Origin of the sequence: Mycolicibacterium canariasense (assembly GCF_002101555.1) — a bacterium.
In the GTDB taxonomy this organism is placed as follows: Bacteria; Actinomycetota; Actinomycetes; order Mycobacteriales; family Mycobacteriaceae; genus Mycobacterium; species Mycobacterium canariasense.
Map to the genome: position 1 here is coordinate 168,520 of NZ_LQOL01000038.1, position 56,388 is coordinate 224,907.

54 protein-coding genes, 2 pseudogenes and 1 riboswitch (1 of these 57 only partly in view) are annotated in these 56,388 nt (G+C 68.2%); of the genes and pseudogenes, 23 read left to right on the top strand and 33 right to left on the bottom strand.

What is annotated here, in order from left to right; translation table 11 throughout:
* Positions 1-71 precede the first annotated feature (71 nt).
* The 3 genes from AWB94_RS08280 to AWB94_RS08290 all read left to right on the top strand — a co-directional run bounded on the left by AWB94_RS08280 (position 72) and on the right by AWB94_RS08290 (position 3,865).
* Positions 72-1,430: an alpha/beta hydrolase family protein gene (locus tag AWB94_RS08280; RefSeq protein ID WP_064961419.1), complete on the top strand. Its 1,359-nt coding sequence runs from the start codon at positions 72-74 to the stop codon at positions 1,428-1,430.
* Positions 1,431-1,523: 93 nt separating this feature from the next.
* Positions 1,524-2,552, top strand: coding sequence for an SMP-30/gluconolactonase/LRE family protein (locus tag AWB94_RS08285; protein WP_062659817.1), 1,029 nt, complete (start codon positions 1,524-1,526; stop codon positions 2,550-2,552).
* 80 nt (positions 2,553-2,632) lie between these two features.
* On the top strand, positions 2,633-3,865 hold the full coding sequence (locus tag AWB94_RS08290) for a D-alanyl-D-alanine carboxypeptidase (RefSeq protein WP_062659818.1): 1,233 nt from the start codon (positions 2,633-2,635) through the stop codon (positions 3,863-3,865).
* A gap of 55 nt (positions 3,866-3,920) precedes the next feature.
* Here AWB94_RS08290 and yhjD read toward each other — a convergent pair whose 3' ends face one another.
* The 3 genes from yhjD to AWB94_RS08305 are packed head-to-tail and all read right to left on the bottom strand — an operon-like array spanning position 3,921 to position 6,425.
* On the bottom strand, positions 3,921-4,940 hold the full coding sequence (gene yhjD / locus AWB94_RS08295; RefSeq protein ID WP_062659819.1) for an inner membrane protein YhjD: 1,020 nt from the start codon (positions 4,938-4,940) through the stop codon (positions 3,921-3,923).
* Positions 4,941-4,958: 18 nt separating this feature from the next.
* On the bottom strand, positions 4,959-5,975 hold the full coding sequence (gene trpS, locus AWB94_RS08300; protein WP_062659820.1) for a tryptophan--tRNA ligase: 1,017 nt from the start codon (positions 5,973-5,975) through the stop codon (positions 4,959-4,961).
* Positions 5,976-5,999: 24 nt separating this feature from the next.
* Positions 6,000-6,425, bottom strand: coding sequence for a MarR family winged helix-turn-helix transcriptional regulator (locus AWB94_RS08305; protein WP_062659821.1), 426 nt, complete (start codon positions 6,423-6,425; stop codon positions 6,000-6,002).
* A 51-nt stretch (positions 6,426-6,476) separates the two neighbouring features.
* Here AWB94_RS08305 and AWB94_RS08310 point away from each other — a divergent pair, with 51 nt between their 5' ends.
* A complete protein-coding gene (locus tag AWB94_RS08310; RefSeq protein ID WP_201029630.1) occupies positions 6,477-7,112 on the top strand; it encodes a TIGR03086 family metal-binding protein in 636 nt (211 codons plus the stop codon).
* Here AWB94_RS08310 and AWB94_RS08315 read toward each other — a convergent pair.
* Complete coding sequence (locus tag AWB94_RS08315; RefSeq protein ID WP_062659823.1) at positions 7,082-7,879, bottom strand: exodeoxyribonuclease III; 798 nt, start codon at positions 7,877-7,879, stop codon at positions 7,082-7,084. The genes AWB94_RS08310 and AWB94_RS08315 overlap by 31 nt on opposite strands.
* Positions 7,880-7,960: 81 nt before the next feature.
* Between AWB94_RS08315 and AWB94_RS08320 the strand changes: the two genes are divergently transcribed.
* Positions 7,961-8,800: an epoxide hydrolase EphH gene (locus tag AWB94_RS08320; protein ID WP_062659824.1), complete on the top strand. Its 840-nt coding sequence runs from the start codon at positions 7,961-7,963 to the stop codon at positions 8,798-8,800.
* A 150-nt stretch (positions 8,801-8,950) separates the two neighbouring features.
* Here AWB94_RS08320 and AWB94_RS08325 read toward each other — a convergent pair whose 3' ends face one another.
* Entirely contained in the window at positions 8,951-11,191 is a 2,241-nt protein-coding gene (locus AWB94_RS08325) for an NADP-dependent isocitrate dehydrogenase (protein ID WP_062659825.1), read from the bottom strand.
* A gap of 279 nt (positions 11,192-11,470) precedes the next feature.
* Positions 11,471-11,589: riboswitch (SAM riboswitch) on the top strand.
* A gap of 46 nt (positions 11,590-11,635) precedes the next feature.
* Between AWB94_RS08325 and AWB94_RS08330 the strand changes: the two genes are divergently transcribed.
* The 3 genes from AWB94_RS08330 to AWB94_RS08340 are packed head-to-tail and all read left to right on the top strand — an operon-like array spanning position 11,636 to position 14,801.
* Complete coding sequence (locus tag AWB94_RS08330) at positions 11,636-12,964, top strand: bifunctional o-acetylhomoserine/o-acetylserine sulfhydrylase (protein WP_062659826.1); 1,329 nt, start codon at positions 11,636-11,638, stop codon at positions 12,962-12,964.
* On the top strand, positions 12,961-14,073 hold the full coding sequence (gene metX, locus AWB94_RS08335) for a homoserine O-acetyltransferase MetX (RefSeq protein WP_062659827.1): 1,113 nt from the start codon (positions 12,961-12,963) through the stop codon (positions 14,071-14,073). The genes AWB94_RS08330 and metX overlap by 4 nt, the downstream gene beginning before the upstream one ends.
* Positions 14,070-14,801, top strand: a complete 732-nt coding sequence (locus tag AWB94_RS08340) for a class I SAM-dependent methyltransferase (RefSeq protein WP_062659828.1) — start codon at positions 14,070-14,072, stop codon at positions 14,799-14,801. Before metX ends, AWB94_RS08340 begins: the two co-directional genes overlap by 4 nt.
* Here the strand turns inward: AWB94_RS08340 and AWB94_RS08345 are convergent.
* The 12 genes from AWB94_RS08345 to AWB94_RS08400 form a co-directional block, all read right to left on the bottom strand.
* Positions 14,765-16,297 carry an FAD-dependent monooxygenase gene (locus tag AWB94_RS08345; protein WP_062659829.1) on the bottom strand — a complete coding sequence of 511 codons (1,533 nt, stop codon included), beginning with the start codon at positions 16,295-16,297 and terminating at the stop codon, positions 14,765-14,767. The two genes, AWB94_RS08340 and AWB94_RS08345, sit on opposite strands and share 37 nt — an antisense overlap.
* Positions 16,290-16,913 (bottom strand): TetR/AcrR family transcriptional regulator, encoded by a 624-nt coding sequence (locus tag AWB94_RS08350; RefSeq protein WP_062659966.1) that lies wholly within the window; start codon positions 16,911-16,913, stop codon positions 16,290-16,292. Before AWB94_RS08350 ends, AWB94_RS08345 begins: the two co-directional genes overlap by 8 nt.
* Before the next feature lie 49 nt (positions 16,914-16,962).
* On the bottom strand, positions 16,963-18,051 hold the full coding sequence (locus tag AWB94_RS08355; protein ID WP_062659830.1) for an ABC transporter ATP-binding protein: 1,089 nt from the start codon (positions 18,049-18,051) through the stop codon (positions 16,963-16,965).
* Positions 18,052-18,054: 3 nt separating this feature from the next.
* The gene (locus tag AWB94_RS08360) at positions 18,055-18,963 is read right to left on the bottom strand and encodes a carbohydrate ABC transporter permease (RefSeq protein ID WP_062659831.1); all 909 of its coding nucleotides are present in this window, start codon (positions 18,961-18,963) and stop codon (positions 18,055-18,057) included.
* On the bottom strand, positions 18,960-19,847 hold the full coding sequence (locus AWB94_RS08365; protein ID WP_062659832.1) for a carbohydrate ABC transporter permease: 888 nt from the start codon (positions 19,845-19,847) through the stop codon (positions 18,960-18,962). Before AWB94_RS08365 ends, AWB94_RS08360 begins: the two co-directional genes overlap by 4 nt.
* An 11-nt stretch (positions 19,848-19,858) precedes the next feature.
* Positions 19,859-21,139 carry an ABC transporter substrate-binding protein gene (locus AWB94_RS08370; RefSeq protein WP_062659967.1) on the bottom strand — a complete coding sequence of 427 codons (1,281 nt, stop codon included), beginning with the start codon at positions 21,137-21,139 and terminating at the stop codon, positions 19,859-19,861.
* A 65-nt stretch (positions 21,140-21,204) separates the two neighbouring features.
* Positions 21,205-22,515 (bottom strand): alpha-galactosidase, encoded by a 1,311-nt coding sequence (gene melA / locus AWB94_RS08375; protein ID WP_062659833.1) that lies wholly within the window; start codon positions 22,513-22,515, stop codon positions 21,205-21,207.
* Positions 22,512-23,450 carry a DMT family transporter gene (locus AWB94_RS08380; RefSeq protein ID WP_062659834.1) on the bottom strand — a complete coding sequence of 313 codons (939 nt, stop codon included), beginning with the start codon at positions 23,448-23,450 and terminating at the stop codon, positions 22,512-22,514. Before AWB94_RS08380 ends, melA begins: the two co-directional genes overlap by 4 nt.
* 17 nt (positions 23,451-23,467) lie before the next feature.
* Complete coding sequence (locus AWB94_RS08385) at positions 23,468-24,454, bottom strand: N-acetylglucosamine kinase (protein WP_062659835.1); 987 nt, start codon at positions 24,452-24,454, stop codon at positions 23,468-23,470.
* A 6-nt stretch (positions 24,455-24,460) separates the two neighbouring features.
* The gene (locus AWB94_RS08390; RefSeq protein WP_062659836.1) at positions 24,461-25,603 is read right to left on the bottom strand and encodes an SIS domain-containing protein; all 1,143 of its coding nucleotides are present in this window, start codon (positions 25,601-25,603) and stop codon (positions 24,461-24,463) included.
* Positions 25,596-26,963, bottom strand: a complete 1,368-nt coding sequence (locus AWB94_RS08395; protein WP_062659837.1) for a D-tagatose-bisphosphate aldolase, class II, non-catalytic subunit — start codon at positions 26,961-26,963, stop codon at positions 25,596-25,598. The genes AWB94_RS08390 and AWB94_RS08395 overlap by 8 nt, the downstream gene beginning before the upstream one ends.
* Positions 26,960-27,865, bottom strand: coding sequence for a class II fructose-bisphosphate aldolase (locus AWB94_RS08400; RefSeq protein WP_062659838.1), 906 nt, complete (start codon positions 27,863-27,865; stop codon positions 26,960-26,962). Before AWB94_RS08400 ends, AWB94_RS08395 begins: the two co-directional genes overlap by 4 nt.
* A gap of 136 nt (positions 27,866-28,001) precedes the next feature.
* Between AWB94_RS08400 and AWB94_RS08405 the strand changes: the two genes are divergently transcribed.
* On the top strand, positions 28,002-28,787 hold the full coding sequence (locus AWB94_RS08405; protein WP_062659839.1) for a DeoR/GlpR family DNA-binding transcription regulator: 786 nt from the start codon (positions 28,002-28,004) through the stop codon (positions 28,785-28,787).
* A gap of 5 nt (positions 28,788-28,792) precedes the next feature.
* Here the strand turns inward: AWB94_RS08405 and AWB94_RS08410 are convergent, their stop codons facing one another.
* On the bottom strand, positions 28,793-29,086 hold the full coding sequence (locus AWB94_RS08410) for a DUF3017 domain-containing protein (protein WP_062659840.1): 294 nt from the start codon (positions 29,084-29,086) through the stop codon (positions 28,793-28,795).
* Between the two features lie 57 nt (positions 29,087-29,143).
* Complete coding sequence (locus AWB94_RS08415; protein ID WP_062659968.1) at positions 29,144-29,992, bottom strand: bifunctional methylenetetrahydrofolate dehydrogenase/methenyltetrahydrofolate cyclohydrolase; 849 nt, start codon at positions 29,990-29,992, stop codon at positions 29,144-29,146.
* 38 nt (positions 29,993-30,030) lie between these two features.
* Between AWB94_RS08415 and AWB94_RS08420 the strand changes: the two genes are divergently transcribed.
* The 3 genes from AWB94_RS08420 (at position 30,031) to AWB94_RS08430 (ending at position 34,853) form a co-directional block, all read left to right on the top strand.
* Positions 30,031-31,257 (top strand): NADH:flavin oxidoreductase, encoded by a 1,227-nt coding sequence (locus AWB94_RS08420; protein ID WP_062659841.1) that lies wholly within the window; start codon positions 30,031-30,033, stop codon positions 31,255-31,257.
* Between the two features lie 25 nt (positions 31,258-31,282).
* Complete coding sequence (locus AWB94_RS08425; protein ID WP_234811663.1) at positions 31,283-32,155, top strand: diphosphate--fructose-6-phosphate 1-phosphotransferase; 873 nt, start codon at positions 31,283-31,285, stop codon at positions 32,153-32,155.
* Positions 32,156-32,216: 61 nt separating this feature from the next.
* Complete coding sequence (locus AWB94_RS08430) at positions 32,217-34,853, top strand: FHA domain-containing protein (protein WP_062659843.1); 2,637 nt, start codon at positions 32,217-32,219, stop codon at positions 34,851-34,853.
* A 59-nt stretch (positions 34,854-34,912) separates the two neighbouring features.
* On the opposite strand, the gene AWB94_RS08435 is transcribed toward AWB94_RS08430, so the two are convergent.
* From AWB94_RS08435 to AWB94_RS08455, 5 genes are read right to left on the bottom strand one after another with little or no spacing between them, the layout of a single operon-like run.
* Entirely contained in the window at positions 34,913-35,470 is a 558-nt protein-coding gene (locus AWB94_RS08435; protein WP_062659844.1) for a pentapeptide repeat-containing protein, read from the bottom strand.
* Positions 35,467-36,036 carry a GTP-binding protein gene (locus tag AWB94_RS08440; protein WP_062659845.1) on the bottom strand — a complete coding sequence of 190 codons (570 nt, stop codon included), beginning with the start codon at positions 36,034-36,036 and terminating at the stop codon, positions 35,467-35,469. Before AWB94_RS08440 ends, AWB94_RS08435 begins: the two co-directional genes overlap by 4 nt.
* Complete coding sequence (locus tag AWB94_RS08445) at positions 36,017-36,397, bottom strand: DUF742 domain-containing protein (RefSeq protein ID WP_062659846.1); 381 nt, start codon at positions 36,395-36,397, stop codon at positions 36,017-36,019. The genes AWB94_RS08440 and AWB94_RS08445 overlap by 20 nt, the downstream gene beginning before the upstream one ends.
* A gap of 7 nt (positions 36,398-36,404) precedes the next feature.
* Entirely contained in the window at positions 36,405-36,806 is a 402-nt protein-coding gene (locus AWB94_RS08450; RefSeq protein ID WP_062659847.1) for a roadblock/LC7 domain-containing protein, read from the bottom strand.
* Positions 36,803-39,355 carry an ATP-binding protein gene (locus AWB94_RS08455; RefSeq protein ID WP_062659848.1) on the bottom strand — a complete coding sequence of 851 codons (2,553 nt, stop codon included), beginning with the start codon at positions 39,353-39,355 and terminating at the stop codon, positions 36,803-36,805. The genes AWB94_RS08450 and AWB94_RS08455 overlap by 4 nt, the downstream gene beginning before the upstream one ends.
* 168 nt (positions 39,356-39,523) lie before the next feature.
* Here AWB94_RS08455 and AWB94_RS08460 point away from each other — a divergent pair, with 168 nt between their 5' ends.
* The gene (locus AWB94_RS08460; protein WP_062659849.1) at positions 39,524-39,988 is read left to right on the top strand and encodes a tRNA (cytidine(34)-2'-O)-methyltransferase; all 465 of its coding nucleotides are present in this window, start codon (positions 39,524-39,526) and stop codon (positions 39,986-39,988) included.
* Positions 39,989-40,119: 131 nt separating this feature from the next.
* On the opposite strand, the gene AWB94_RS08465 is transcribed toward AWB94_RS08460, so the two are convergent.
* Entirely contained in the window at positions 40,120-40,761 is a 642-nt protein-coding gene (locus AWB94_RS08465) for a nitroreductase family protein (protein WP_024452775.1), read from the bottom strand.
* A gap of 22 nt (positions 40,762-40,783) precedes the next feature.
* Between AWB94_RS08465 and AWB94_RS08470 the strand changes: the two genes are divergently transcribed.
* Positions 40,784-41,197, top strand: a complete 414-nt coding sequence (locus AWB94_RS08470) for a TIGR03667 family PPOX class F420-dependent oxidoreductase (RefSeq protein ID WP_062659850.1) — start codon at positions 40,784-40,786, stop codon at positions 41,195-41,197.
* Between the two features lie 51 nt (positions 41,198-41,248).
* Here the strand turns inward: AWB94_RS08470 and AWB94_RS08475 are convergent, their stop codons facing one another.
* The 4 genes from AWB94_RS08475 to AWB94_RS08490 form a co-directional block, all read right to left on the bottom strand.
* Positions 41,249-41,479, bottom strand: coding sequence for a hypothetical protein (locus AWB94_RS08475; protein ID WP_062659851.1), 231 nt, complete (start codon positions 41,477-41,479; stop codon positions 41,249-41,251).
* Positions 41,480-41,633: 154 nt separating this feature from the next.
* Positions 41,634-44,909, bottom strand: coding sequence for an error-prone DNA polymerase (locus tag AWB94_RS08480; RefSeq protein WP_062659852.1), 3,276 nt, complete (start codon positions 44,907-44,909; stop codon positions 41,634-41,636).
* Positions 44,910-44,942: 33 nt separating this feature from the next.
* Positions 44,943-46,013 (bottom strand): NAD(P)-dependent alcohol dehydrogenase, encoded by a 1,071-nt coding sequence (locus AWB94_RS08485; protein ID WP_084395515.1) that lies wholly within the window; start codon positions 46,011-46,013, stop codon positions 44,943-44,945.
* 148 nt (positions 46,014-46,161) lie between these two features.
* A complete protein-coding gene (locus tag AWB94_RS08490; RefSeq protein WP_062659970.1) occupies positions 46,162-46,575 on the bottom strand; it encodes a helix-turn-helix domain-containing protein in 414 nt (137 codons plus the stop codon).
* A gap of 331 nt (positions 46,576-46,906) precedes the next feature.
* On the opposite strand from AWB94_RS08490, the gene AWB94_RS08495 reads away from it, so the two are divergent.
* From AWB94_RS08495 to AWB94_RS08505, 3 genes are all read left to right on the top strand, one after another.
* Positions 46,907-47,449 carry a hypothetical protein gene (locus AWB94_RS08495; protein WP_062659853.1) on the top strand — a complete coding sequence of 181 codons (543 nt, stop codon included), beginning with the start codon at positions 46,907-46,909 and terminating at the stop codon, positions 47,447-47,449.
* Between the two features lie 75 nt (positions 47,450-47,524).
* Positions 47,525-48,094 carry an RNA polymerase sigma factor gene (locus tag AWB94_RS08500; RefSeq protein ID WP_062659854.1) on the top strand — a complete coding sequence of 190 codons (570 nt, stop codon included), beginning with the start codon at positions 47,525-47,527 and terminating at the stop codon, positions 48,092-48,094.
* Complete coding sequence (locus AWB94_RS08505) at positions 48,094-48,549, top strand: hypothetical protein (RefSeq protein ID WP_062659855.1); 456 nt, start codon at positions 48,094-48,096, stop codon at positions 48,547-48,549. Before AWB94_RS08500 ends, AWB94_RS08505 begins: the two co-directional genes overlap by 1 nt.
* A gap of 56 nt (positions 48,550-48,605) precedes the next feature.
* Here the strand turns inward: AWB94_RS08505 and AWB94_RS08510 are convergent, their stop codons facing one another.
* Positions 48,606-49,493, bottom strand: a complete 888-nt coding sequence (locus AWB94_RS08510; RefSeq protein ID WP_062659856.1) for a universal stress protein — start codon at positions 49,491-49,493, stop codon at positions 48,606-48,608.
* 56 nt (positions 49,494-49,549) lie between these two features.
* Complete coding sequence (locus AWB94_RS08515) at positions 49,550-50,419, bottom strand: MaoC/PaaZ C-terminal domain-containing protein (RefSeq protein ID WP_062659857.1); 870 nt, start codon at positions 50,417-50,419, stop codon at positions 49,550-49,552.
* A gap of 493 nt (positions 50,420-50,912) precedes the next feature.
* Here AWB94_RS08515 and AWB94_RS08520 point away from each other — a divergent pair, with 493 nt between their 5' ends.
* From AWB94_RS08520 to AWB94_RS36260, 4 genes and pseudogenes are all read left to right on the top strand, one after another.
* The gene (locus AWB94_RS08520) at positions 50,913-51,449 is read left to right on the top strand and encodes a (2Fe-2S)-binding protein (RefSeq protein WP_409365996.1); all 537 of its coding nucleotides are present in this window, start codon (positions 50,913-50,915) and stop codon (positions 51,447-51,449) included.
* Position 51,450: 1 nt separating this feature from the next.
* A complete protein-coding gene (locus AWB94_RS08525; RefSeq protein WP_062659858.1) occupies positions 51,451-52,428 on the top strand; it encodes an FAD binding domain-containing protein in 978 nt (325 codons plus the stop codon).
* A pseudogene (locus tag AWB94_RS36255) lies at positions 52,425-53,555 on the top strand (xanthine dehydrogenase family protein molybdopterin-binding subunit); the annotation flags it as partial. The gene AWB94_RS08525 and the pseudogene AWB94_RS36255, both read left to right, overlap by 4 nt.
* Positions 53,556-53,648: 93 nt before the next feature.
* A pseudogene (locus AWB94_RS36260) lies at positions 53,649-54,623 on the top strand (xanthine dehydrogenase family protein molybdopterin-binding subunit); the annotation flags it as partial.
* 19 nt (positions 54,624-54,642) lie between these two features.
* Here AWB94_RS36260 and AWB94_RS08535 read toward each other — a convergent pair.
* Positions 54,643-55,284 carry a TetR/AcrR family transcriptional regulator gene (locus AWB94_RS08535; protein WP_165605424.1) on the bottom strand — a complete coding sequence of 214 codons (642 nt, stop codon included), beginning with the start codon at positions 55,282-55,284 and terminating at the stop codon, positions 54,643-54,645.
* Between the two features lie 86 nt (positions 55,285-55,370).
* On the opposite strand from AWB94_RS08535, the gene AWB94_RS08540 reads away from it, so the two are divergent.
* Positions 55,371-55,736, top strand: a complete 366-nt coding sequence (locus AWB94_RS08540; RefSeq protein ID WP_062659861.1) for a hypothetical protein — start codon at positions 55,371-55,373, stop codon at positions 55,734-55,736.
* A 9-nt stretch (positions 55,737-55,745) separates the two neighbouring features.
* Here AWB94_RS08540 and AWB94_RS08545 read toward each other — a convergent pair whose 3' ends face one another.
* The gene (locus AWB94_RS08545) at positions 55,746-56,177 is read right to left on the bottom strand and encodes a MarR family winged helix-turn-helix transcriptional regulator (protein WP_165605425.1); all 432 of its coding nucleotides are present in this window, start codon (positions 56,175-56,177) and stop codon (positions 55,746-55,748) included.
* Positions 56,178-56,246: 69 nt separating this feature from the next.
* On the opposite strand from AWB94_RS08545, the gene AWB94_RS08550 reads away from it, so the two are divergent.
* A protein-coding gene (locus tag AWB94_RS08550; RefSeq protein WP_062659863.1) for an amidohydrolase family protein crosses the window boundary here: on the top strand, positions 56,247-56,388 show its 5' end (the start). It continues 857 nt past the right edge of the window; 142 of the gene's 999 nt are visible here — the first part of the coding sequence; it begins with the start codon at positions 56,247-56,249; the stop codon falls past the right edge of the window.

Consider the following 56,388-nt stretch of genomic DNA (forward strand, 5'->3'; position numbering starts at 1 on the left):
CAGACGTTCCACTGTAGCGCAGAGCGATGGTACTTTCGGAACACTCGTTCCGCCCAAGTGAGGAGATCCGCGTGGCAGAGGCCCCCCTGCTGCAGAAGCTCGCCGTCACGATGTGCGCGGTCACCCGCACCACGGATCTGGCGGCACGGTGGACCGGGGCGGCCCCGTTTCTGCCCGCACTGTTCGTCCTGCGCTACGCCAACATGGGCGGGCTCGACCACGCCCTGTTCGCCGAGCAGGTCCGCGGGGCCCGGTCCTTCCGCGGCGACCGCTGGTGCGGTTACTGGAACCGCATCGCCGACGCCCACGCCCGGCGAGCCACCGACGTGCTGCGCCGCCTGGCCGGACCCGACGTCGCCGCCGTGCCCGACCTCAGCGACCCGGGCCCCACGACCGCCGCCGAGAACGTCGACGGACTGACCGCGTGGATAGCCTCCGCGGCAACGCTGTTCGCCGATCACGGGCCGCAACCGGACACCCGCGCGCTCACCGCGGTGGTCGACGAGTACGCACCTACCGGCGATCGTGAACGAATCACATTGGCGTTCAGCGCGATTGACGCGTGGGTGAAAGCGATCACGTACTACCAGGTCAGCGCCTTCCCCGGGCACGATCCGCATCGGACGCGGGCGTACTGGCGATCACGGCATCTGTTCGACGCGTTGATCGCGGCGTTCGCGCCGGCGCTGGGCCTCACCGTCGAACCGATCGACGTCCCGCTCGCCGACGGCGACACCGTCCACGGCTATCTTGTCCTGCCGCCCGGCTCGGGCCCTCATCCGGTGGTGCTGACGACCAACGGGCTGGAGGGCACCGTCCAGGAACTGGCGGTCCCACAGCTGCGCTACCGCGATTCGGGCATGGCGATGTTCCTGATGGAAATGCCGGGCAGCTACGCCTACACCGATCCGATGCGCCCGGAATCCGAGGCGGTGTACCACCGGGTGATCGATCACCTCGCCGCGGACCCGCGCCTCGACGCCGACCGGATCGCGATGGTGGGCGTCAGCTTCGGCGGGTACTGGACCGCCCGCCTGGCCGCCACCGACGACCGGCTGGCCTGCGCCATCGCCTGCGGGGCGCCCACCCACCGGTCCTTTCACGGCGGTGCACTGGGCACGCCGCAGATCATCCTGCACGCCCTGGCCAAGACCGTCGGTGCGGCCCACCCGATCGAGCTGATGCACAAGCTCGCAGCGCTGTCGATCCGAGATCTCTACCGCAGCATCACCATTCCGCTACTGGTGATCAACGGCGACCACGACACCCTGATGAGCACCCAGGACAGCCGCGACCTCGCCCGGGCCGCCGCGGACGCCACCCTGCTGCTGTATCCCGACGACGATCACTGCGCGATGGGCCACTACCGCCAGTGGCTGGACTACTCCCAGCACTGGCTCCTGGACCGCTTCGCGGCCACGACGAACTAGAACTACGACCGGCAACGCAGCCACCCACGAATCGGGCACATCCGGGCGGGAAACCCGCCCGGCCGAAGCCGAGACCGGACTACCGTCGAAAGCGTGTCGGCCGCGCCTGAGAAACCCGCCATCAACCCCGTCCGCTGGCAGCCGCCGCCGGTGGACCCGCTGCCCGACTATCCGCTCCCCGAGCTCACCCTCGTGCCGGTACCCGGACACGGACCCGAAGATGTGGTGACCGACGCTCAGGGCGGGCTGTGGACCGGACTCACCGACGGTCGTATCGTGCGCCTCGGCGCCGACGGTGCGGTATCGGTGGTCGCCGACACCGGCGGGCGTCCACTGGGCATGCACGTCGCCCGCGACGGCCGGATCCTGGTCTGCGACAGCCACCGCGGACTGCTGGCCCTGGAACCCAGCACCGGCGAGCTGACTACCCTGACCTCCACCGTGCCAGTCGACGGCGTCGGTTCCGCGTCGCGGGGCCGACCCCTGCGGTTCTGTTCCAACGTGACCGAAACGCAGGACGGCACAATCTATTTCACCGAGTCCACCAGCGACTACCACTACGAGTGGTTCAGGGCCGCGATCATGGACGCCCGCGGCACCGGCGGCCTGTACCGGCTGAACAGCGACGGCACCGTCGACACCCTGGCCGGCGGACTGTATTTCGCCAACGGGCTCACCGTGACCGCCGACGGGTCGGCGCTGGTATTCGCCGAGACGCAGGCCCGCAGGCTGTCGAAGTACTGGCTGACCGGTCCGCAGGCCGGCACCGTGACACCGCTGGCACAGCACCTGCCGGGTATGCCGGACAACATCTGCACCGGCGCCGACGGCCGGATCTGGGTGGCGCTGGTCTGCCCGGTCAACAAGCCTGCCGATTGGCTGGCCGCCCGGCCGCCGGTGCTGCGCAGGGTGATGTGGAAACTGCCCGCGGCCCTTCAACCCCAGATGCCCTCGGAAGTGTGGGCGGTGGCCTTCGACCCGGACTCCGGCGGCCCGGTGGCCGGCATCCACGGTCGGCACCCGCGCTTCGGTCAGGTCACCGGGCTGATCGAGCGGGACGGCCGGCTGTGGCTGAGCACCATCGGCTCGGATGCGCTCGCGCATTGCGCCCTGCCGAAGTAGTCACCTTCGTAACACAAACCCCACCCGTCACAGCGCGGCTCCTCGAGATCGGCGCCGTCGTCACCTAATCTGCAGACACGATGGCGACCACGAAAACCCCGCTCCACCGCGCTGCAGCCCTGGCTGCAGCGCTTTTCCTGGCCGTCGGACCGGCCGTGGCACACGCCGAGCCCGGCCCACCCGATCCCTGCCCGTTCCGGGTGACGACTCCACCCGCCGTGGACTCGTCCGAGGTGCCCAAGGCCGGTGACCCGCCGGCCCCGCTACCGGTGCCGGCCACCCCGCTGGGCGGGGACGCGATGGGCAACTGCGGAGTCGTGGTGGCACCCGACACCCCGCCCCTGCCCAACGACATCTCGGCCGAGGCGTGGGTGGTCGCCGATCTCGACACCGGTGACGTCATCGCCGCCAAGGACCCGCACGGCAGGCACCGCCCGGCCAGCGTCATCAAGGTGTTGATCGCCATGCAGGCGATCAACGAGCTGCCGCTGAACCGGCAGGTGATCGGCACCTCCGACGATGCGGCCGCGGAGGGCACCCGGGTCGGCGTGGACCAGGGTGGCCGCTACACCGTCAACGATCTGCTGCACGGCCTGCTGATGCACTCCGGCAACGATGCCGCACACGCCCTGGCCGTCCAGGTCGGCGGTATGGATACCGCACTACAGAAGATCAACTCGCTGGCCAACAAGCTCGGCGGCCGCGACACCCGCGCCGCGACACCGTCCGGTCTCGACGGCCCCGGTATGAGCACCTCGGCCTACGACATCGCGCTGTTCTACCGCTACGCCTGGGAAAACGACACCTTCGCCCGCATCGTCTCCACCCAGAAGTATCCGTTCCCCGGCTATCCGGCCCGGCCCGGCGAGGACAACGACCACCCCGGCTACGACCTGGAGAACGACGTCAAGCTGCTCTACAACTACCCCGGTGCGCTGGGCGGCAAGACCGGATACACCGACGACGCCGGCCAGACCTTCGTCGGCGCCGCCGAGCGTGACGGTCGGCGCCTGGTGGCGGTGCTGCTGCGCGGCACCCGCGAGCCCATCGCGCCGTGGGAGCAGGCCGCACATCTGCTCGACTACGGCTTTGCCACCGCGCCCGGGACCAAGGTGGGCAAGCTGATCGAGCCCGACCCGTCACTGCTGCCCAAGCAGAAGGCCGACGCGCCGGATCCCACCGCGGTCGCGGCCACCGCGCTGCCGCCCGCCGACGCGGTGCCGGTACGGGTGGGCGTGGGCGTGGTCGGCGCGATCATCGTCTTCGCGCTGATCATGGCCGCCCGGTCGATGAACCGCCGGCCTCAGGCCTGAAGCAACCGGGCCGGCGTGGTCGGCTGCATCGGCGCGCGCTGGAAGCGGTGACCCGCTAGCGTCGGCGTAGTCGCGAGATCCCCAGCGCGCCAAGCGCTCCGGCCGCGAACGCGGCCACCGCGCCGGGGACGCCGATGCCCTCGTGCACCTGGACTCGCGGCGTGATCGGCACCGGCCCCGGCGGTTCCACGGGCACCAGCAGCATGCTCTCCTTCGAGGTGGCCGCCCACGCGGTCGCGAACAACACCAGCCGCGCGGTGACATAGGCGAACACCATCAAGCCCAGCACCGGGCCGAAGGTGGCACCGGCCGGCCCGTGCATCACCGAGGACAGGTACAGCGAGGCAACCTGTTTGAAGATCTCGAAGCCGACCGCGGCCAGCAGGCCGCCCTGCACCGAACTGCCGAACGCCACCGGCTCCCGGGGCAGCCGGGCGATCATCCAGGTGAACAGCAGCCACGACACCAGCGCCGACATCAGCCACGACACGACGCCCAGCAGCCCGCCGAACGTCGCGATGTCGTGCAGGCCCAGCCAATCCAGCACCCGGGTCATCACCGATTTGTTGGCCAGCGCGGTCAGGCCGATGGTGAGCACCATGGCCACGAACACCGACAGCAGAGCAATCAGGTCGGACAGCTTGGTTCGCAGGAAGCCGTCTTTCTCGCCGCGCTGTTCCCACATCTGGCTGAGCGCCTCGCGCAGATTGGACATCCAGCCCAGGCCCGCCCACGCAGCGGTGGCCAGGCCGATGACGCCGACGGTGCCGCGCGAGTCGATGGCCGAATCCATCAATTGCACCAGCTGACTGCCGAAGTCCCCCGACACCGTGTCCCGGATCCGCTGCTCGATCTGATCCATCAGCTCCGGGCGGCTGGCCAGGATGAAGCCGCCGGCGGCGAAACCGACCATCAGCAACGGGAACAGCGCGAACACCGTGAAATAGGTGATGCCCGCGGCGTAGAAGTCGCCCTTGCAGTCGTTGTAGCGTTCCTGAGCCCGCATCACCCGGTCGAACCAGGTGTAGCGGCTACGCAGTCGATCCAGCAAACCCGGCTTGTCCGGCTCGGCCATGGCGGTCTCTCCCGGGTGTCAGCGCGTCGGCGGCAGGAATCCCACCTTGTCATATACCCGTTGCAGCGTCTTTGTAGCCACGCCCCCGGCCCGCTCGGCCCCCTTGGCCAACACCGCCGTGAGCTCGGCCGGATCGGCCAACAGCTCGTCGACGCGGTTCTTGATCGGGGTGACGAATTCGACCACGGCTTCCGCGGTTTCGGTCTTCAGGTCACCGTAGCCACGGCCGGCGTACCCCTCGACCAGCTTGTCGATATCGGTCCCGGTGACCGCCGACTGGATGGTCAGCAGGTTGGACACCCCGGGCTTGTTCTCCGGATCGAAACGGACCTCGCCGTCATTGTCCGTGACCGCCGCGCGGATCTTCTTCGCCGTCTTCTTCGGATCGTCGAGCAGGCTGATCAGGCCCTTGTCGGTGGACGCCGACTTGCTCATCTTGGCCGTCGGGTCCTGCAGGTCGTAGATCTTGGCGGTGGCCTTGGGAATCATCGCCTCGGGCACGACGAACGTGCCGGGGAACCGCGCGTTGATGCGCTCGGCCAGGTCACGGGCGAGTTCGAGATGCTGGCGCTGATCCTCACCGACGGGCACCAGGCCGGTGTCGTACAGCAGGATGTCGGCGGCCATCAGCACCGGGTAGGTGAACAACCCCACGGTGGTCGAGTCGGTGCCCTGTTTCTGCGACTTGTCCTTGAACTGCGTCATCCGCGAGGCCTGACCGAATCCGGTGAAGCAGCCCAGCACCCAGGCCAGCTCGGCGTGCGCGGGCACCTGGCTCTGCACGAACACCGTGGCCTTCGCGGGATCCACCCCGAGCGCCAGGTACTGGGCCGCGGTGACCAGCGTGCGCTGGCGCAGCACCTCGGGTTCCTGCGCGACGGTGATGGCATGCAGGTCGACGACGCAGAAGTAGGCGTCGTAGTCGTGCTGCAGGCTGACCCACTGGTTGACCGCCCCGAGCGCGTTACCGAGGTGCAGGGAGTCAGAGGTGGGCTGCGCGCCGGAGAACACGACGGGCTTGGCTGGAGTGCTCATGATCCCTCGATTTTCGCACTGCTGTCATCCGAATTCCCCGCGGGTCAGCTGACGCAGCACCCGCAGGAAGGTGCGCCGGTCGGCCGGGTCCAGTTCGCCGAGCCACCGCTCCTCCCCCCGCTGGATCTCGGTCTGGACGGCGTCCTTGACCCGCCTGCCGTCGGCGGTGATGTCCAGCAGCCGCACCCGGCGGTCGTCGGGGTCCGGGTGGCGCTCGATGTAGCCCGCCTGCTGGAGCGCGTCGAGGGTGGGGATGATCCGTGACTTGTCGGCGCCGATCGCCTCGGCGAGCGCGGCCTGGGTGCGCATCGGTGAGCCGTCCAGCGCGGTCAGCACGATGTAGCCCCACATGGTCAGGCCGTGCTTGCGCAGCACGGGTTCCTCGGCGGCGAGGGTGTCGCGCAGCAGCGGGGCCAGCATCGCCGCGAGGTCAGGGCGCCGGGCAGCCATCGGAACATGGTAGGCATTGCCATATAGTATGCATGCACATATGATGTGCACATGCATACGATTGATGACCTCCGACCCGCCCATCGCGCCGCCGTTCTGGCCACCATCCCCATCGTCGCGGCGGTCGGTGCCGAGGACTTGCACCGCCCCACCCCGTGCGCCGGCTGGGATCTGACCGACCTGCTCGCCCACATGACCGCGCAGCATCGCGGTTTCGCCGCGGCGGCCCGTGGCAATGGCGCCGACCCGGCAATCTGGGACACCACCACGGTTCGCGACGCGGTGACCCGCGCACCCGGCGACACCTACGCCTCGGCAGCCCATGACGTGCTGGAGGCGTTCACCAACCCCGACGCGGCGCACATTCCGTTCGCGCTTCCGGAATTCGGGCCCGGGGCAGAGTTTCCCGGGGCCGTTGCGATCGGCTTTCATCTCATCGACTACGTCGTGCACGGGTGGGATGTGGCGGCCACCCTCGGCCGGGATTACCGACTACCCGCCGACGTGGTCGGCGCGGCGCTGCCGCTGGCGCTGATGGTGCCCGACGGCGACTACCGCAGCACCCCCGCGGCGCCGTTCGGCCCAGCGATAGCCGGACCGGCGACCGGCGATCTCGCTCAGTTGTTACGCCACCTGGGACGTAATCCCGCTATTGCTCAGGAGAATTCGACGGTCACCGGGGCATGATCGGACCAGCGCAACGCGTACAGCTCGGCCCGCTCCACTCGGGCCGACACGGCGCGCTCGGCCAGCCCCGCATTGGCCAGGTGATAGTCGATGCGCCAGCCGGCGTCGTTGTCGAAGGCCTTGCCGCGCCAGGACCACCAGCTGTACGGGCCGGCGACGTCGGGGTGCAGCCGGCGCACCACGTCCACCCAGCCGGTGGCCATCAGGTCGGTCAGCCACTGCCGTTCACTGGGCAGGAACCCGGACTTCTTGACGTTGTTCTTCCATGCCTTGATGTCGTTCTCGGTGTGCGCGATGTTCCAGTCACCGCACAACACGGTGTCCCCGTTGCCGGCCAGTAGTTGGGCCATCCTGGCCTCGATGGTGGCCATGAAGCGTTCCTTCTCCAGCTGCCGTTCCGTCTCGGCCTCGCCGGTGGGCAGGTAGACGCTGGCGATGGTGGCGCCTCCGGTGTCGACCTCGATATAGCGGCCGTGGGTGGCGAACTCCTCAGACTCCAGGATCCGCACCGCGCTGAACGGGGTGCGCGAGAGTACGGCAACCCCGTTGCGGCCCTTGACATGTGGCTCCGCGGACGCCAGGTGCCAATCGTCGGCGAGAGCGGGAGCCAGGGCGTCGCGCAGCTGCTCGTCGTCGGCCCGGGTCTCCTGCAGGCAGACGACGTCGGCGCGCGATTCCTTCAGCCAGGGCAGCAACCCCAGATTCTCGTTGGAGCGCTGCTTGACGGCTGCGCGGATGCCGTTGACGTTGACGGTGGTGACGATCACGCCAGCACCCTAGTGCAGCCCACCGACAAGCGGCCCGCCGGATCTTGCGGTACCGGCGGTACCGTCTTAGTCTCGGGCCGTATGACCGAACGTGCGCCGATTCACCTCGGGTCGGGTCAACCGATCCTGATGTTGCACCCGTTCCTGTGCTCGCAGAACGTTTGGCGGACGGTGGCACCGCAGCTCGCCGAAACCGGCCGCTTCGAGGTGCTGGCACCCACCATGGTCGGTCACCACGGCGGACCGCGCGCCCCCGGCCGGCTGCTCGACACCGCCGCCCTGGTCGACGAAGTCGAGCGCCGGATGGACGAAACCGGGTGGGACACAGCCCATGTCGTCGGAAACTCGCTGGGCGGCTGGGTGGCCTTCGAACTGGAACGGCGGGGCCGGGCCCGCACCCTGACCGCCATCGCCCCCGCGGGCGGCTGGGGTCAGCACTCGCTCACCAAGTACGAGACCGTGCTGAAGTTCGTGCTCGGTGCGCCGGCGTTGCTAGCCGCGCGGCTGGTCGGTCCACGGATCCTGGACCTGCCGTTCTGCACCCGGATCGCCACACTCGCCGTCAGCGGGCCCGCCGGCGGACCCAGCCGCACCGATCTGGAGCTGCTGGTGCGGGATGCCACCCACTGCACCGCCTACCTGCAGCTGTTGGTCAAGACGCTGCGGCTTCCGGGCCTGCTGGAACTGGCCGACGTCGGCGTGCCCACCCACCTGGTGCTGTGCGAGAAGGACCGGGTGTTCCCCACGCCGCGCGGCACCCGCTACTTCGTCGACCACCTGCCACCGGACACCCGGGTCACCCGGCTGCCCGGGCTGGGGCACGTCCCCATGCTTGAGGCGCCCGGCCGGATCACCGAACTGATCACCGAATTCGTCGACGCCCACACCGAACCCAAGCGCGCCGCACCGCCGGCCGGGTGACCCTGCCGCACATCGGCCTTCACATCGGCCTGCACGCCGGCCTTCTGCGCGGAAGCGCGTACACGTCCCCGAAGAGCGATATCGCCGGTGATATCGCTCTTCGGAAACAGCCCTACCCACCCTCGGCGCGGCGGCGGCCGGCGCAGGAAACTACGCCTGCGCTGCGCCCTCCAGCGCGGCATTGAACGTCTTGCTCGGCCGCATCACCGCCGCCGTCTTGTCCGGATCCGGGTAGTAGTAGCCGCCGATGTCGGCGTGCCCACCCTGCACCTCGTTGAGCTCGGCGACGATCGCGGCCTCACTGTCGGCCAGCGTCTTGGCCAGCGGCGCGAAATGCTCGGCGAGTTCGCTGTCCTCGGTCTGCTCGGCCAGCGCCTGCGCCCAGTACAGCGACAGGTAGAACTGGCTGCCCCGGTTGTCCAGCTCACCGGCCTTACGCGACGGAGACTTGTTCTCGTCCAACAGCTTTCCGACGGCGGTGTCCAGCGTGTCCGCCAGCACCTTGGCCTTGGCGTTGTCCGTCTTGTTACCCAGATCCTCAAGGCTGGCACCGATGGCCAGGAACTCGCCGAGGGAGTCCCAACGCAGGTGGTTCTCCTCGATCAGCTGGCTGACGTGCTTGGGCGCCGAACCACCGGCACCGGTCTCGTAGAGCCCGCCACCGGCCATCAGGGGCACGATGGACAGCATCTTGGCGCTGGTGCCCAGCTCCAGGATCGGGAACAGGTCGGTCAGGTAGTCGCGCAGGATGTTGCCGGTGGCCGCGATGGTGTCCTTGCCGCGGATGACCCGCTCCAGGGTGTATCGCATGGCCCAGACCTGCGGCAGGATCGTGATGTCCAGCCCCTCGGTGTCCTCGTCCTTGAGGTAGGTCTTCACCTTCTTGCGCAGTTCGTTCTCGTGCGGGCGCTCGTCGTCGAGCCAGAACACCGTTGTCATCCCGGACAGCCGGGCCCGGTTGACGGCCAGCTTCACCCAGTCCCGGATGGCGGCGTCCTTGACGATCGGCATCCGCCAGATATCGCCCTCTTCGACGTTCTGGCTCAGCAGAACCTCACCGGTGTCCACGTCGACGATGTCGGCGACGCCGTCCTCGGCGATCTCGAAGGTCTTGTCGTGGCTGCCGTACTCCTCGGCCTTCTGCGCCATCAGGCCGACGTTGGGCACCGTGCCCATGGTGGTCGGATCGAACTGGCCGTGGGTCTTACAGAAGTTGATCATCTCCTGGTACATCCGGGAGAACGTCGACTCCGGGTTGACCGCCTTGGTGTCCTTGGTGCGGCCGTCGGCGCCGTACATCTTGCCGCCGAGGCGGATCATCGCCGGCATCGAGGCGTCCACGATCACGTCGGACGGCGAGTGGAAGTTCGAGATGCCCTTGGCCGAGTCGACCATCGCGAGCTCCGGCCGGTGCTCATGGCAGCGGTGCAGATCCTCGATGATCTCCTCGCGCTGCGAGGCGGGCAGCGACTCGATCTTGCTGTAGAGGTCGGACAGCCCGTTGTTGACGTTGACGCCCAGCTCGTCGAACAGCGCCTGATGCTTGGCGAAGGCGTCCTTGTAGAAGATCTTCACCGCATACCCGAACACGATGGGGTGGCTGACCTTCATCATGGTGGCCTTGACGTGCAGCGAGAACATCACGCCGGTCTTGTAGGCGTCCTCGATCTGCTCTTCGTAGAAGTCGCACAGCGCCTTCTTGCTCATGAACATGCTGTCGATGATGTCGCCGGCGTCGAGCTTGACCTCGGGCTTGAGGACGGTGGTCTGACCGGCCTTGTTGGTCAGCACCATCTTCACGGTGCGGGCCTTGTCCAGCGTCAGGGACTTCTCGCCGTGGTAGAAGTCGCCGCCCTTCATGGTCGCCACGTGCGTCCGCGAGGCCTGCGACCACTCGCCCATGCTGTGCGGATGCTTGCGGGCGTATTCCTTGACCGCCTTGGGTGCGCGGCGATCGGAGTTTCCTTCGCGCAGCACCGGGTTGACCGCGCTGCCCAGGATCTTGGAGTAGCGCTCCTTGAGCGCCTTTTCTTCGTCGGTCTTCGGGTCGCCGGGGTAGTCCGGTAGCGCGTAGCCCTTGCCCTGCAATTCCTTGATGGCGGCCAGCAGCTGGGGCACCGAGGCGCTGATATTGGGCAGCTTGATGATGTTGGCGCTGGGGTCCTGGGTCAGCGCGCCGAGCGCGGCCAGGTTGTCGGGCACCTTCTGCTCATCGGTCAGGTAGTCGTCGAACTCGGCCAGGATGCGCGCGGCCACGGAGATGTCGCTGGTCTGCACGTCGATACCGGCGGCGCCGGCGAAAGTTCGGATCACCGGGAGGAAGGCGTAGGTGGCAAGCAGCGGGGCTTCGTCGGTCAGCGTGTAGATGATGGTCGGCTGCTGGGCGCTCATGGTTGTTCTTACGGCCTCACTGTCGGTGTCAGATATGCGGCGTGCGACACGGGCCCAAAAGCGACGTTCCCATCGGTGGTGGGTGCCTTTTCCCTTGGCGTGTCACTGTCTGCTGAGGCTGTCCGGGTTCCGGCAGCTCTCGACGGCAACACTACAAGGGCCCCGTACCGCGTGAGGGGCCAACCTTGACTACTGACCAGTAGCTTTTGTCCCGCCGGGGCCGATGCCCCCGGTCAACCCAGTGGCCGTCGGCCGACGTGGTGAGCTAGGCTTTGCATCGGTCATGAGTGCCAGCACCAAGCCCCGGCTTGCTGGCCGGCAACCCTCCAACCGCGGTGGGGTGCTCCGGGTGAAGACCAGGTTGTGTAGTCGAGAGCGGCTACCGGCAAGCGCGGGTCCGTGCTGACGGACGGACCCCCAGACACAGATGGAGGTTCGTTTCACATGAGCACGCTAGAAGACAAGCTCGCGAGCTGGTCCTTCGAGACCAAGCAGGTACACGCCGGTCAGTCCCCCGACGCCGCGACCAATGCGCGGGCCCTGCCGATCTACCAGACCACTTCGTACACGTTCGACAGCACCGACCACGCCGCCGCGCTGTTCGGGCTGGCCGAGCCGGGCAACATCTACACCCGCATCGGCAATCCCACCACCGACGTCATCGAGCAGCGCGTCGCGGCACTGGAAGGCGGTGTCGCCGCCCTGTTCGTGTCCTCCGGGCAGGCGGCCGAGACGTTCGCCATCCTGAACCTGGCCTCGGCCGGTGATCACATCGTGTCCAGCCCGCGGCTCTACGGCGGCACGTACAACCTGTTCCACTACTCGCTGCCCAAGCTCGGCATCGAGGTCAGCTTCGTCGACAACCCGGACGACCCGGAGTCCTGGCGCGCGGCGGTGCGGCCCAACACCAAGGCCTTCTTCGCCGAGACGATCTCCAACCCACAGATCGATGTGCTCGACATCCCCGCGGTGGCCGCGGTGGCGCACGACAGCGGCGTGCCGCTGATCGTCGACAACACCATCGCCACCCCGTACCTGATCCAGCCGATCGCACACGGCGCGGACATCGTCGTGCACTCGGCCACCAAGTACCTGGGCGGCCACGGTTCGGCAATCGCCGGTGTCATCGTCGACGGCGGCACTTTCGACTGGACCAACGGAGGTTTCCCCGGTTTCACCGAGCCGGACCCCAGCTATCACGGTGTGGTGTTCGCCGACCTCGGCGCACCGGCCTATGCGCTCAAGGCGCGGGTGCAGTTGCTGCGCGATTTGGGTAGTGCGCTGTCGCCGTTCAACGCTTTTCTCGTCGCGCAGGGATTGGAAACGCTGAGCCTGCGTGTTGAACGTCACGTGTCCAATGCACAGCGGGTGGCCGAGTATCTGGTCGAGCATCCCGACGTCATCTCGGTCAACTATGCGGGTCTGCCCACCTCACCCTGGTACGAGGTGGGCCGCCGGATCGCCCCGAAGGGCACCGGCGCGGTGCTGGCCTTCGAGCTCGCCGGCGGTATCGCCGCAGGCAAGGCGTTCGTCGACGCGTTGACCCTGCACAGCCACGTCGCCAACATCGGTGACGTGCGCTCGCTGGTCATCCATCCCGCGTCCACCACCCACCAGCAGTTGACCCCGCAGGAGCAACTGACCACGGGTGTCACGCCGGGCCTGGTGCGGTTGGCCGTCGGCATCGAGGGCATCGACGACATCCTGGCCGATCTGGAACAGGGCTTCGCGGCGGCCCGGCAGGTGTTGTCCGACACGGTGGCGGCAGTGTGACCGTGTCGGATACCCGCCCCGCCGTGTCCCTGCCGGCCGAAGGCGAGACCGCCCTCGTCGACATCGGCTCGCTGCCGCTGGAGAGCGGCGCGGTGCTCGATGATGTCACCATCGCCGTCCAGCGCTGGGGTGAGCTGTCCCCCGAGCGCGACAACGTCGTGATGGTGCTGCACGCCCTGACGGGTGACTCGCACGTGACCGGTCCGGCCGGCCCAGGCCATCCCACTCCTGGCTGGTGGGACGGTGTGGCCGGGCCGGGCGCCCCCATCGACACCGACCGCTGGTGCGCCATCTCGACCAACGTGCTCGGCGGCTGCCGCGGCTCCACCGGCCCCAGCTCGCTGGCCAGGGACGGCCGTCCGTGGGGTTCACGGTTCCCGACCATCACCATCCGCGACCAGGTGAACGCCGATCTGGCGACGCTCGCCGCGCTGGGCATCACCCAGGTGGCGGCGGTGATCGGCGGTTCGATGGGCGGCGCCCGGGCGCTGGAATGGATCATCGGACACCCGGACACCGTGCGCACGGCACTGGTCCTGGCCGTCGGCGCGCGAGCGACCGCCGACCAGATCGGGACGCAGAGCAGCCAGGTGGCCGCCATCAAGGCGGACCCGAACTGGCAGGGCGGTGACTACCACGGCACCGGGCGCCCGCCCAGCGCCGGGATGGAGATCGCTCGGCGGTTCGCCCACCTGACGTATCGCGGTGAGACCGAACTGGATTCGCGGTTCGGCAACGACGTCCAGGGTGATGACGACGCCCGCTTCGCGATCGAGAGCTATTTGGAGTACCAGGGCGCGAAGCTGGTATCGCGGTTCGACGCGGGCACCTACGTGGCGCTGACGGACGCGCTGTCCAGCCACGACGTCGGCCGCGGCCGGGGCGGGGTGGCCGCCGCGCTGGAGTCCTGCCAGGTGCCGGTGATCGTCGGGGGAATCACCTCCGATCGGCTGTATCCCATTCGTCTGCAACAGGAATTGGCCGACCTGCTACCCGGGTGCTCGGGGCTCAACGTCGTCGATTCGATCTACGGCCACGACGGCTTCCTGGTCGAGACCGACTCGGTGGGCGCCCTCATCCGGCAGACACTGAAGCTCGCATCGCAGTGAGCGAGTCGACCCGGCCCCGGTCGCTGTCCTTCGGGGAGGAGGCCGCCGCTTACGAGCGCGGCCGCCCGTCCTATCCGCCGGAGGCGATCGACTGGCTGCTGCCGGCGGGCGCGCACACCGTGCTCGATCTGGGCGCCGGTACCGGCAAGCTGACCATCCGGCTGGCCGAACGCGGACTCGACGTGATCGCCGTCGACCCGATCCCGGAGATGCTGGAGGTGCTCACCGCCTCGCTGCCGGACACACCGGCACTGCTGGGGACGGCCGAGGAGATCCCGCTGGCCGACGACAGCGTGGATTCGGTGCTGGTGGCCCAGGCCTGGCATTGGTTCGACGCCGACCGTGCGGTCGCCGAGATCGCCCGGGTGCTGCGTCCCGGCGGCCGGCTCGGGCTGGTGTGGAACACCCGTGACGAACGGATGGGTTGGGTGAAGGACCTCGGCCGCATCATCGGCCACGAGGACCACGCGCTGGAGCAGAAGGTGATCCTGCCCGAACCGTTCGTCGCGGTCGAGCGCGCGCATTTCGAATGGACGAGTTACCTGACCCCGCAAGCCCTCATCGATCTGGTGGCCTCGCGCAGCTACTGCATCACCTCACCGGCCGAGGTTCGCACCCGCACCCTGGACGAGGTCCGCGAGCTGTTGAGAACCCATCCGGCGCTGGCGAATACGACCGGCCTGGCATTGCCCTACGTGACGGTGGGTATCCGGGCGACGCTGGGCTGACCGCACCAGCGCGCCACCGCTGCCGCCAAACCGTGCGCCGCTGCCGCGTCGATCGTGTCGGCTGCCCACGCGACGTAACCGTCGGGCCGCAGCAGCAGCGCGGCGGGCGCTGCCGCGCATCCGCCGGTCACCACGTACACCCGGTCCGGCAACCCCGTCACGGCGAGCACACCACCGGACAGGTCGAGCAGCACCGGCCGCGCCTCGTGCAGCAGGTCGGCGACCCGCCGGCCGTCGTCGAGGGTCAGGTCGGGCACCATCCGGCCGGCCAGCGGATGGTCGTCACCGACGTCGTAGCGCACATCGGACCCGGCCAGCAGCCCGGCGAGGTGGGCCGCCACCTCGGGTTCGGCCGCCAGCTCAGCGAAAAGTGTTCGCAGCGCGTCGACTTCGGGCCCGGGGGCGGCGAGCGCGAGCTGTGCCATCGAGTGCATCATCACCCGCTCCCCCACCGGATACCGCTCGCTGTGGTAGGTGTCCAGCAGGGCGTCGGCCGCCCAGCCGTTGACCACCGCGGCCAGTTTCCACCCCAGGTTGACCGCATCCTGCATGCCGAGGTTCAGGCCGGGGCCACCCATCGGCGAATGCACGTGCGCCGCATCGCCGAGCAGCAGCACCCGGCCCACCCGGTAGCGCTGCGCCTGGCGGCTGTTGATGCCGTCGAGCCGGCGCAGGGCATGCGCGCCGGCCTTTCTCGGCGCTTCCAGCGGAACGTCGACGCCGAGGATGCGGCGCAGGCTGCACCGGAGCTCGTCCAGCGAGACGGGACCGTCGGCGCCGCCGACGGTCCAGCCGTATTCGACGGTGCCCACCATCGGCCGGTCCGGCTCCAGCGGGAACACCACGGTCGAGCCGCGCTCGAACCTGCTGTAACCGAAGGGCAGCAACCCGAAACCCGGCAGGTCGTAACCGCGGCCGGGCACCAGCAGATTCTCGGCCAGGTGCACGTGAGCGATCCGGCTGACGATGTCGGAGGTGTGGCCGGTGAACTCGACGCCGAGGTTCTTGCGCACCATGCTGCGGCCGCCGTCGGCGCCGACCAGGTATTCGGCGGTCAGCTCATAGCGGCGACCGTCCGCGTGCACGGTAGCGGTGACCACGTCGTCGGTCTGCCGGAAATCAGCGAGGGCGTGACCCCACCGGATGTCCACCCCCAGATCGCGAGCCCGCCGTTCCAGCAAGCGCACCAACCGAGGTTGCGGGACCAACAAGGCGTACATCGGGTTACCTTGCAACCCAAGGAAGCTCAGCGACATCCCGGCGAACATCCAGCCCGGGGAAGGCGTCGGCGGACCATCCTCGCCGCCGAACGCGTGATAGAGGCCGCGCATGTCCAGTTGGCGGATCACCTGGCCGACGAGCCCGTTGGCCTTCGGTTCGGCGCTGGGTCCGGGCAGCTGGTCCAGCACCACCGCACGCACACCCGCCAGCGCCAGTTCGCAGGCCAGCAGCAGACCGTTGGGGCCAGCGCCCGCGATCACCACCGGCTCAGCCATGGCCGGTCCCCGGTTCGGCCAGGCCGGCGGCGACGGCCGCGAATCCCCGTCGCAGTAACTGCGGGAAGGCGACCGGCGGGTCGGCCTTCGTGTAGGCGTCGGCGGCCGCGTCGCCGACGGCGTGCACCACCCCGGCGACCAGCCGCGGGTACATGTCGGTCTCCGGGTCGGTACCGGTGCGTTCGGCGATCACCGCGATCCATTCCTCGAGCAACGCCCTACCCACGGCGCCGCGAATCTCGGGACTCATCAACAGTTTCCGGACCTCGACGAGTTCTTCGCGGGTGGGCACACCGGATTCAGGCCCAGCCTCGGCGAGATCCTGCTCCAGCGGGAGCAGCACGGATTCGGTGATCGCCGTCCACAGCGGTTCGCCGGCCGGGCGGGCTCGAAGCTCGGCGATGCTGCGGCGCAACCGCTCGGTCTGCCGGTAGGCCAGCGCCTCGTACTTGCCGGTGAAGTAGTTGTTGAAGGTGCGCAGCGACACCCCGGCCAGCCGGGCGATGTCCTCGCGGGTGACGTTCTCCAGACCGTGCCGGAAGGTCAGTTCCAGCGCGGCGTCGCTCAGCGCCCGGCGGGTGTCGAGCTTCTTGCGTTCACGCAATCCGGCTGCCATGTCGCCAGCGTACATATTTTTGCCCGCCGGGCAAGTTTCTCCGGAAGGGCTACAGCGCGACGCGTTCCCGGTCGCGCCGGGCGACTCCGGTCTGAGCATCGAAGAAATGCGTCCGTTCCGGTGGCAGCACCAGGCCGATGTCGGTGCCCGGCGCCAGCACGGTATCGGCGGGTGCCTGCGCGATCACCCGGGTCTGTTCGTCACCGGTGCCGACGACCGTGGTCACCAGTACGTGACTGCCCAAGGGTTCGACGAAGTCGACACGAGCCGCCAACATGCCGGCTGCCCACTGCCGATGCACCTGCAGGTGCTCGGGTCGCACCCCCACGGTGACCGGACCGTCCGCCGACCCCGCCGGCGCCACCTCGGCCCCACCGATGTGCAGCAGGCCGGACCGGATCACCCCCGGCATCAGGTTCATCGGCGGGCTGCCCATGAACGCCGCGACGAAGGTGTTGGCCGGCCGGTTGTAGATATCGTCGGTGGTGCCGATCTGCTGCACCTCGCCCTCGGACATCACGCACAGCCGGTCCCCCAGCGTCATCGCCTCCACCTGGTCATGGGTGACGTAGATGGAGGTCACCGGAACCTCTCGGTGCAGGCGCTTGAGGTCACCGCGAACCTGGTTGCGCAACTTGGCATCCAGATTCGACAGCGGCTCGTCGAGCAGGAACGCCTGCGGTTGCCGCACCAGCGCCCGGCCCATCGCCACCCGCTGCCGCTGGCCGCCCGACAGCTGCCCCGGCTTGCGGTCAAGAAGCGCGGTGATCTGCAACAGTTCTGCCGTTTCCCGCACCCTGCGGTCGATTTCGGCGCGCGGGGTGCGACGCTGCCGCAGTCCGTACGCGAGGTTGCGGTACACCGACATGTGCGGGTAGAGCGCGTAGTTCTGGAACACCATCGCGATATCCCGCTGGCCCGGGGTGAGATCGTTGACGACGGTGCCGCCGATCCGGATTTCACCGGAGGAGGGTTTGTCGAGTCCGGCCAACATCCGCAGCGCGGTGCTCTTACCGCAACCCGACGGCCCGACCAGGATCAGGAATTCCCCGTCGGCCACCGTGAGGTTCAGCCCCTTGAGGGCATGCACACCGCCGGGGAATCGGCGGCTCACATCACGGAACTCTACTTCTGCCACCGCTCATCCCTTCAGTCCGGTGCTGGCCACCGATTGCACGAAATACCGTTGCGCGCCGACGAAGACCAGCAGCATCGGCAACAGGCTCATCACGTTGGCCGCCATCAGCAGCGGCCACTTCACCCGATGCGCTCCCTGGAAATAGCTCAGCCCCAACGGAATCGTCATCTGATCCTGAGAGGTGATCACGATCAACGGCCACAGGAAGTCATTCCAGGAAGTGAGCACCGTCAGGGCCGCCAGGGTCGACAATGCCGGCAGCGACAGCGGTAGCACGATCTTGAACAGCACCCCCAGTCGCGAGGTCCCGTCCACCCGCGCCGCCTCCTCCAGCTCCACCGGTACCGTCTGGAAGAACTGCCGCAGGAAGAAGATCCCGAAGGCGGTGGCCAGATTGGGCAGCATCAACGCCCCGATGTGGTCGATGCCCAGGCCGGCCCACACGTTGTCGCCGAACCATTTGACGATGAGGAAGACGGGGATCATGGTGACCTGGAACGGCACCATCAGCGTGGCCATCAATGTCACGAAAAGCGCACCGCGGCCCAGGAACCGGACCCGCGCGAAGGCGTAGCCGGCCAGACTGCAGACGACGAGGTTGCTCACCAGCACCACCGCGGTGACCATGACACTGTTGGCGAAGAAGTGACCGAACGGCGCCGCGGACCAAGCCTCGGCGTAGTTCTCGAACCTCGGGCTCTCGGGCACCAGCACCGGCGGGAAGCGGTTGGCCTCCCCCTCGGTCTCCAGCGACGTGACGACCATCCACAGCAGCGGAACGAGCAGCAGGAAGGTCAGCGGAATGAGCACCAGGTGCCACGGGCTGAACGGCAGCCGCAATCGCCGGCGCACCGGCGCCGGATCCGGTTGCCGCGCCGGGGCTGACGCGGGGCGGGACTGGATCGCGGTCATGAGGCGTACACGTGCTTGCGCGCGAGTCGGAACTGGATCGCGGTGATCACCAGGATGACCACGAACAGCGCGTAGGCCATCGCCGCGGCGTAACCGGCGTCGAACTGCACGAAGGCCCGGTCCCACAGGTAATAGACGATGACGGTGGTCGCCCGCAGCGGCCCGCCCCGCGTGGTGGCGTAGACCTCGTCGAACAACTGCAGTGCGTTGATGGTCAGCCAGACGACCAGGAACAGGTTCGCCGGGCCGAGCAACGGCACCGTGATGGTGCGGAACCGGGTGAACGCGCTCGCCCCGTCGATCGCCGCCGCCTCGTGCAGTTCAGCCGGAACTCCCTGCAGCGCAGCCAGGTACACGATGACCGAGAATCCGGTCCAGCCCCAGATCGTCATCGCCACGATCACGTACATCGCCTGCGCCGGGGAGGCCAGGAACGGTTGGGACGGGGCGCCGACGGCGTTCAGCGCCGCATTCACCAGCCCGTAGTCCCGGTCGGTGAGCCACAGGAAGATGATGCCCTGCGAGATGGTCGAAACCGCCATCGTGATGTAGGCGGCCGTGCGGTACACCGCGATGAAACGCAACGGGCGGTTGAGCGCTGCTGCTACCAACAACCCGACCAGCATCGTGCCGGGCACGAACAGCGCGGTGTAGACGATGGTGTGCTTGATCGCCTCGACGAATACCGGGTCCTGCGCCAGCTTGCGGTAGTTGTCCAGCCCCACCCACGGCGTCTCCGGCGTGAGCAGATCCGAGTGCTGAAACGACAGCACCAGCGACATCAGCACCGGCAGCAGACCGAAGACTCCGATGAGTGCCGCCGCCGGGCTCACCAGCATCCAGCCCGCCGCGCTGTCCGAATGCCGTAGCCGAAGCAGGGTCATCACCGCAGCCGCTACTTCCCGGCGAGCGCCGTGTCGGCGGCCTGGGCCGCGGCGTTCAGGGCGGCCGCGGGTTGATCCTTGCCGAGCATGACCGACACGACGGCCTGTCCCAGCGCCTCGGAAATGGCCGGATACTGCTCGACGGCCGGCCTGACCTTACGCACGTTGGCCAAGTTCTCCACGAAGGTGGCACTGCCGTCGAGCTTTTCGTTCAGTTGCTGACGGAATGCCGGATCCTGGCCGACGGACAGCCGGGTGGGCAGGTCACCGGTGCCCAGCGAGAACGTCTTGACCTGCTCGGGCGCGGTCAACCATCGGACGAAATCGGTTGCCGCCCGCTTGCGCCGGTCGCCGTTGTCGAACACCACCCAATTGTCCGGGCCGGAGATCGTCTGGTGCGCACCGGCCGAGCCGGCGAACGTGGGCATCACCTGGACGCCGTACTCGATATCGGAAAGCTGACTCAGATCCCATGGGCCGGTGACGAGCATCGCGACCTTACCGCTGTTCATCAGTTTGGGGCCGTTCTCGTTGGTGGTGTCCAGGTACAGCGACTTGTCGGTGACCGCCATCTGCTGCAGCACCGTCAGTGCGCGCGCACCGGATTCGGAGTTGAACGCGGCGTGCTGATGGTCGGCGGTCAGGATGTCGCCGCCGGCCTCCCACAGCATCGGAATGTAGTGCCAAACGGTGTCTTCGCTGCCGTCGGCGGGGATCAGCCAGCCGTACTGCCCCTTGGCCGGATCGGTCAGTTTCGCAGCCGCCGAGCGGAAGTCATCCCAGGTCCATTTCGGGCTCGGGGGTGCGACGCCGGCGTCGGCGAAGAGCTTCTTGTTGTAGACGATGGCCAGATTGTCCACCAGGGCGGGGACACCGACGATCTTGTCGCCCACGGTCGCGGCCTCCCGTTCGGCCGGATAGAAGTCCTGCCAGTTCCACTCCGGCTGGGACACCACCGAGGACATGTCGACGACCTGCGGGATCTTGGCGATGTTGGGCGACCACGAGCCGAACATGTAGGCGACATCGGGGGCACTGCCGCCCCGCACCGCGGTGAGCACCTTCTGCAACACCAGATCGTTGCTGGAGTACAGCTCACTGACCTTCACGTCGGGATGCTCCTTGTTGTACCGGTCGATCAGGCTCTTGAAGACCTCGCCTTCGGTGTCCTGATAACCGTGCCACACCGCGATCTCGATGGGGCCCGCCGACGACGAACCCCCACCGCCGCACGCGGCCAGCAGACAGGTGAGGACGACAACCATTGCGATGCACAGCCGGTGTCGGATCACGGTGGACACTCCTTTGTTGGCGACGTCTGGACGAGTGGGTGGATCTGTTTGGTGGGCAGCCGATCTCATGACGACACCGCTGATCGCAGCGGCTCGGGAAGCAGCTCTGCATGTGCGGCCGTCAGCTCGTTGCACAGTTCCCAGATCTGGTCGACGGTCAGCGTCGCCGCGGTGTTCGGGTCGACCATCGCGGCCGCCCGCACCAGGCGTGGATCACCGTCGACGGCGGCCCGGACCGCCAGCTCGACGGGTCCGAGGAAATTCCGGTTCAGCGCGGCGCATTGCGGCGGCAGGTCGCCCACCCGCATGGGATGGGCGCCCAGCGCGTCGAGCGTGGTGGGGACCTCGACCGCGACGCCATCGGGCAGGTTGGTGATGAGCCCCTGGTTCACAACGTTGGCCGAGATGACCCGGGTGTCACCGGTTTCCAGCGAGTGGATCACCTGGGGCGCGTACTCGGTGGAGCCAGTATCGATGGGCAGCGGCCGGCTGTCGGCCAATTCCGCACGCACGCGTTGATATTCGGCGAGATTGGCCGCGCTGATCGAGACGTACTCACCGATGTTGATCCGCAGCCGCTCGACCTCGGCGGGATGCCGGACATACCACGGGACGTACTCGCTGGAGTGCTCACTCGTCTCGGTCGGGTAGTAGCCCAGACGTCGGTACATGTCCACCCGCACACGTCGCCGCAGCTCCGGGTCGGCGGCGATGCGCTGATCCAGCCGGGGATAGAGATCCTGGCCGTCGCGCTCCCAGCGCAGCACCCAGGCCTGGTGGTTGACCCCGGCCGACCAGTACGACACCTGGTCATAGGGCACGTCGATCAGCTCGCACAGGCCGACCATCGTCCAGTACACCGAATGACACAGCCCGAGCACCTTCAACCGCGGGGCCACGTGATGCAGGTAGGTGACATTCATGGCCATCGGGTTGGTGTAGTTGAGCAACCAGGCGTCCGGGCACACCTGCTCCATGTCCCGGGCGATGGCCGCCAAGACCGGGAAGGTCCGCAAGCCGCGGAAGATGCCGCCGATGCCGATGGTGTCGCCGATGGTCTGGTTGACCCCGTAGCGGGCCGGGATCTCGAAATCACGCACGGTGGCCTGGTGCATGCCCACCTGGATGACGTTGATGACGTAATCGGCGCCGTCGAGGGCGCGCCGCCGGTCGAGGGTGGCCATCACGTCGGGGGTGGCACCGGCCGCGTCCGCGGTCGCCCGAGCGATCGCCTCGGCGGTTTCCAGCCGTTCGGCGTCGATGTCGTGCAACACGATCCGGACGGACTGCAGCTCCGGGAAGGACAGGATGTCGCCGAGCAGCTCGCGGGTGAACTCGACGCTGCCCGCTCCGATGATGACGACGGTGGGTTTCACGTCCGGCTCCTCAGGTCCGAGGTCTCGGGCTTCGCGGTGGACGGGTCACCGCGCTTCTCGTCGCTGTAGACCATCAGCGTCGATCCCACCAGGGCAAGCACGATGCCGGCCGCCCCGTACGGGGTGGGCAGGGTGTGATAGGCGGCCAGTGACACCACGATGGTGAGGGCGGGCGCCAGGGCGTTGGTGGTGGGCGCCACGATGGTGGCCTTGCCCCGGCTCAGCGCCATCACCAGGAACAGCGCCCCTACCGCGTTGAGCAGCTGGGTTATCGCCGTCAATGCCGGTGCCTGCCAAGGGAATCCGATCGGAATGCCACCCATCGAAAGCACCGCCACCGGAATCAGGGCGATCGCGCTGATCGCCATCCAGCCGAAGGTGGTGGCGTCGTTCACGCCGATCGTCGCGGCCTTGCGCATGAAGTAGGCCTGCACGCCCCATGCCAGGCAGATCAGGATGGCCAGCACGAGCCATGGACCCGACGAGCCGGTCGGCTCTGCACTGGTGATGCTGAACAGCACGATGGCGACCAGTGCGGCGATCAGGCCGATCGCTGCGAGCGCCGTGATGCGTTCGCGCAGCAGCACCATCGCCATCAGCACCGTCACCGCGGGCGAGATCGACACGATCGGGAAGATCAGATAGGCCGGGCCCATGGTGAGGGCCTGGAACAGCAGCAGCTGGCCACCGGCTCCGGTCAGCCCGATGAGCAATCCGTATACCGCGGCGCGCGGGCTACGGTCGAAGCGGGCACCCCGCAGCGCGAACACGGCCGGGATGATCATGGTCGACGCCCAGATGCAGTAGATCATCTCGTCGGGATAGCCGTACCGGGTGGCCGGTAGCGCGGAGAAAGCGCCCCACACACCCCAGAAGAGCACCAGTAGGGTGGCGTAGCCGATCCAGCCACGCCGCGGCGGCGATAACTCGGTCATCTGTCTTCCTTCTTCGATCATGCTGTGGCCGTGCGGAGTTGGCTGACCAGGTTCGGACTCACCACGTGCCCGCTGTACTTGGCCGCGTAGAGCGCGGCGCCCACTGCGGGGTCCAGCAGCGGGCGCCGCAGGTCATAGGCCACCGGCTGGTCACGCAGCGCGGTGACGAACATCGCGAGAAAATCCGGGTCGGAGAACATCCCGCCGGAGTAGGACACCGGCACCGTCTCGGCGTCGGGGAATCCGATCCGGGTGCGGGTCGTGTCGATGAGGGCGAGCAGTTCGGTGACCGCGGCCGACAGGATGCGTGCCGCGGTGGCATCACCGGCGCGGGCCGCCGCGCAGACCGTAGTGGCCAGGGCGGCGATCGAACCGCGGTTTCCCGACCATCGGTCGATCACCAGGCTGACGGCGTCCAGATCGGCGCCCAGGGCCAGCCGTTCGCGCAGCAGCCCATGCAGCGGTCCGGCTGCGAGCCGGCCGTCACTCATCCTGCCGAACGCGTTGAGCCCTTGGGTGGCAATCCAATACGCGGAGCCCTCGTCGCCGAACAGCTCACCCCAGCCGCCGACCCGGTGGCCGACTCCGCGGCGCTCGCCATAGGTCATCGAGCCGGTACCGCTGATGACGTTGATCCCGTCCTGGCAAGCCAGTGAGCCGGCCCAGCCGCAGACCATGTCGTTGTCACACCGGTAGCGGTCATGCCCCAGCACGCGGGCCGGGAGCGCATCGAGCCGCTCGATGTCGGCACTGGCCTCGCCGTAGCCGGGGATGCCGAAGAAGGCGGCGGCGATGTCGGCGGCCCGCACCCCGGCCTGCCGGCATACGTCGGTGACGCCCTGTGTGAGGACATCTTCGACGGCTTGAAATCCCGCGTCGGCCGAGGAACTGTTGAAGTAGTAGGACGTCGGTGCGGTGGCCCTGGCGAGGACCAGGCCGTCGCCGTCGATGAGCGCGAACGCGGTCTTGGAACCGCCACCGTCAACCCCGAGGAAACAGGCCATCGCCGGTCACCGCGCCCAGGGATGGATGGTGACGCCCTTGACCACCCGGCTGACCTCACCCGAGGGGAACGGATTGTCCGGTGTCTTGCCGTGTTCCAGCGAAGTGAACAGCGCCAGGTACTGCGCGAACACCAGATACGGCACGGCGACGTGCGAGTCGTCGAGGCCGTCCAGACCGGGCAGCACGACCGCCGGGCCGAGTTCCGGCGGGATCGGTGCGGCGCTGATCACCGTCACCGCATCGCGGCCGAGCTGGGCGCGCAACTCGGCGATGATGTCGAAGTCGTACCGGCGCGTGTAAGGGTCGGTGGATACGTACACCAACACCACGGTGTCACCGTCGAGCACCGATTTGGGCCCGTGCCGGAATCCCAACGGGGAGTCGAAGTACGTGGTCACCTCCCCCGCGGTGAGTTCGAGCAGCTTGAGCGCCGATTCGCGGGCGAGCCCGGCCAGCGGCCCGCTGCCCAGGTAGACGAAACGCTGCTTCTTGGCCTGGGCCAGGGCGCGGATCTCCGGTTGCCGGTCGGCGACGTATTCGGCCGCCCGCGCGAGTGATCCGACGTCGCCGCGCCGGGCCGGCCCCAGGTCGAGCAGGCAGGACAACAACATCGAGGTCAGGCTGGAGGTCATCGCGAACCCGGTGTCGTTGGTGCGTTCCGGCATGAGGACGGTCCGCGTGTTCGGGCGGCCGCGGTGCGCGCGGGCCAGCGCACCCGACGGGTCGCACGTGTAGATCAGATGCCATACGTCGGTGACCAGGTCATCGGCCAGGGCGGTGGTCGCCAGGCTCTCCGGGCTGTTGCCGGACCGGCCGAACGACACCATCAGCGTCGGGGTGTCCGGCTCGAGATGATCCAAGGGTGCGGCGACGATATCGGTGGTGGCGATGGGCTCGACACGGCGGTGCAGGTGCCGCCGCAGCGCGGGGGCCGCGATGTCGCCGATGAACGCCGAGCTGCCGGCACCGGTCAACACAATCCGCACGTCCGGGCGCTCGACGATCCCCCGCACGAACGCGGCGACGTCGTCGTCGACGGCACCGGCGACCTCCCGCCACGCGTCGGGCTGCTGACCGATCTCGACGATGGTGGCGCCGCCGCTCTGCTGTGCGGGGAAGGCGGTGGATCGGGTCTGGGCGCTAGTCATCGGCACCTCCGGGGGTCAGGATGCGGGAATGGTCTTGGGCGGCACGGCATGCGACGGCATAGGGGCGTAACGCGTCCCGTATCCGGTCGATCACGAGTGCTTCGGCATCGGGGGTCAGCTCACCGGAACGGATCCGCTCATACTGGGCCGGCAGGAACTGGCTGACCAGCGGCAGCGGGATGCCGATGCGGTCGAGGTTGGCCAGCAGCGTGCGCCGCGCGGTCTCGACGGCGTCATCGGCCCAGTAGTAGCGCAACCGATCGCTGTAGCTGTACCGGCGTGCGGTGCGCTGGGCCACCGGATCGCCCTCGTAATAGCTCTGCCAGTAGCCGGGTTCGGCCAGCATCCGGCGCTCGACGACGTCGACAAGGCCGGATCGGTCTTGTAGCGCAACGAGTTCGGCTTCGATCAGGCTGAGCGCGAACAGCGCCTCGCGCATGGCGAAGGTCAGCGCGGGCCCGACTTTGAGGATGGCCCAGTGATCTTCGACCAGTTCACGCAGCTGGGCGGGACGCTGATAGTCGGTGGAATGCGCTTCGAACACCAGATGATCCTCGGTGTCGAGGACATGACGCAGCGCTGCGGTCGCGTCGCGCCGGTAGTCGATGACGTTGAGATGATCGAATTCCACCCCGGGCTGCACCACCAAGGCGATGATGCGCGACCAGACGTCGTCCAGGCCCGCGGCGGCGAAGGCGGCGCGGTGCGCCGCGATGGTGCGCCGGGCCCGGTCGGCCGGCGTGGGAGTGAGCTGGTCCAGGGTTTCGTGGGCACCACCGGGCACCGGCACCTCGGTGCCGATGACGTAGACCGGCGCGTCGGCACCGAGATCGCGCACGGTGTCCTCGGCCACCCGCAGCAGCCGCGCGGTGCGGCCGGCCACCACGTCATCGGAGAGCACGGCGGGGTCGTCGGCACAGGACATGCTGCAGTCCAGGTGGATCTTGCGGTAGCCCGCCGCGACGTAGGCCGCCACCAGAGCGTCGGCGTTGTCCATTGCGGCATCGGCGGTTTCGCGCTGCCACCGATTGGGTCCGAGGTGGTCGCCCCCGAGGACCACCCGGTCGCGTGCGAAGCCATGCCGGTCGGCGACACCGTGGACGAGGTCACGGAACTGGGCTGGGCGCAGTCCGGTGTAGCCGCCGAACTGGTCGACCTGATTCGACGTCGCCTCGATGAGCACGTAACTGCCGTCGGCCGCGGCCTGCGCGATGGCAGCCGCCACCACCGTGGGGTGCGCCGAGCACACCGAGTAGACGCCGACCGGCGCGCCGGCCTTGTGCGCCCGGATCGTCTCGGTGAGCCAACGCCCGGTGTCGGCGGCCACGGTGCCGACCGCTGCCGCTGCGCCCCCGCTCATCGCGCATCACGCTCCCCGGCCCCGAGGAGCTGCGGTGCCGTGTTCGCACACAACGCGGCCACGGTGTCGGCGACGGCCTGGCGTCCGGCGCTGAGGTAGGGGCGCGGGTCGACGCCGGAGGTGTCGGCGGACAGCGCCTGCCGCAACGCGGCGGTATAGCCGACGTTGAGGGCGGTGCCGACGTTGATCTTGCGCATCCCGGCGGCGACGGCAGCACGTAGTTGATCATCGGACACGCCCGAAGAGCCGTGCAGCACAAGGGGAATCGGCACATGGGCGGCCAGTTGCCGGATAAGGTCGATATCGAGGCGGGTGTCACGGGTGGTCATCGCGTGGCTGTTGCCCACGGCCACCGCGAGGCCGTCGACCCCGGTCTGCTCGGCGAAGACCGCCGCTTCGGCCGGGTCGGTACGCACACCCGCGGTGTGCGCGCTGACCGTGCCCGATTGCGCGCCCGGCTCCTTGCCGCCGATCGCGCCGAGCTCGGCTTCCACCCACAGCCCCGCCTGATGCGCGCTGCGGACGAATGACCTGGTGCGTTCGACGTTGTCGCGGTACGGCAGGTGGGCGGCATCGATCATGACCGAACTGACGCCGAGCCTCGTGGCGGTGTCGATGGCCTCGCCGAGCAGGCCGGGATCCTGAAAGTGGTCCAGGTGCACCGCGATCGGCACGGCGGACGCCTCCGCGACCCGGGCGCAGGCCGACACCAACGGGGCGATCCGGCCGCCGTGGAAGGCGACGGTGTTTTCACTGACCTGAAGCAGCACCGCATCCCCGGTGCGCTCGGCGCCCTCGGCGATGCCCTCGGCGTGCTCGATCGTGATCACGTTGAAGGCGAAGAGCGCCGTCTGCCGGCTGGTCGCGGCGGCGACGAGCGCGGCGGTGGAGGCCAGGGTCACGATGCCACCCGCAAGCGGGGAGGGGTCACGTCGAACATTCGTCGATCATGAGAAGCTCGCTCAACACGCGCAATACGAACCCGCAAAACGATCAGTAAAACTGATTGGGTCACCATCGAACCAGGAGTGATCGGCAATGTCGCTCAAGCGGACCGACCGGATGCGCACGGTGCTTGCGCTGTTGCGAGACCGTGGCGAGGTCGCCTCCCAGGTGCTGTGCACCGAGTTGCGGGTATCGGCGGCCACACTGCGCCGCGACCTGAGTGAACTCGAGGATCAGGGCCTGCTGGTCCGCACCCACGGAGGCGCCCGGGCGCTGGACCCGGGCAGCACCGAGATCCCGGTGCGGCTGCGCGATCACCGGATGGTCGCCATCAAGCGCCGGATAGCCCGGCACGCCGCCGCGCTGGTGCCCGCGGGTCAGCAGGCGGTCGCCCTCACCGGGGGTATCACGACCGGTGAGGTGGCCCAGGCACTGCGGGGCCGTCCCCAGATCACCATCGTCACGAACTCACTGACCATCGCCGGCGAATGCGCCGTCGACGCGCACATGAAGGTGATCATGACCGGCGGCGTGGTGCGCGGCAATTCCCTTGAAGCCGTTGGCCCGATGTCCGAGCACGCCTTTCAGGTGATCACGGTCGGCACCGCGGTCCTGGGCGCCGACGGCATGTCGGCCGAGGTGGGCGCCACCACCTTCGACGAGGCCGAGGCCAGGACCGCAATTGCCATGGCCGCCAATGCACAACGCGTGGTGGTCGCCGTCGACGGTTCCAAGATCGGCAAGGTCACCTTGGCAAAGATGGTGCCGCTCAACCAGATTCATCACCTGGTGACCGACTCCACCGCCGATCCCGACCAGCTGGCGCGCATCGCCGCGGCCGGCGTGCAGGTACACGTCGTCGACGCGGGCGGGCACTGACCCCGCTAGCTGGTGCCCAGCGGGTCGATCGTCCAGGCGATGTACAGCACGACCGCGCTCACCGTGGCGGTGGTGGCGACGTCGATCACCTTGGACCGCACCACCAACAGTCCGGCCCGGTCCTCGGTCAGCGCCAGCCGCAGCGCCGCGGCCACTCCGACACCGATCGCGATGACCAACGCTCCGCGGCGCCAGTAGCCGGCCACCACCAACACGAAGGCCAGCACGAAGATCGCCCCGACCGTCAGGATGGGCCACTGACCACCGAACACCTTGCGGGCAAACTCCTTGAGCGTCATGGCTTCCCGCTCTTCGCGCAAGCGCTCATCGGGGCCCTCTGCTCTTCGCGCAAGCGCTCATCGGTCCATCTCGGCGCGCTCGACCACATTGGTCAGCAGGAAGGCCCGGGTCAGCGGGCCCACCCCACCCGGGTTGGGCGACACGTGGCCGGCCACGTCCCACACGTCCGGGGCCACGTCGCCGGTCAGCTTGCCTTCGACCCGGCTCACCCCGACGTCGACGACGGCGGCACCGGGTTTCACCATGTCCGCGGTGACCATGTAGGGCACGCCGACGGCGGCGACGATGATATCGGCCTGCCGGGTCAGCTCCGGCAGGTTACGAGTTCCGGTGTGGCACAACGTCACCGTCGCATTCTCCGACCGGCGGGTCAGCAGCAGACCGAGCGGGCGACCCACCGTCACCCCGCGGCCGATCACCACCACGTGCGCGCCGGCGATGGGCACGTCGAAGCGGCGTAGCAGGTGCACGATGCCGCGCGGGGTGCACGGCAACGGTGCGTCCTTCCCGAGCACCAGTCGGCCCAGGTTGGTCGGGTGCAGACCGTCGGCATCCTTGTCCGGGTCGACGCGCTCCAGCGCGGCGTTCTCGTCCAGGTGCTTGGGCAGCGGCAACTGCACGATGTACCCGGTGCACTCGGGGTTGGCATTGAGCTCGTCGATGGTCTCGTCGAGGGTGGCCTGGCTGATATCGGCGGGCAGGTCCCGGCGGATCGAGTTGATGCCGACCTTGGCGCAGTCGGCATGCTTGCCGCGCACATAGGCCTGCGAACCCGGGTCGTCGCCGACCAGGATTGTGCCGAGTCCGGGCGTCCGGCCCGCTTCGGTCAGTTTCGCGACGCGCTGCTTGAGATCGACGAGAATCTCGTCGCGCGTGGCCTTGCCGTCCAACGTAATCGCACCCACGGGTGCCATTGTGTCAGGAGCCGTGGCAGGCTCCGACTATGAACAGTTCGCAGAATGTGTCCACCGACGTGTTCGGCGCCGCCAAGCTCGGTCCGGTGACCCTGCGCAACCGCATCATCAAGGCCGCCACCTTCGAAGCGGCCACGCCGAATGCGCTGGTCACCGACGACCTGATCACCTATCACCGGCTGCCCGCGGCCGGTGGCGTCGGGATGACCACGGTCGCCTACTGCGCGGTGTCCCCCGGCGGGCGCACCGACGGCTGGCAGCTGTGGATGCGCCCCGAAGCCGTGCCCGGACTGCGCCGGCTCACCGATGCCATCCACGCCGAGGGCGCGGCGATCAGCGCGCAGATCGGCCACGCCGGGCCGGTGGCCAACGCCCGCACCAACAAGGCGCAGGCCCTGGCCCCCGGCCGGTTCTTCAACCCGCTGTCCATGCGCTTCGCCAAGAAGGCCACCAAGGACGACATCCGCGCCGTGCTGGCCGCGCACGCCGACGCCGCGCGGCTGGCCATCGACTCCGGCTTCGATGCCGTCGAAGTGCACCTGGGCCACAACTATCTGGCCAGCGCGTTCCTTTCCCCGCTGCTCAACCGTCGCAGCGACGAGTTCGGCGGCTCGCTGGAGAACCGGGCCAAGGTGGCGCGCGGGGTGGTGCGCGCGGTGCGCGACGCCGTCGACAAGCACGGCGGCAAGCGGATCGCCGTCACCGCGAAGCTGAACATGAGCGACGGGGTGCGCGGTGGGATCACCAACGAGGAAGCCGTGCAGACCGCGAAATGGCTCGAGGAAGACGGCGGCCTGGACGCCATCGAACTGACCGCGGGCAGCTCCCTGGTCAACCCGATGTACCTGTTCCGGGGCGACGCCCCGGTCAAGGAGTTCGCCGGCGCGTTCAAACCACCCATCCGCTGGGGTGTGCGGATGACGGGCAAGAACTTCCTGCGGCAGTACCCGTACCGAGAGGCCTACCTGCTGCGCGAGGCCCGGCTGTTCCGCGCCGAGCTGACGATGCCGCTGATCCTGCTGGGCGGCATCACCAATCGCGAGACCATGGACCTGGCGATGGCCGAAGGCTTCGACTTCGTCGCGATGGGCCGCGCCCTGCTGGCCGAGCCGGGCCTGATCAACCGGATCAAAGATGCCGAAGACCCGAGCGCTGTCCGTTCGGCGTGCACGCACTGCAACCTGTGCATGCCGACCATCTACAGCCACACCCACTGCGTGGTCACCGGCGCACCCGACGCGCTCGTCACGTCCTGACACCGCCATGATCCCCGGCGACACCATGACCACCTACCGCTACGTACGGGTGGGTTTGGTGGCGCTGGTGGTGTTCCTACTGGTCTCCCTGCTGCTGACCTGGGCCCAGAGCTGCCTGCAGGGGTCGATCAGCGCGTTCTTCTACACCCGCACCCACGGCGTGTTCATCGCCGCACTGTGCGCCATGGGCGTATGCCTGGTCGCCTACCAGGGCAGCCGCCTCGGTGAGGACGCGCTGCTGAACTTCGCCGGCTTCCAGGCGTTCCTGGTCGCGCTGATCCCCACCGCCGTCGGCGATGTGTGCCGGCCCTGGCTGCCGTCGGTGGCCGATCCGTTCGGTGCCGTCGCCAACAACGTCATCGCGCTGTTCGTCGCCGCCGCCGCGGGGATCGGTCTCTACCTCGGGCTGCAGCGCTGGCGTCCCCGCCAAGACGCGCCCACCACCACCGAGTGCGCGCACGCCGAACCGAGGTGGAAACGGGTGGCCGCGGTCCTGCTGGCCATCGAGCCGAAACTGCCGTGGACCCTGTTCGCGCTGGCCGTCGCGCAAGGTGTGCTGCTGGTGGTGCCGTGGTTCCGCGACCGGACGCACACCGTCGCGGCGGTGGCGATGTTCTTGGCCATCACATTGGTGGCCGTCTACCACGCCTGTTACGCCCGCGCCGCGGTGCGACAAGTCCGTGCCCGGTTCTATGCGACGGTGGCGGCGGCCATGCTCGTCACCGTCGTCGCGGCCGTGCTGCTGCTGCCGGTGCGGCTCCCGTACGCCGTGCTCGGCGTCGAGGTGATGCTCATCCTGTTGTTCGGCATGTTCTGGGGTGTGCAGACCTGGGACGTGTGGAACGACGAGGACAGGTATCCCAGCGACGCGGTGCCCGCCCTGGCCAACCCGAGCTGATACCGAACCGGCATGTGTGCCGACCCCTGAGTCGGCGCCCCTACCGATAGAGTTGGGAGCGATGAGCCGACCCGCAGCGCCCGCCCTGTCCGTTCGCTACGACGGGTCCGCACGGACCTTCTCCGCTGGCAACGATGTCGTCGTCGGTCGCGATCTGCGCGCCGACGTCCGGATCGCCCACCCGTTGATCTCCCGCGCACACCTGGTGCTGCGCTTCGACCAGGGACGATGGATCGCCATCGACAACGGCTCGCTCAACGGGATGTACGTCAACGGCCAGCGGGTGTCCACGGTGGACATCGCCGACGGCCAGCGGATCAACATCGGTAACCCGGACGGTCCGCAGCTCACCTTCGAGGTGGGCCGCCACCAGGGCTCGGCGGGGACACCGCCGCAGACCACCTCGATACCGGTCACCCAGCGGCAGAGCACGGCGTGGCCGACGCAGCCGCCGTCGTCGGGCCCCTGGCCGACGGGAGGGTCGACCCCGGCGCCGCCGGTATCACGGCCGCACTACCCGTCGGGACCGCAACCGAACTATCCGACCGGCCCGCACTACCCGTCGGCCCCGCAGCCGAGCGCACCGATGCCGCAGTACCCGTCCGGTGTGCAGCAGAGCGCGCCGTACCCGACCTATCAGCAGCCGGCGCCGGCCGCGCCGCCCACCACCTTCGGGCCCACCGCGGTTCCGCGGTCCAGCGACGGCAACATCGGCACGACGATGCTCAAGATCCTGCGGCCGGGTCGCGCCCCGGAGGTGCCGGCGGGCGGGATCAAGATCGGTCGCGCCACGGACAACGACATCGTCATTCCCGATGTGCTCGCCTCGCGGCACCACGCCACCTTGGTGCCCGTCGGCGGCGCCACCGAGATCCGCGACAACCGCAGCATCAACGGCACCTTCGTCAACGGTCAGCGCGTCGACGAGGCAACGCTGCGCGACGGTGACGTCGTCACCATCGGTAACGTCGACCTGGTCTTCGCCGGCGGCACGCTGGCCCGGCGCACCGAGACCGAGGCCGACACCCGCACCGGTGGCCTGGAGGTCCGCGGGCTGACGTGGACCATCGACGGCAACAAGACCCTGCTGGACAACATCTCGCTGGACGCCCGGCCCGGCACGCTCACCGCGGTGATCGGGCCGTCCGGTGCCGGCAAGTCCACCTTCGCCAAACAGGTCGCCGGGTACACCCACCCGACCAGCGGCACCATCACCTTCGAGGGCCACGACATCCACGCCGAGTACGCCTCGCTGCGTTCCCGGATCGGCATGGTCCCCCAAGACGATGTGGTGCACGGACAGCTGACCGTCAAGCAGGCGCTGATGTACGCCGCGGAACTGCGGCTGCCGCCGGACACCACCAAGGCCGACCGTGAACAGGTCGTCATGCAGGTGCTCGAAGAGCTCGAGATGACCAAGCAACTGGAGACCCGGGTCGACAAGCTGTCCGGCGGCCAGCGCAAACGCGCGTCGGTGGCGCTGGAACTGCTGACCGGTCCGTCACTGCTCATCCTCGATGAGCCGACCTCCGGTCTGGACCCGGCGCTGGACCGTCAGGTGATGTCGATGCTGCGCCAGCTGGCCGACGCCGGCCGCGTCGTGCTGGTGGTGACGCACTCCCTGACCTACCTGGACGTGTGCGACCAGGTGCTGCTCCTGGCCCCGGGCGGCAAGACCGCGTTCGCCGGGCCGCCCAGCCAGATCGGTCCGCAGCTGGGCACCACCAACTGGGCCGACATCTTCAGTAGCGTGGCCGGTGACCCGGCCGCGGCGCACCGCCACTACCTGGAGCGCAGCGCCCCGACTCCCCCGGCGCCGCCGTCGGAGAAACCCGGCGATCTGGGCAAACCCGCGAAAACCAGTCTGGTGCGCCAGTTCTCGACGATCGCACGCCGACAGTTCCGGCTGACCATCTCCGACCGCGGCTACTTCATCTTCCTGGCGTTGCTGCCGTTCATCATGGGCACGCTGGCCTTGACGGTGCCCGGTGACGTCGGCTTCGGCCTGCCGGTACCGGCGATCAAGGGCGGTGAGGCACCCAACGAGCCAGGGCAGATCCTGGTGCTGCTCAACGTCGGGGCCATCTTCATGGGTACCGCGCTGACCATCCGCGCCCTGATCGGTGAACGCGCCATCTTCCTGCGTGAGCAGGCCGTCGGGCTGTCGACGACCGCCTACCTGTTGGCCAAGGTGGCCATCTTCACCGTCTTCGCGCTGGTGCAGTCGGCCATCGCGGTCACCATCGCCATCCTCGGCAAGGGCTGGCATGAAGGCGCGGTCGCCACCGGCGTGCTGTTGCCGCGCAGCCTCGAGCTCTACGTCGACGTCGCCGCGACCACCATCTGCGCGGCGATGGTCGGCCTGGCGCTCTCGGCGCTGGCCAAGTCGAACGAGCAGATCATGCCGCTGCTGGTCATCGCGATCATGTCGCAGCTGGTGTTCTCCGGCGGCATGATCCCGGTGACGGGTCGCATCGTGCTGGACCAGATGTCCTGGGTCACCCCGGCCCGTTGGGGATTTGCCGCCACCGCGTCGACGATCGACCTGACCGGGCTGGTACCGGCACCCCTGTCACCGGATGACTCGCACTGGAAGCACACCACCGGTGTCTGGCTGTTCGACATGGGCATGCTGGTCGCGCTGTCGGTGTTCTACATCGGCTTCGTGCGCTGGAAGATCCGCCTCAAAGCCGGCTGATTCTCCGCGATTTGTGGAGCCGCACCCGGAACCATTACGGGTGCGGCTCCGCAAATCACTCATTCACCGTGGATGTCCAAGCCGTGGGCGGCGGCATACGCCAGGCCTTGCGGGATGTCGATCCGGGCGCCACGCACCTTCGCCGTCGTCCAGAACGTCGGGTCGACCCGGGCGCCGCGCAGGTCGGCCTGCTCGAATTTCGCGTCCTGCACCCGCACCCCAGACAGGTCGGCCTGCCGCAACACCGCCTTGCGCAGATCGGTCTCGACGAGGCTGGCCTCCCGTAGCCGCGACCCGGACAGGTCGATACCGCGCAGATCGCAGCCGCCCAGGACGGCCAGCGTCAGGTCCACCTCCGTCATGACCATCGGCCGCAGCCTGGCCTCGGTGAACACCGAGCCCAGCAGGCTGCAGTTGACGAAGGTGCTGTGCCACAACGTGGCCCGGCGGAAGGTGCAGTTGCGGAAGGCCGAGCCGGCGTGCACGGATTCGGTCAGGTCCACGCCGCTGAAATCGCATTCGTCGAACACCGAGCGCTCGGTACGGATGCGGCTCAGGTCATCGCCGCGGAAATCGTGCCCGGTGAACTCGCGATCCACCCAGACCGGCTCGGTCACGACGGCAGCGCGGCAAGCGCGTACTCGGTGACGGCGATCAGGGCGTCGCGCGCCGAGTTGCGGTCCCTGGCGTCGACCGAGACGATCGGGATACCGTCGGGCAGCGCCAGCGCCTGCCGGATCGCGGCCGCCGGATGCCGCGCGGCGCCGTCGAACTCGTTGACGGCGATGATGAACGGCAGCTTGCGCGCCTCGAAGAAGTCCACCGCGGCGAAGCTGTCCTGCAGCCGCCGCACGTCGACCAGGATCACCGCGCCGATCGCGCCGCGCACCAGGTCGTCCCACATGAACCAGAACCGGCGCTGCCCCGGCGTGCCGAACAGGTAGAGCACCAGATCCTGGGCCAGGGTGATCCGGCCGAAGTCCATGGCCACCGTCGTGGTGCTCTTGTTCGGCGTCGCCTCCAGCCCGTCGACGCCGGCCGACGCGGTGGTCACCAAGGCCTCGGTGCGCAGCGGCATGATCTCCGACACCGCGCCGACGAAGGTGGTCTTGCCCGCACCGAAACCACCGGAGACGACGATCTTGGTGGAGCTCGTTCGGTGACTAGAGAGCCCGTAGGCCACGCAACGTCCTTCCGATCAGTTCGCGTCGTTCATCGGTCGAGGCGGCGTCGCCGAGTGTCTGGTGCACCGTGAGATACCCCTGGGTGACCAGATCTCCGATCAACACCCGCGCCACGCCGAGCGGCAACGATAGACGAGCCGCGATCTCCGCGACCGACGGACCATCCCTGCCGAGTTCCAGTATCCGCGCCCGGACATCATTCGCCGGCCAGCGCGGCACCGGGGCGACGTCGCGTGTCCGGATCGGCGCCTCCCACGGCAGGTCGACGGCGGGTTCGGTCCGTCCGGCGGTCAGCGTGTACGGCCGCACCAGACTGGGTTCACCGGCGTCGTCACGCTCCCAGCCGTCCCCTGTGCCCATGGGCGACTCACAGGTGCTGGCGCGCTCGCCGGGCCGACTGGATCACCGTGCCGACCCGTTCGACGAGGATCGCCATCTCGTAGCCGATCTGGCCGATATCGCAGGACCGGGTGGCCAGCGTGGCGAGATTGGAGCCGTCGCCCACCCGCATCAGCAGCAGGTAGCCGTTCTCCATCTCGACCACCGACTGCATGACGTGGCCGCCCTCGAACAGCTGCGCGGCCCCGGTCGACAGGCTGGCCAGCCCGGAGGCGACCGCCGCCAACTGGTCCGCACGTTCGATCGGCATGTGCTCGCTGGCGGCCATCAGAAGGCCGTCGGCGGATACCAGGACGGCATGCGACACCCCGGCGACCTCCCGGGCGAACCGGGAAACCAGCCAGTCCAGGGACTCTCGGGTGGTGCTCATTCGAATCCTCCGGTCTCGCGCGCGTGCGTGCGGCCCGCGTGCACGCCCCCGAAGTGGCTGCTGATGCTCGCCCGGACCGTGGCCGGATCCGGCAGCGGCCCGGTGTCGAAATCGTCGCCGGCGGGTTCAGATGCTAGTGGGTCACCGCCGGCTCCGGGCACCAGCCGGGCGCCCGGCTGTCGCACCGGCAGTCCCTCGGGAGTGTGTTCGGCCACCGGGGTGTCCTCGGCCGCGGCGGCCGCCGACCAGCCGTTGTCCCAGACCGACTTCCAGTCGAGGTCGGCGCTGGAACCCAGATCGGTCGGGTCGACGAGCCACTCCGAGAGCATCTTCTGGTAGATCGCGTCGTCCGACCCGGTCACGGGTTCGGTGTGCGGCTTCGGATCGTCGCGCACCTGCGCACGGGCGGCGAAGAAGGCCGAGGTGTCGGCGGGCTTCTCTGCGGGCTTCTCGGGGGGCTTCTCGGGGGGCTGCGCTGTGGGCCCGATCTCCGGGCCGCCGGCGATCCCACTGGCCCCCGGATTGCGTTGCGGAAGAGATGAATCGAAATCCGGCGCCGGCAGCACGGGCCGCACGAGATCGGCCGCGGGCTCGACCGGCCGGTCGAGCACCGGGGGCACGACGGACGTCGGTGGCGCCGGCGCGAAATCGGTGACAGGGACGCTGCCGACATCCCCGACCAGCAGATTCTGCGGGACGTAGATGCCGGCGGTGATCCCCGACGACGGGTCACCGGCCACCGTGCTGCGCAACCGCACCACCAGACCGTGGGTGTCGGCCAGCCGGCCGATCACGAACAGACCCATGTGCCGTGCGGTGTACGGGTTGATCTCACCGCCGGACTGGAGACGGGTGTTGGCGACGCGCAGGTCGGCCTCGGTCATGCCCAGCCCCTCGTCCCCGACCTCGATGACCAGCGCGCCGTCCCCGGTGCGCACCGCCGACACCCGCACGTGGGTGGCCGGCGGCGAGTAGCGCAGCGCGTTGTCCAGCAGTTCGGCCACCACGTGCACCAGGTCGGCGGCGACGGCGCCGTTGATGTCCGTGTCGGGCAGCGCCGCGGTGGCCACCCGGGTGTAGTCCTCGACCTCGGAGGCGGCGGCGTTGACGACGGCCGCCAGCGCAACCGGGCCGGACTGTTCCCGCGACAACCGGGTGCCGGAGAGCACCAGCAGATTCGCCCCGTTGCGGCGCATCCGGGCGGCCAGATGGTCCAGTTGGAACAGACTCTGCAGTCGCTGTGGGTCGGCCTCGTCGCGTTCCAGCTGGTCGATGAGGACCAGCTGTTGGTCCACCAGGGACCGGCTGCGCCGAGACAGCGTCTCGAACATGTCGGTGACCTGCAGCTGCAGCCGCGCCTGCTCGGCGGCCAACAGCACCGCCTGCTCGTGCAGCTCGTCGACGGCGTGCGCGACCTGGCCGACCTCCTCGGTGGTGGGCACCGGCAGCGGACGGATCGGGCCGGGATCTCCACCGGCGCGGACCTGCTCCAGTTCGCGAGCCAGGTCCTGATGAGCGACCTTGAGCGCGCCGTCGCGCAGCCGCCGTAGCGGCCGGACCAGGGATCGCGCGACCAGGGCCACCGCGATCAGGGCGACCAGGATGGCGCCGACGACCAGGATCGCGTCCCGGATCGCGGTGCTGCGCTGGTGGTCGGCCTGACCGTGCACCGCCGCGGTGATCGACGCGGAAGTGTCGGCGATGATCTTGCCGGCGATCTCGTTGGTGGCCTGGATGGACTGGGCCAGGTCGGCATTGTTGGGCAGCGGTATGGCCGGGTCGGACATCATGCCCATTCGGCGGACCATCTGCTCCTGCAGCTTCTGCGCGTCGGCCGAGCCGACGCCGAGCACCTGGCTCATCCCGAACAGCGTCGAGGGTTCGGTACCGGCCAGGGTGATCATCGAGGTGCGCAGTTCCGGTTCGGGCAGGTCGGCACCGCGGTTGACCAGCAGCTGCTGCATCGTCATCTGACCGCGCGCGCCGACGGCGCGCGACAGCCCCACGGTCTCGGCACGGATCCGCTCGTCGTCCACCCGCACCGAACCGTTGATCGCGTCCTCGGCGGTCAGCAGGATCGGCGCGTAGGTGGTGATCCGGTCCCGCAGGCCGATGGCGTTCGAGGTGACACCGTCGAGCAGCTGCCGGCCGCCCTGCAGGATGGTGGTGACGCCCTTTTCGACGTCGGGCACCGCGTCGGTGCCGGCCAGCTTGTCGGCCAGGGTTTTCCGGCTGGCATCGAAGGCGCCGAGGGCGGACTGGACGTCGGTGTCGGTGGAGGTGGCCAGCAGCGCGGTGTCCAGCGCGGCCATGTAGTCGACGATGGCCGGCACCAGGTCGGCACGGTCGGCGGCGCGGCGCAGGTCGGCCGCGGCGCCGAGCCCCGAGGAGATCCGCAGGCCGCCCAGCACGCCGGCGAGCACGAGCGGAACCAGGGCGATGGCAAGCACTTTCCAGCCGACGGGCCAGTTGCTCAGCGCCCAGCGCGACGGCCGCTTGACCGCATCGGCGGTGTCTTGCGTTGTGGCGTGCGCGAATTCGTTGCTCATCGGTTTCCTGCTGTGTTTGCCCACACGGGGGCCGGCGTGGCACGCCTGTCGCGATTTGTCGAGTATGACAGCCGCATGCAGCGCTTTCCACAGTTCACAGATAACGCGCACAGTTCGTGACCGAGATGTTGCCCCGTCGTGTGCCGGCGCGGATGACATCATCGTCGGATGTTTCGCGTGCTGTTCTTCTCGCCCCGGATCGCACCCAACACCGGCAATGCCATCCGGATGGTGGCGGCGACGGGGTGCGAACTGCACCTGGTCGAGCCGCTGGGCTTCGATCTATCCGAGCCCAAGTTGCGCCGGGCCGGCCTGGACTACCACGACTTGGCGTCGGTGACGGTGCACGCCGACCTGGCTTCAGCGTGGGCGGCGCTGCTGCCGGCGGCGGTGTACGCGTTCACCGCGCACGCCGATCGGTCGTTCGCCGAGGTGGCGTATCAGCCCGGCGACGTGTTGATGTTCGGCCCCGAACCGACCGGCCTGGACGCCGAGACCCTGGCCGACCCCCACATCACCGGCCGGGTGCGCATCCCGATGCTGGCCGGGCGGCGCTCGTTGAATCTGTCCAACGCCGCGGCAGTGGCGGCCTACGAGGCGTGGCGCCAGCACGGGTTCGCCGGCGCGGTCTGACTCAGTTCGTCTGCGGCAGTGCACCATCGAGGCGATCGGAGATCACCTGATGGGCCCTGCCCATGGTGCCCACGTGGCAGTGTTCGCCGATCGCTTTCGGCGGCAGCGTGGCGGTGCACCGGCGCCGACGGTCACCAGGTGTCCCAGTGCGCGAACTGCTCGGCGGGCAGCCGCTTGGCCTTCTTGAAATCGGTGCCCTTGGTGTAGGCGATCGGGAACAGGCCGGCTTGGGAGTACTTGTCGAACGGGATACCCAGGATCTCGGCGGCCTGCTTCTCGCCGTCGCCGAGCAGATGCAGCGTGGTCCAGGCCGAGCCCAGCCCGCGCGACCGCAGCGCCAGCATGAAGCTCCACACCGCGGGCAGCAGGGAGCCCCAGAACGAAGCGCTCACGCCGGCGGGCGCGCCGTCGGGGCGACCCTCCAGCACCGGGATCAACAGCACCGGCGCCTTCTCCATGTTGTCGTTGAGATAGCTCGCCGACGACCGCACGGCATCGATCTGCTCGTCGCGGACGTCACCGAAGGAGTCCTTCGCCGACGCCAGGTACGGGGTGGCATTGGTGCGGTAGATGTCGGCGATGGCCTTCTTCTTGGCCGGGTCCTCCACGAAAACCCACTGCCAGCCTTGCGAATTCGAACCTGTCGGGGCCTGCAATGCCAGGTCGAGACATTCCAGCAGCACCTCACGCGAGACCGGTTTGTCGAAATCGAGCCGTTTGCGCACCGAACGGGTGGTGGTCAGGACTTCATCGGCGGACAGGTTCAGTGTCATATCGCGAGACTACATTCCGTCCATGACCACAAATCTGACGCAAGACATCATCGACCGCCTCACCTCCGACGACTATGGCTGGCTGACCACCGTCGCACAATCCGGGCAGCCCGTGCCCAAATTGGTGTGGTTCTACTTCGACGGCACCGACCTCGTCGTCTACACCACCCCGTCGGCGGCCAAGGTGCGCCACATCCGCAATCACCCGCAGGTGAGCCTGAACCTGGACTCCGACGGCAACGGCAGCGGGATCATCGTGGTCGGCGGCACCGCCCGGATCGACGCCGAAGGCGTGGACGGCCGCGACGACGCGCCGTACTGGGCCAAGTACGAAAAGGCCGCCGCGCAATTCGGGCTGACCGAGGCGATGGCCGGTTACAGCACCCGCATCAAGATCTCGGTGGACAAGGTCTGGACCACCCCGACCGAGGGGTGATCCGCGGCGAGCCCCACCCGCTTACGCAGGTGGGGCTCGCCGGGGATCCGGTCAGCGGTTCTGCAGGATCGCGACCCGGGCCGGTCCGTGGTGGGCGTGCCAGCCGGGGGCCATGTTCGGAGCCGGGTGGGCCTTGACCTCGGGGCTGAAGGAGTGGCTGCCATGGTCGCCGGGGGCCACCTGGGTGGCGGCAGCGGCGGTGCCGGCCAGGCCGAGCGCTCCGGCGCCGATGATGCCGGCGGCGACAATGGGCAGGGCCAGGGTGCGGAAGATCGGGGTCATTTCTGTAATCCTTTGTGTGAGTGGGCTTTCGGTTTCTGTTGTCGGCTTGTTTCGCCGTTGAGAAAAGAATGCCCGGATTCACCCGCGGGGTCTGTCCGGTGACCGGTGGATGACGGGGATGAACCGCCTGTCCCCCGATCGGGGGAACCCGTCACTACCGGAAATCGCGGGACCGCGACGCCACCCGCAGTTGCACCGGGGCCATCCGGTCGGCCACCACCGTGACCGCCCCGCTGGCGTTCTGCACGATGCCGCGCACCATCAACGCCGAGGCCGTCTGCGCCAGCTTGCGGTGCCGCGACCACACGCCCGGTGAGCACAGCACGTTGACCATGCCGGTCTCGTCCTCCAGGTTCATGAACGTCACGCCCTGCGCCGTCGCCGGACGCTGCCGATGAGTCACCGCCCCGGCCACCAGGATTCGGCTCCCGTCGGGCACCTCGAGCAGCCGGCCCGCGGGGATCACCCCCAGCTCGTCGAAATTTTCCCGCAGGAACTCGGTGGGATAACGCTCCGGCGAGACCCCGGTGGCCCACACATCGGCCGCGGTGAGCTCGAGTTCGGTCATCCCGGGCAGCGCCGGCACATGTGAGGAGGCTCCCACCCCGGGGAGCCGGTCCGGACGCTGGGTGGCGGCCGCGCCCGCCGCCCACAGCGCTTCGCGGCGGGTGATCCCGAAACAGCCCAGCGCACCGGCCGTCGCCAGCGCCTCGGTTTGCGGCACCGACAGCTGCACCCGTGCGGTCACGTCCAGCAGGGAGGTGAACGGCCCGTGCGCCGCCCGTTCGTCGACGATGCGCTGGGCCAGCGTGTCACCGATGTGCCGGACCGCACCGAGACCCAGCCGCACATCCAGCCCCCGGTTCGCACAGGTGGCGTGCACCAGGCTGGCATTGAGGTCGGGGCCGTGCACCTGCACCCCGTGCCTGCGGGCATCGGCGACCAGTGATTGCGGCGAATAGAAGCCCATCGGCTGGGCCCGCAGCAGCGCCGCACAGAATACGGCGGGATGGTGCAGTTTGAACCAGGACGAGTAGAACACCAGCGAGGCGAAACTCAGCGAATGACTCTCCGGGAAACCGAAATTCGCGAAGGCCTCCATCTTGTCGTAGATGCGGTCGGCGATCGCACCGGTGATACCGTGCTTTTCGCGCATACCGTCGTAGAACCGGTTGCGCAGCAATCGCATCCGCTCGGTGGACCGTTTGGACCCCATAGCACGGCGCAACTGGTCGGCCTCGGCGGCGCTGAAGCCGGCGCAATCGACCGCCAGTTGCATCAACTGCTCCTGGAACAGCGGCACCCCCAGCGTCTTACTCAGCGCCGGCTCCATCGACGGGTGGTCATAGGTGACCTCCTCCTGGCCGTTGCGGCGCCGGATGTAAGGGTGCACCGACCCACCCTGAATGGGGCCGGGACGGATCAGCGCCACCTCGACCACCAGGTCGTAGAACTCACGGGGTTTCAGCCGCGGCAGGGTGGCCATCTGGGCGCGGGACTCCACCTGGAATACCCCGACCGAATCGGCGCGCTGCAGCATCTCGTACACCGCGGGCTCGGACAGGTCCAATTGCGCCAGGTCGACGGCGATGCCCTTGTGTTCGGCCAGCAGGTCGATGGCGTAGTGCAGCGCCGAGAGCATGCCGAGACCCAGCATGTCGAATTTCACCAGGCCTATTGCCGCGCAGTCGTCTTTATCCCACTGCAGCACACTGCGGTTCTCCATCCTGGCCCACTCCACCGGGCAGACGTCGGCGATCGGCCGGTCACAGATCACCATGCCGCCGGAATGGATGCCCATGTGCCGGGGCAGGTTGGTGATCTGGGTGGCCAGGTCGACCACCTGTTCGGGGATGTCCTCCACGTCGGGCGAGTCGGCCAACCCGTTCCACCGGCTGATCTGCTTACTCCACGCGTCCTGCTGGCCCTGCGAGAAGCCCAGCGCACGCGCCATGTCCCGGACCGCGCTGCGGCCGCGGTAGGTGATGACGTTGGCGACCTGGGCGGCGTAGTCCCGTCCGTAGCGTTCGTAGACGTACTGGATGGCCTGCTCGCGCAAGTCCGATTCGATGTCGATGTCGATATCGGGTGGGCCGTCGCGCACCGGGGACAGGAACCGTTCGAACAACAACTCGTTGCGGACCGGGTCGACGTTGGTGACCTTGAGGGCGTAACAGACCGCCGAGTTGGCCGCCGAGCCCCTGCCCTGGCACAGGATGTTGTTCTCCCGGCAGAACCGGGTGATGTCGTGCACCACCAGGAAGTACCCGGGGAAGTCCAACTGCTCGATGATCCGCAATTCGTGTTCAATCTGCGCGTAGGCCTTGGGGGCGTGCGATGGCGGCCCGTACCGCTCGGCGGCGCCGGCCTCGACGAGGTGGCGCAGCCAGCTGTTCTCGGTATGCCCGGGCGGGACGTCGAAGGGCGGCAGCCGGGGGGCGATGAGACTCAGCCCGAAGGCGCACTGCTCACCGAGATCGGCTGCGGCGGTGACGACGCCGGTGCCGAACAGCCTGGCCATCTCCTCCCCCGACCGCAGGTGCGAGCCACCCAGCGGGGCCAGCCAGCCGGCCGCGGTATCCAGCGAGTTGCGGGCCCGGATGGCCGCCATGGCCATGGCCAGCCGACCCCGGGACGGTTCGGCGAAATGCGCACCGGTGGTGGCCACCACCCCCACCCCGAACCGGGGTGCCAGCTCGGCCAGTGCGGCATTGCGTTCGTGATCGCACGGTTGGCCGTGATGGGTCAGTTCGATGCTGACCCGGTCGCTGCCGAACCGGTCCACCAGATCGGCCAGCGCCACCGCCGCAGCGTCCGGACCACCTTCCGAGAGCGCTTGGCGGACATGACCTTTGCGACACCCGGTGAGGATGTGCCAATGCCCGCCCGCGGCCTCGGTGAGCGCATCGAAGTCATAGCGCGGTCTGCCCTTCTCCCCGCCGGCCAGATGCGCCGCGGCCAGCGTCCGGGACAGCCGCCGGTAGCCCTCGGCTCCCCGGGCCAATACCAGCAGATGCGGGCCCGGCGGGTCGGGAGCCTCGGTGCGGGGCACGTTCCCCAGTGACAGTTCGGCCCCGAACACCGTGGCCACGTCCAGTTCGCGGGCCGCCTCGGCGAACCGCACCACACCGTAGAGCCCGTCGTGGTCGGTCAGCGCGATGGCGCGCAGATCCAGCCGGGCCGCCTCCTCCACGAGTTCCTCCGGAGTGCTGGCCCCGTCCAGGAAGCTGTACGCGGAGTGCGCGTGCAACTCGGCGTACGGGACGCGGGACCCGTTGCGCTCGATGCCCGCCGGCCGGTAAGGGTCACGCTTGCGCGACCAGGCCGGACTGTCCCCGCCGTCCGCGGGCGGCGGCTCGATACGGCGGGGCCGGCCGGCCAGTACCCGCTCCATCTCCGACCAGGTCGGCGGTCCGTTGTGCCAGCCCACCCCGCCCAGACTAATCGAACAAGCGTTCGATCGCTAGTCGAAGACGATCACGGCACGCCCCACGATGTCGCCGCGTGCCAGCGCCGCCAGATTGTCGTTCACGTCATCGAGGGTGACCGGGGTGACGGTGTGCTTGATCAGGCCCGCGGCCGCCAGGGCGAGCACCTCGGACAGATCGTCGTAGTTGCCCCAGAACGAGCCGAAGTAGGACTTCTCGCCGTTGGTGAACGGCAGCAGCGGCAGCACCACCTTCTGCCCCATCAGCCCGACAGACGTCAGGGCGCCCTCCCTGGCCAGGATCTGGGCTCCCAGCGCCAGCGATTCTTCGGCGGCAGCGCAGTCGAGCACCGCGTCGGCCTCCCGCCGACCGGTCAGTTGTTCCAGCTCGTCGCAGACCTGCTCGGCCGTCTTGCCTCGGGTGTTGACGGCGTGATGCGCGCCGTTCTCCGTTGCCAGAGCCAGCTTTTCGGTGCTCCTGGCAAAGGCCACCACAGTGGCACCGCCACCGAGCAACCTCGCGTACTGCACCCCGTAACTGCCCAGGCCGCCGATACCGTTCACCACCACCGTGCGTCCGGCGCCGAGCTTGCCCGCGGCGCGCAACTTCTTCATGCCGCGGTACGGCGTGAGCCCCGCGTCGGTCAGGGGGGCCAGCGTCTCGGGCCGCGGGTCCAGCGCGTCCGGCACCTTGATGACGTGCCGATACGGAACGGGCATGTACTCGGCGAATCCTCCCGGCGGCCCGAACCCGGCCATCTGCCCGTTGCCGCAGATCTGCTCGTTGCCCTCCCGGCATTGCCGGCAGGTCCCGTCGCCCCAGTTCGGGTTCACCACCACCAGATCGCCTTCCGCCAGGCCGGCGGTACCCGGGACATCATCCCCGACCGCGGCGATCCGGCCGGCGACCTCATGGCCCGGCGTGATCGGTGCATCCAGCGGAGCGCCCTGCGTGAAATAGCCCTCGATGAGCTGACAGTCGCTGCGGCACATACCCGTAGCCGCGACCTTCACCAGGACATCGGCCGCGCCGATGTCGGGCACGGGGATCTCTTCGATCCGCAAAGGCTCGTGGTATCCGTACATCCGGGCGGCGCGCATCAGCATCGAGTCTCCTCGTGGCGTTCACTGTCGTGCCCTCAGCCAACCGCACGCCCGGGGTGTCGGTGTGCCGCATTTCGGCCCGAACGGTGCCCATTCCGACGATGTTGTGAGCGCCGAGGCCGAATCCGGCCCGGCTCGCTCACGCGGACGGTCAGAAGCCGGCCAGCAGCTGTTCACGCCTACCGGGAGGCAACTCGATCAACGCGGACGCCAGCCGACGAACGTCGGGATTTCGGGACAGATCGATCCAATCCAGCTCCTCTTCGAGTCGACGGCGGTAGGCCTCGTCCCGCCCGGTGAAGTAATCACTTCGGATACCGAAGAATTCGGCGATCAGCTCCATCGTCTCCAGGGACGGATTCTCCCGCCGCCCCGAACGCAACTGGGACAGATACGGCGCCGACAACTCCATGCCGCGGCACTCGACGGCGCGCACCAACTCACTGCTGGCATACGGACCGCGGCCAGGCGGGTAGATCGTGTCGAACAGCCTGTTCAGCCGGGCCGCAAAGCTGTCCGCAGCCACCCCACGCCCGTCATCACGCAGCTTCCGTCGCGCCGCCATGTCGATCATCGCTCCGCCCCACTCGACCGCTGCCTCAACACTTCCCCTGACCAGCGGATTATCGATAAAAGTTTGCCGCAGACGCGACACATTATTAGTATGACACATCAGTCATATAATTAACCACCCCGGCCCCGCCGACCGAACGTCGCGCGACGGCACGCCATAGCAGCACCCCGAGCAGGAGAATTGAGCGTCCGATGAGTCACGAACCCAACCCCCGCGAACGGGCTTCGGTCGATAATTTTCCCCGTTCCCGCCGAGCGGCATGCACATTGAAACGCTCTATCGAGATTTGCCGCCCGGAGCGAGCTCTACGACGGGAAATCCCGTGAGAATCGTCGGTAACCAGCTGCTCTGCGATACCCCCATCACCCCCGACGGATGCATCGTCACCATCGAAGATGTCGGCTGCAACGGAACTCCCGCAGCGTATGTCCGCCAGGACGGCGAACTCGCACCAGACACGCCCGTTCACGCGCTGTGGGTGCACACCATGGGTGCACACGAATGCGACACCGTCGGCCGCCGGGTCCGCGTGCAAGTGCTGGCCGGATCGCGGGCAAGCGGTGTCGGCGACCTCGTATTCGACGGATACCTGACCGTCGCCAGCGGCGTCATCGCCATCGGGGACGCGCGTAATCCGGACCGCAAGCTGCTGTTCGGCCAGCCGGGTCGCATCCGCGTCCGCATCTTCGTCACCGACAAGGTCGAGTTTGTCCATTTCACCGATCCCCCTGGGGAATACCCCGTATCCGGCCCCAGCGACGTCACGGTGCTCCTGCCCGACGATTCCGGTTTCACCAGGGCCATCGGCAACACCACCATCGGCTGGAAGCAGCGGCTCCTGCTGCGGTACAGAAGAACTCACTGACACGGCGACCAACCGCACACTCGGTCGCCGGCGCATGGGCTGTGAAACCCGCGTCGATCGGAGCGGAGGAGGGCGATGTCCCTGACGGGCACCGACTTACGCGATGCCGACGACGAAACCCTCTGCACTGCAGCCATGATCGGTGATCGAGAGGCGTTCGACGCCATCGTCAGCCGCTACGGGCCCATCCTGTACCGGTACTCGCGACGGCTGCTGGCGTCCGAAGCCGATATCGCCGACGTCGTCCAGGACACCTTCGTCGCGGCATGGCGTCAGATCGGCGCCTTCCGCCGCACCTCGACGTTGCGAACCTGGCTGTTCGCCATCTGCTATCGCAAGATCGCCGATACGCACCGACTCAAACATGCCCGACCGGTGGAAGATTGGGTGCTGGAACCCTTGGCGAGTGCCGACACGACAACAGACCCCTTCACCGCAGCGTCCAACACAGAGTTTCTGGCGGCCCTGGAGAGCGCGCTCGCGGAGTTACCCATCCGTCAGCGCGCCGTGTGGATGATGCGGGAGATCGAACTCCTGACGTTCCCGGAGATCGGTGAGGTGCTCTCGCTCAGCCCCGATGCGGCCCGCGGACATCATCTACGCGCCACCAAGACGTTACGCGTGCTGTTGACGAGGTGGCAGTGATGCAGCCAGATTCGCTTCTGAAGCGCGCGGCCTCCTATCTGCGAACCGCACCCGAGCCCGGGTGGGAGGCCATCAGCGCACAGGTCCGTGCGGCCGTGCACGCCGCAACGCGCACCGGATGGCCCATCCGCGCATCCGGCGATGCCGCCCGCGGTCTGCTCTACATCAGCGATGGCGCGCTGCGCGGCCTGCTGGCTTACGAGCTACGACGCAGGTTCGTCTGCCAACCGACCCGGATCGCATTCACCGTGGAAGGTGCACTTCTGCGCGCCGTGCATATCGATATCACCGGCAGCTACGGAACCCGGTTACCCGACCTCGGTGACGATATCCGCCGTGCCGTCGTCGACACGGTCCATCGCGTGCTGGACATCCTCGACGACACCGGGCACCCAGCGGCGGCACCGATCGACATCACCATCACCGACATCGTCGACGGCGACCCGCTGCAGTGAACCTCGGCCGCCGACCGTGCCCCGGACCGGCCCTTCGAGGATCGCCCCGGAATCGGTCACTGCGGCTTCTCCTCCTGATGCCGGCTTCGCGGGACGACGACGATCGGCACCTCGACGACGCGCAGTATCTTGGCCGCCGTCGATCCGAGGAACAATCTGCGCGGTGCTGCCAGCCGGCTGGACCCCACCATGATCAGGTCGCCGTCCCGCCATGCCAGCTTGTTCACCGCGTCCTCGACCGTCGGGCCGTCGGTCACCACGGCCGTCACCGGGAAACCCTGCGGCAACGACTCTTTCGCCGCCTCCAGCACCCGCCGGGCGTGCGTGAGCCCGTGCTCGCGCACGGCGTCCGGATCGCTGCGCAGCACGCCGAACACCGGATCCAGCGCCACCAACGACACCAGCCGCAGCGGGGTGCCCGCGGCCCGGCTGGCCGCCACCGCGGTATCCAGCAGCAGGTCCGCTCCGGCGCGCTCCCCCACCGCGCAGGTCACCTCCCGTACCCGTTCCACCTCGGAGAGCCGAATCCCCCTGGGCGCCACGGCCACCGGCACCGGCGAGGAATGCAGCAACTCGTTGACCACGGAGCCGAGGGAGAAGCTACCGGCCAACCCACCACCGCCGCCACCCACCACGATGCCCGCGGCATCCAGCCGGGCCGCCTCGCCGATCAGCCCGCCGGCGAACGAATCGCCGAAACTGACGTGCGGGTTGACCACCACGCCGGCCGGCACGGTGGCCTGGGCTTCGGCCAGCCATTCCGCGGCCTGGCCGGCCAGCACCTGTTGGTAACCACCGGTGTTCACCAGGGCGGGCGGCATCCGATCCGGCGGCAGCACGATGCACAGTTCGATCTCGGCGCCCAGCGTCCTGGCCAGCCGGACGCCGAGTGCCAGCGCATCCGTTCCACCGGGAGTGGCGAGATATCCCACTACGAGTTTCATTGTGCCATCTTGTCCATGCGCCGGGACAGACACCGGCGCTTCGCCGATTCTCCGGTTCAGACGGTGAACTCCGCGGCCCCGTCGTCGAGGACCACCCGCGCACCCGAACCGTCCGGTGCGGCCGCCTCGGTGCGAAACACCGCGCGACCCTCGCCGGTGCGCCAGATGGAGGTCGTCAGCGTCTCGCCGGGGAACACCGGGGAGGTGAAGCGCGCGGCGACGGCATGAACCTTGGTCGCGTCACCGCCACCGAGTTCGGCCACCAGCGCGCGGCCCGCGACCCCATAGGTGCACAACCCGTGCAGGATCGGCTTGGGGAACCCGGCCAGCGTCTGCGCGAACCAGGGGTCGCTGTGCAACGGGTTGCGGTCGCCGGACAGCCGGTACAGCAGCGCTTGGTCTTCCCTGGTCGGCAGCGCCACCGTGGCATCGGGGGCGTGGTCGGGGAACTCGGGGGCCGGTGGGCGCTGCCCGGGCTGACCACCGAAGCCGCCCTCGCCGCGGATCACCACGGTGGTCAGTGTTTCCACCACGATCGCTCCGCTGTCCGGGTCCGCGCCATAGCCCTTCAGCATCACCACGGCGTTCTTGCCTTCACCCTTGTCCTGGATGTCGGCGACCTCGGAATGAACTCGCAGCCGGCCGGCCGGTGCCAGCGGCCGGTGCAGCCGGATCTCCTGCGAACCGTGCAACAACATGCCGAAGTTGAAGGTGCCGATCAGCAGGGCCGCGGCGAACGGCGAGCAGGCGATCACCGCAAACGTCGGCAGCACCTGCTGATCGATGTCGTGGCTGTTCTCGGTGGTGAACGCCAGATCGTCGACGCCGGCGCCCACGCCGAGCGCGTACAGCAGCGTCTCACGGTCCGTCCAGGTGAAGTCCTGAGGTTCGCTTTTGGCGCCGACGGCGCCCGGATCGATCGGCATACGGGGCTCCCTTGCTGGTGTGACGAGCTCGTGTCGAGACGCTAGTTGATGGTGATTGTCGAATCCAGCGCCATCGCCGAGCGGTCGACCCACGACGTCCATACGACTCACCTGACGTCGCCGAATCCCGTTCCAGAGTCACGTCATGCCGGAGGATCTCGACTGTTCCACCACGTCCGTGATCGCTCTATGCCACGATGCGTTTGTCAGAACGTAACGAACCGCTGTTCGGTTCGGCCCGGGTCACCGCCGGCACCTCGGCTCGGGCCCATCCATAGGATCGGCTATCCGAGGATAACCCGTCTCTGAACAACAGCTCGACCGGATGGAATCGTAGGTGCCACTTCGACGAGCTGCCGCCAAAGACGGAGAAGGAATGCCAGACAAGCCTATTGATGTTCCGACGGAGCCTGGACCCGAATCACCTACCTCCGACGAGTCATCCGGGGTGTCCCGGCGCAGCTTCATCGGATGGACCGGCACCGCCGTCGTGGTGACGGTCGGCGGCACCGTCCTGGTCTCGCGGCTCGCCGACCGCGGCCCCGACTCCGATACGTCTGCGCTCGGCATTCCGGTGACGTTGCGCGTCAACGGTACCGAGCACACACTCAACCTCGATCCGCGAACGACGTTACTGGACGCGCTACGTGATCACATCGGGCTGACCGGCACCAAGAAGGGATGCGATCACGGGCAATGCGGTGCTTGCACGGTGCACGTCGACGGACGGCGGGTACTTTCGTGCCTGACCTTGGCCCCGACCGTACACCGCCGCGCGGTGATGACCATCGAAGGCCTCGCCGACGGCGATGAGTTGCATCCCGTACAGCAAGCATTCATCGACAACGACGCCTTTCAGTGCGGTTTCTGCACACCGGGCCAAATCATGTCCGCCGTGGCCGTCATCGAGGGTGGACACACCGGCACCGACGAAGAGATCCGCGAGCAGATGTCGGGCAACATTTGCCGTTGCAGCGCTTACCCATTCATTGTCGAAGCTGTCAAGGCAGCCGGCGAACGGATGTCTTGATATGCGACCTTATGGCTACACCGTGGTCGATACGGTGGCTGCGGCCACCTCCCACGGCGGCTCGGCCAAGGAGTACCTCGCCGGTGGCACGACCCTGGTCGACCTGATGAAACTGGAGGTGCTGACCCCCGAACAGGTCGTCGACATCAACGGGTTGCCCTTGACCGGCATCACGGTCGGCGCCGCCGGGCTGCGTATCGGTGCGCTGGAACGCATGAGCGACGTGGCCGAACATCCTTCAGTGCGAAGTGATTTCAGTCTGGTCAGCCAAGCACTGGAACTGAGCGCCTCCCCGCAATTGCGCAACATGGCCAGCATGGGCGGAAACTTGTTGCAGCGCACCCGATGCAGCTACTTCCGCGATATATCGATGCCGTGCAACAAGCGCAACCCCGGGACGGGCTGCCCGGCCATCGACGGCTACAACCGCGCCCACGCCGTGCTCGGTACCAGTGACGCCTGTGTCGCCACCCACGCCAGTGACGTCGCCGTCGCACTGGTCGCTGCCGAGGCATCGGTGGAACTGAGCAGTTCCGATGGCGAACGCAGCGTTGCCCTCGAACAGTTCTACCGCAAGCCCGGTATGACACCGGAGGTGGAAAGCGAGCTGAAGCCAGGAGAACTGATCACCGCCATCACCGCACCGCGGTTTCCCGAAGGCACCAGAACGGGCTATCTCAAGGTACGCGACCGTCAGTCCTATGAATTCGCGCTCACCTCTGTGGCCGTCGCAATCACCCTGCGCGACAACGTCATCACCCGTGCGCGACTGGCCGCCGGCGGCGTGGCCACGGTGCCATGGCGGCTGCCCGAAGTGGAGAACCTGCTGACGAACCGGCCCGCAACCGCGGTCACCATCGACGCCGCAGCCGACGCAGCGGCCGCCGACGCGCGACCGCTGAGCCACAACAGTTTCAAACCTCACCTGCTACGCCGGGCGATCGTCCGGGCTCTTACCGACGTCGCGGGCATCGCATGACTCCTTCACCGCTGGGCGGCGAGATTCCCCGCGTCGACGGGCGCGCCAAGACAACCGGCACGGCCCGCTACTCGGCGGACTACCGGGAACCGGATCTGGTCCACGCCGTACTGGTGTCGGCCACCACGGGGTTGGGCACCATCACTGCGATGGAGACCGATGCCGCAACGCGTGCGCCGGGTGTCCTCGCGGTGTACACCCCGTTCGCGCCGCTGCGGCTGCAGCCCGTCGCCGAGGGAGCGCTCGGTGAGAAGTACCGTCCACTACAGGACCGTGAGGTGCGCTTCCACGGCCAGGCCATCGGTGTGGTGGTTGCCGACACCTTCGAGCATGCGCGTGACGCCGCAGCCATGATCACCGTCGACTACCGATCCCGCACGCCCAGAACATCGCTGGCCGATGCCGGGCCCGGGGTCAGCATCGCCATGCCGGAATCGGGCAACAAGACCGTCTTGGCGCCGGGGATCGCCTCGATCGACACCGCGCTACGCGACAGCGAGATCACCGTCGAGACCACCGTCACCCAACCGGCTCAGCATGCCGCGGCGATGGAACCGCATGCGTCCGTGGCGGTCTGGAGCCAGAACCTCCTTACCCTGTACACCGGCACGCAGTTTCCCGGCCGGGCCATCGCCGGCATCACCGGCGCGCTCGGGCTGACGCCCGAGCAGCTACGGATCATCTCGACATACGTCGGTGGCGGCTTCGGCAGCCGCGTACTCCCGTGGTCGGACGTCATTCTGGGTGCAGCGGCGGCTCGTGAGCTGAACCGTCCGGTCAAGTTGGCCTTGACCCGCAGCCAGGTATTCAGCATCGTCGGGCACCGCTCCGCGGTTCGCCAGCGAGTCCGCTTGGGTGCGCGCGCCGACGGGACACTCACCGCCGTCAGTCACGAATCCGACGCCGAGGCTCCAGCAGTGGGCGGCTGGCCCATGCGAACGGCCGCCGAGACCACCGCAGCGCTGTACCGCACCCCGAATCTGCATGTAGACCAACGTCAGGTCTTCTTGGACACCCCGCCGACCTGGGCGATGCGTGCGCCCAATGAGGCGCCCGGAGCGTTCGCCATCGAAACCGCGATGGACGAGCTCGCGGTGGCGACCGGCGTGGACCCGATGCAGTTGCGGCTGCGCAACTACGCGACGACGCTGCCCGGCACGAATCGCCGCTGGACCAGCAAAAGACTCGATGAGTGTTACCGACTCGGCGCCAATCGATTCGGCTGGGAACGCCGCACCGCCACCCCCGCAACGACCCGCGACGGCCAGTGGCTGGTCGGCATGGGGATGGCCACTGCGATCTACCCGGCCGCCGGCCGGTCCGCGAACGCGGTTCAGGTGCGGTTCCGCGACGACGGCACCGTACTGGCCTCGACGAGCATCATGGATATCGGCACGGGCGCCGCGACCGCGCTGGCGATCGTCATCGCCGACGCGGTGGGCCTGCCGATGGACCGTATCGTCACCGAGGTGGGAGACACCATCCTGCCGCCCGGGCCCGGCGCCGTGGGCTCCCGCGCAACCGGCAGCATGGCTCCGACGGCCCGAACCGCCGCACGGGCCGCCATCGACAATCTCGTCAGGGCCGCCTCGACGAATCCAGCCTCGCCGCTGGCGGATTCGGGCACACCGGTGTCCTATGCGGCCGGCACCTTGCGAACGGGCAACGCGCGCATCGGTTTCGCCGATCTGCTACAGAGGATGCGGATCCCGGCCGTCGACGCCATCCACAGCAGCGCCGACAGCATTTCTCCCCAGTTCGCGGCACATGGGTTCGGAGCGCACTTCTGCGAGGTGCGGGTCAACTCGCTGACGGGGGAAACGCGCGTCGCCAGATTCACCACCGTCGTGGACATCGGTCGGGTGATCAACGCCAAGGCGGCCCGCAGCCAGGTGGTCGGAGGGGTCATCTTCGGGATCGGGCACGCCTTACTGGAATCCGATCCGATCGAACCCTCCGGCCGCTTGGCCGCCGCCAACCTGGCCGACTACGTCGTCCCGGTCAACGCCGACGTTCCGTTCATCGACGCGGTATGCCTCGACGGCGACGACCCCGATTTCAGCGAGGTCGGGGCGCGCGGCGTCGGCGAACTGGGCGCCGTGGGATCGGCCGCAGCAATAGGCAATGCCGTCTTCAACGCCACCGGAGTCCGCATCCGTGACCTGCCCATTCACCCGGAAGACCTGCTGCGCTGATCACCTCACCCGAACGCGGCTACGAACTCGATGCGCGGTCACCGGCCGGCCCGGGTTGCGCCGCGAGACTACGTCCGACGCCCCTGGCGACCTCCGAAGCGAGTTCGTCGACCGCGATATCGCGGGCCGTCGAGAACGCCATCATCGCGGTACCCCGCAACAGGCCGATGATCGCCACCGCCGCGATGGTCGGGTTGGTCTCCCGACGGATCGACTTGTCGGTCAACCCATCCTCGATGTGTCGTTCGAGGTGTTGGCGAAACCACGCGTCGCGCTCGGCGAACAGCGGTGCAAGCGACGGCTCCGACCCGGTCGACTCGGTCCACAGCTTCAAGAACGCCTCCGACCGCGGCGATCGCTCGTGCATCCCCCTCAGGTAGGCCGCGATGAACCCGGTCAAGCGGCCCAACCCATCGGAGGATTCGGTCGGCACGTCGAACTGCTGCGTGTATGCCAGGAGCTCCTCGAGCAGCCGCGCCCTGCTGCCGAAATGGTGGTTGACGATGCCGCGGCTGTAGCCGGCAGCCTCGCCGACGGCGGCCACGGTGAGCGCGCGCGACCCATGCGCCGCGACGAGCGCCGTCGCGGCGTCGAGCACTCGCTGCCGCGTCGCAGCGCGGCGCTCGGCTTGAGTCCGCCGGGCCGCACGATCGGATGTCATGGCGGTCATTCTTGCGCACCGCCTGTCGGTGGGCTCACGTATGTTGCGTGTTGTATAGCAAGTAACTATTAGCGGAGGAGTCTCCCATGTCAGTTCTCGATGCATCCGATCTCCAGCGTTTCGTCGCCGCCGATCCCAACGGCCCGGTGGTGATGTTGAACCTGTTGCAATTCGTGCCAGACGGCACCGCCCGGTATCTGCAGTACATCGAGCGGTTCACAACCTCCGGACTCAACGAGCGGTACGGGGTCACGATCGTCTACGCCGGTGCCGGCCACCCCTCCCTGGTCGCGACGGAAGTCGGCGACTGGGACATGGTGCTGCTGGTCAGCTACCCGACTCGGCAGAGCTTCGTCGATATGGTCAACGACCCGGAATACGTGGCCTTCGAGCACCTACGAACCGAGGCAGTCGCGCGCGCCGTCCTGCAGCCGACCATCCCGGCCATGTGACCCGGGTGGCTACTCGGCGCCGTTGAGGATGTCGAAGCACTCCAGCAGGGTGGTGATCTGTTGAGCGGTCAGCCTCCCGAGGCGGTCGTGCAGCATGGGTTGCACACGCCCCTCCACCTCGGAGATGGCGACCTCGGCCGCCGGCGTGAGAGTGAGGTAGGACCGCCTCGAGTCGGCGGGGTCCACGGCCCGTACCACCAACCCGGCTTTGGCCAGCTTGGTCACCGCGCGACTGACCACGGACGCGTGCAGGCCCAGATCTCGAACGAGATCGCCGGGTCCGTCGATGCCGAGTTCGATCGACCGGAGGATCAGGAAGTCGACGAGGTCCAGTTTCGCCACCGCCGCAACGTGCGTGCGAGCAGCACCCAGGACTGATTTGTTCAATCGATACAGCGCATCGAGAAGTCGCATCTCGACGGCGCGTTGCTCCCTGGTCACCGGCATCACCATATCAATGTCTCATGTCAACTATTGACAATTATCAACTATTTGGGGCACCCTGATGGCATGCCCGTGACGCCACCGACCACTGCCCGGATAGACCTCCATCACCACGCGTTCCCGCCGCAACTGTTCGGCGGGGACGTGGCGAGCGCGTTGACCGCGAATTCGGGCTGGAAGTTCTCGGCGGAGTCGCCGGCCTGGACCC

Excerpts from the sequence above, each read along its gene's own strand:
- AWB94_RS08505 (WP_062659855.1), top strand. The coding sequence starts at position 48,094 with ATGCAGCCAGATTCGCTTCTGAAGCGCGCGGCCTCCTATCTGCGAACC.
- AWB94_RS08485 (WP_084395515.1), bottom strand. The coding sequence starts at position 46,013 with ATGCTGATGCGCGCCGCCCGGATGTACGGATACCACGAGCCTTTGCGG.
- yhjD (WP_062659819.1), bottom strand. The coding sequence starts at position 4,940 with ATGGCCGAGCCGGACAAGCCGGGTTTGCTGGATCGACTGCGTAGCCGC.
- AWB94_RS08310 (WP_201029630.1), top strand. The coding sequence starts at position 6,477 with ATGCATACGATTGATGACCTCCGACCCGCCCATCGCGCCGCCGTTCTG.
- AWB94_RS08380 (WP_062659834.1), bottom strand. The coding sequence starts at position 23,450 with ATGACCGAGTTATCGCCGCCGCGGCGTGGCTGGATCGGCTACGCCACC.
- AWB94_RS08325 (WP_062659825.1), bottom strand. The coding sequence starts at position 11,191 with ATGAGCGCCCAGCAGCCGACCATCATCTACACGCTGACCGACGAAGCC.
- trpS (WP_062659820.1), bottom strand. The coding sequence starts at position 5,975 with ATGAGCACTCCAGCCAAGCCCGTCGTGTTCTCCGGCGCGCAGCCCACC.
- AWB94_RS08445 (WP_062659846.1), bottom strand. The coding sequence starts at position 36,397 with ATGGGCACAGGGGACGGCTGGGAGCGTGACGACGCCGGTGAACCCAGT.
- AWB94_RS08525 (WP_062659858.1), top strand. The coding sequence starts at position 51,451 with ATGCGACCTTATGGCTACACCGTGGTCGATACGGTGGCTGCGGCCACC.
- AWB94_RS08320 (WP_062659824.1), top strand. The coding sequence starts at position 7,961 with ATGACCGAACGTGCGCCGATTCACCTCGGGTCGGGTCAACCGATCCTG.
- AWB94_RS08345 (WP_062659829.1), bottom strand. The coding sequence starts at position 16,297 with ATGGCTGAGCCGGTGGTGATCGCGGGCGCTGGCCCCAACGGTCTGCTG.
- AWB94_RS08350 (WP_062659966.1), bottom strand. The coding sequence starts at position 16,913 with ATGGCAGCCGGATTGCGTGAACGCAAGAAGCTCGACACCCGCCGGGCG.
- AWB94_RS08360 (WP_062659831.1), bottom strand. The coding sequence starts at position 18,963 with ATGACCGCGATCCAGTCCCGCCCCGCGTCAGCCCCGGCGCGGCAACCG.
- AWB94_RS08470 (WP_062659850.1), top strand. The coding sequence starts at position 40,784 with ATGACCACAAATCTGACGCAAGACATCATCGACCGCCTCACCTCCGAC.
- AWB94_RS08455 (WP_062659848.1), bottom strand. The coding sequence starts at position 39,355 with ATGAGCAACGAATTCGCGCACGCCACAACGCAAGACACCGCCGATGCG.
- AWB94_RS08385 (WP_062659835.1), bottom strand. The coding sequence starts at position 24,454 with ATGGCCTGTTTCCTCGGGGTTGACGGTGGCGGTTCCAAGACCGCGTTC.
- AWB94_RS08405 (WP_062659839.1), top strand. The coding sequence starts at position 28,002 with ATGTCGCTCAAGCGGACCGACCGGATGCGCACGGTGCTTGCGCTGTTG.
- AWB94_RS08430 (WP_062659843.1), top strand. The coding sequence starts at position 32,217 with ATGAGCCGACCCGCAGCGCCCGCCCTGTCCGTTCGCTACGACGGGTCC.
- AWB94_RS08365 (WP_062659832.1), bottom strand. The coding sequence starts at position 19,847 with ATGACCCTGCTTCGGCTACGGCATTCGGACAGCGCGGCGGGCTGGATG.
- AWB94_RS08410 (WP_062659840.1), bottom strand. The coding sequence starts at position 29,086 with ATGACGCTCAAGGAGTTTGCCCGCAAGGTGTTCGGTGGTCAGTGGCCC.
- AWB94_RS08475 (WP_062659851.1), bottom strand. The coding sequence starts at position 41,479 with ATGACCCCGATCTTCCGCACCCTGGCCCTGCCCATTGTCGCCGCCGGC.
- AWB94_RS08290 (WP_062659818.1), top strand. The coding sequence starts at position 2,633 with ATGGCGACCACGAAAACCCCGCTCCACCGCGCTGCAGCCCTGGCTGCA.
- AWB94_RS08420 (WP_062659841.1), top strand. The coding sequence starts at position 30,031 with ATGAACAGTTCGCAGAATGTGTCCACCGACGTGTTCGGCGCCGCCAAG.
- AWB94_RS08510 (WP_062659856.1), bottom strand. The coding sequence starts at position 49,493 with ATGAAACTCGTAGTGGGATATCTCGCCACTCCCGGTGGAACGGATGCG.
- AWB94_RS08395 (WP_062659837.1), bottom strand. The coding sequence starts at position 26,963 with ATGAGCGGGGGCGCAGCGGCAGCGGTCGGCACCGTGGCCGCCGACACC.
- AWB94_RS08465 (WP_024452775.1), bottom strand. The coding sequence starts at position 40,761 with ATGACACTGAACCTGTCCGCCGATGAAGTCCTGACCACCACCCGTTCG.
- AWB94_RS08535 (WP_165605424.1), bottom strand. The coding sequence starts at position 55,284 with ATGACATCCGATCGTGCGGCCCGGCGGACTCAAGCCGAGCGCCGCGCT.
- AWB94_RS08330 (WP_062659826.1), top strand. The coding sequence starts at position 11,636 with ATGAGCACGCTAGAAGACAAGCTCGCGAGCTGGTCCTTCGAGACCAAG.
- AWB94_RS08390 (WP_062659836.1), bottom strand. The coding sequence starts at position 25,603 with ATGACTAGCGCCCAGACCCGATCCACCGCCTTCCCCGCACAGCAGAGC.
- AWB94_RS08500 (WP_062659854.1), top strand. The coding sequence starts at position 47,525 with ATGTCCCTGACGGGCACCGACTTACGCGATGCCGACGACGAAACCCTC.
- AWB94_RS08450 (WP_062659847.1), bottom strand. The coding sequence starts at position 36,806 with ATGAGCACCACCCGAGAGTCCCTGGACTGGCTGGTTTCCCGGTTCGCC.
- AWB94_RS08305 (WP_062659821.1), bottom strand. The coding sequence starts at position 6,425 with ATGGCTGCCCGGCGCCCTGACCTCGCGGCGATGCTGGCCCCGCTGCTG.
- AWB94_RS08460 (WP_062659849.1), top strand. The coding sequence starts at position 39,524 with ATGTTTCGCGTGCTGTTCTTCTCGCCCCGGATCGCACCCAACACCGGC.
- AWB94_RS08515 (WP_062659857.1), bottom strand. The coding sequence starts at position 50,419 with ATGCCGATCGATCCGGGCGCCGTCGGCGCCAAAAGCGAACCTCAGGAC.
- AWB94_RS08425 (WP_234811663.1), top strand. The coding sequence starts at position 31,283 with ATGACCACCTACCGCTACGTACGGGTGGGTTTGGTGGCGCTGGTGGTG.
- AWB94_RS08490 (WP_062659970.1), bottom strand. The coding sequence starts at position 46,575 with ATGGCGGCGCGACGGAAGCTGCGTGATGACGGGCGTGGGGTGGCTGCG.
- AWB94_RS08540 (WP_062659861.1), top strand. The coding sequence starts at position 55,371 with ATGTCAGTTCTCGATGCATCCGATCTCCAGCGTTTCGTCGCCGCCGAT.